The 57,367-nt window shown below is 63.7% G+C and carries 49 protein-coding genes and 2 pseudogenes (2 of these 51 only partly in view); 9 read left to right on the forward strand and 42 right to left on the reverse strand.

Annotated elements, in window-relative coordinates:
- The 4 genes from G9C89_RS15730 to G9C89_RS15745 all read right to left on the reverse strand — a co-directional run.
- Positions 1-183, reverse strand: the 5' portion of a protein-coding gene (locus G9C89_RS15730; protein ID WP_172149647.1) for a c-type cytochrome. 258 nt of this gene lie to the left of the window's left edge; 183 of the gene's 441 nt are visible here — the first part of the coding sequence; its start codon is at positions 181-183; its stop codon lies beyond the left edge, outside the window.
- Between the two features lie 356 nt (positions 184-539).
- Positions 540-797: a cytochrome C oxidase subunit IV family protein gene (locus G9C89_RS15735; RefSeq protein ID WP_172149649.1), complete on the reverse strand. Its 258-nt coding sequence runs from the start codon at positions 795-797 to the stop codon at positions 540-542.
- A gap of 13 nt (positions 798-810) precedes the next feature.
- Positions 811-1,398: a cytochrome c oxidase subunit 3 gene (locus tag G9C89_RS15740; RefSeq protein WP_172149651.1), complete on the reverse strand. Its 588-nt coding sequence runs from the start codon at positions 1,396-1,398 to the stop codon at positions 811-813.
- Positions 1,382-2,161, reverse strand: a complete 780-nt coding sequence (locus G9C89_RS15745) for a CbbQ/NirQ/NorQ/GpvN family protein (protein ID WP_172149872.1) — start codon at positions 2,159-2,161, stop codon at positions 1,382-1,384. The genes G9C89_RS15740 and G9C89_RS15745 overlap by 17 nt, the downstream gene beginning before the upstream one ends.
- Before the next feature lie 399 nt (positions 2,162-2,560).
- On the opposite strand from G9C89_RS15745, the gene G9C89_RS15750 reads away from it, so the two are divergent.
- Together G9C89_RS15750 and G9C89_RS15755 are read left to right on the forward strand one after the other, a co-directional pair.
- Complete coding sequence (locus G9C89_RS15750; RefSeq protein WP_172149653.1) at positions 2,561-2,884, forward strand: c-type cytochrome; 324 nt, start codon at positions 2,561-2,563, stop codon at positions 2,882-2,884.
- Positions 2,885-3,077: 193 nt separating this feature from the next.
- Entirely contained in the window at positions 3,078-3,938 is an 861-nt protein-coding gene (locus G9C89_RS15755) for a LysR family transcriptional regulator (protein WP_172149655.1), read from the forward strand.
- 49 nt (positions 3,939-3,987) lie between these two features.
- On the opposite strand, the gene G9C89_RS15760 is transcribed toward G9C89_RS15755, so the two are convergent.
- The 16 genes from G9C89_RS15760 to G9C89_RS15835 all read right to left on the reverse strand — a co-directional run bounded on the left by G9C89_RS15760 (position 3,988) and on the right by G9C89_RS15835 (position 23,689).
- Positions 3,988-5,127, reverse strand: coding sequence for an HPP family protein (locus G9C89_RS15760; RefSeq protein ID WP_172149657.1), 1,140 nt, complete (start codon positions 5,125-5,127; stop codon positions 3,988-3,990).
- Between the two features lie 424 nt (positions 5,128-5,551).
- On the reverse strand, positions 5,552-6,295 hold the full coding sequence (locus tag G9C89_RS15765) for an SDR family NAD(P)-dependent oxidoreductase (protein WP_172149659.1): 744 nt from the start codon (positions 6,293-6,295) through the stop codon (positions 5,552-5,554).
- A gap of 152 nt (positions 6,296-6,447) precedes the next feature.
- Entirely contained in the window at positions 6,448-7,638 is a 1,191-nt protein-coding gene (locus G9C89_RS15770; RefSeq protein ID WP_172149661.1) for an NnrS family protein, read from the reverse strand.
- 491 nt (positions 7,639-8,129) lie between these two features.
- The gene (tatA, locus tag G9C89_RS15775) at positions 8,130-8,309 is read right to left on the reverse strand and encodes a twin-arginine translocase TatA/TatE family subunit (RefSeq protein ID WP_172149663.1); all 180 of its coding nucleotides are present in this window, start codon (positions 8,307-8,309) and stop codon (positions 8,130-8,132) included.
- Between the two features lie 48 nt (positions 8,310-8,357).
- Positions 8,358-8,885 carry a nitrous oxide reductase accessory protein NosL gene (locus tag G9C89_RS15780; protein WP_315852825.1) on the reverse strand — a complete coding sequence of 176 codons (528 nt, stop codon included), beginning with the start codon at positions 8,883-8,885 and terminating at the stop codon, positions 8,358-8,360.
- A gap of 161 nt (positions 8,886-9,046) precedes the next feature.
- Entirely contained in the window at positions 9,047-9,874 is an 828-nt protein-coding gene (locus G9C89_RS15785) for an ABC transporter permease (RefSeq protein WP_172149667.1), read from the reverse strand.
- The gene (locus G9C89_RS15790; protein ID WP_172149669.1) at positions 9,871-10,797 is read right to left on the reverse strand and encodes an ABC transporter ATP-binding protein; all 927 of its coding nucleotides are present in this window, start codon (positions 10,795-10,797) and stop codon (positions 9,871-9,873) included. The genes G9C89_RS15785 and G9C89_RS15790 overlap by 4 nt, the downstream gene beginning before the upstream one ends.
- The gene (locus tag G9C89_RS15795; protein WP_172149671.1) at positions 10,794-12,086 is read right to left on the reverse strand and encodes a nitrous oxide reductase family maturation protein NosD; all 1,293 of its coding nucleotides are present in this window, start codon (positions 12,084-12,086) and stop codon (positions 10,794-10,796) included. The genes G9C89_RS15790 and G9C89_RS15795 overlap by 4 nt, the downstream gene beginning before the upstream one ends.
- Before the next feature lie 124 nt (positions 12,087-12,210).
- The gene (nosZ, locus tag G9C89_RS15800; protein ID WP_172149874.1) at positions 12,211-14,085 is read right to left on the reverse strand and encodes a TAT-dependent nitrous-oxide reductase; all 1,875 of its coding nucleotides are present in this window, start codon (positions 14,083-14,085) and stop codon (positions 12,211-12,213) included.
- 100 nt (positions 14,086-14,185) lie between these two features.
- Complete coding sequence (nosR, locus tag G9C89_RS15805) at positions 14,186-16,300, reverse strand: transcriptional regulator NosR (RefSeq protein WP_256674213.1); 2,115 nt, start codon at positions 16,298-16,300, stop codon at positions 14,186-14,188.
- A gap of 423 nt (positions 16,301-16,723) precedes the next feature.
- Positions 16,724-17,971, reverse strand: a complete 1,248-nt coding sequence (locus G9C89_RS15810) for an acyl-CoA dehydrogenase family protein (protein ID WP_172149675.1) — start codon at positions 17,969-17,971, stop codon at positions 16,724-16,726.
- Positions 17,972-18,357: 386 nt separating this feature from the next.
- The gene (locus G9C89_RS15815) at positions 18,358-18,798 is read right to left on the reverse strand and encodes a CopD family copper resistance protein (RefSeq protein ID WP_172149677.1); all 441 of its coding nucleotides are present in this window, start codon (positions 18,796-18,798) and stop codon (positions 18,358-18,360) included.
- 153 nt (positions 18,799-18,951) lie between these two features.
- Positions 18,952-20,340 (reverse strand): oxygen-independent coproporphyrinogen III oxidase, encoded by a 1,389-nt coding sequence (hemN, locus tag G9C89_RS15820; protein ID WP_172149679.1) that lies wholly within the window; start codon positions 20,338-20,340, stop codon positions 18,952-18,954.
- Between the two features lie 366 nt (positions 20,341-20,706).
- Entirely contained in the window at positions 20,707-21,405 is a 699-nt protein-coding gene (locus G9C89_RS15825; protein ID WP_172149681.1) for an anaerobic ribonucleoside-triphosphate reductase activating protein, read from the reverse strand.
- Positions 21,402-21,569, reverse strand: a complete 168-nt coding sequence (gene nrdD, locus G9C89_RS15830; RefSeq protein WP_172149683.1) for an anaerobic ribonucleoside-triphosphate reductase — start codon at positions 21,567-21,569, stop codon at positions 21,402-21,404. The genes G9C89_RS15825 and nrdD overlap by 4 nt, the downstream gene beginning before the upstream one ends.
- Before the next feature lie 95 nt (positions 21,570-21,664).
- A complete protein-coding gene (locus G9C89_RS15835) occupies positions 21,665-23,689 on the reverse strand; it encodes a ribonucleoside triphosphate reductase (protein WP_172149685.1) in 2,025 nt (674 codons plus the stop codon).
- Between the two features lie 373 nt (positions 23,690-24,062).
- Between G9C89_RS15835 and G9C89_RS15840 the strand changes: the two genes are divergently transcribed.
- Together G9C89_RS15840 and bglX are read left to right on the forward strand one after the other, a co-directional pair.
- Positions 24,063-24,524: a methyltransferase family protein gene (locus tag G9C89_RS15840; RefSeq protein WP_172149687.1), complete on the forward strand. Its 462-nt coding sequence runs from the start codon at positions 24,063-24,065 to the stop codon at positions 24,522-24,524.
- 121 nt (positions 24,525-24,645) lie between these two features.
- Positions 24,646-26,940, forward strand: coding sequence for a beta-glucosidase BglX (gene bglX, locus G9C89_RS15845; RefSeq protein WP_172149689.1), 2,295 nt, complete (start codon positions 24,646-24,648; stop codon positions 26,938-26,940).
- A gap of 246 nt (positions 26,941-27,186) precedes the next feature.
- On the opposite strand, the gene moaA is transcribed toward bglX, so the two are convergent.
- The 8 genes and pseudogenes from moaA to G9C89_RS15885 form a co-directional block, all read right to left on the reverse strand.
- On the reverse strand, positions 27,187-28,179 hold the full coding sequence (moaA, locus tag G9C89_RS15850) for a GTP 3',8-cyclase MoaA (RefSeq protein ID WP_172149691.1): 993 nt from the start codon (positions 28,177-28,179) through the stop codon (positions 27,187-27,189).
- A gap of 208 nt (positions 28,180-28,387) precedes the next feature.
- Complete coding sequence (locus G9C89_RS15855; RefSeq protein ID WP_172149693.1) at positions 28,388-29,359, reverse strand: peptidylprolyl isomerase; 972 nt, start codon at positions 29,357-29,359, stop codon at positions 28,388-28,390.
- Positions 29,360-29,454: 95 nt separating this feature from the next.
- Positions 29,455-30,267, reverse strand: coding sequence for a respiratory nitrate reductase subunit gamma (gene narI, locus G9C89_RS15860; RefSeq protein WP_172149695.1), 813 nt, complete (start codon positions 30,265-30,267; stop codon positions 29,455-29,457).
- Complete coding sequence (narJ, locus tag G9C89_RS15865; protein ID WP_172149697.1) at positions 30,260-31,015, reverse strand: nitrate reductase molybdenum cofactor assembly chaperone; 756 nt, start codon at positions 31,013-31,015, stop codon at positions 30,260-30,262. Before narJ ends, narI begins: the two co-directional genes overlap by 8 nt.
- 2 nt (positions 31,016-31,017) lie before the next feature.
- Positions 31,018-32,556: a nitrate reductase subunit beta gene (gene narH / locus G9C89_RS15870; protein WP_172149699.1), complete on the reverse strand. Its 1,539-nt coding sequence runs from the start codon at positions 32,554-32,556 to the stop codon at positions 31,018-31,020.
- A gap of 11 nt (positions 32,557-32,567) precedes the next feature.
- Positions 32,568-36,338 carry a nitrate reductase subunit alpha gene (locus G9C89_RS15875; RefSeq protein WP_172149701.1) on the reverse strand — a complete coding sequence of 1,257 codons (3,771 nt, stop codon included), beginning with the start codon at positions 36,336-36,338 and terminating at the stop codon, positions 32,568-32,570.
- A 68-nt stretch (positions 36,339-36,406) separates the two neighbouring features.
- Positions 36,407-37,822, reverse strand: coding sequence for a NarK family nitrate/nitrite MFS transporter (locus tag G9C89_RS15880; RefSeq protein WP_172149703.1), 1,416 nt, complete (start codon positions 37,820-37,822; stop codon positions 36,407-36,409).
- Positions 37,803-39,105: pseudogene (locus G9C89_RS15885) on the reverse strand (MFS transporter); the annotation flags it as partial. The gene G9C89_RS15880 and the pseudogene G9C89_RS15885, both read right to left, overlap by 20 nt.
- Before the next feature lie 236 nt (positions 39,106-39,341).
- On the opposite strand from G9C89_RS15885, the gene G9C89_RS15890 reads away from it, so the two are divergent.
- On the forward strand, positions 39,342-41,141 hold the full coding sequence (locus G9C89_RS15890; protein ID WP_172149707.1) for a HAMP domain-containing protein: 1,800 nt from the start codon (positions 39,342-39,344) through the stop codon (positions 41,139-41,141).
- Positions 41,138-41,794, forward strand: a complete 657-nt coding sequence (gene narL / locus G9C89_RS15895) for a two-component system response regulator NarL (protein WP_172149709.1) — start codon at positions 41,138-41,140, stop codon at positions 41,792-41,794. The genes G9C89_RS15890 and narL overlap by 4 nt, the downstream gene beginning before the upstream one ends.
- A gap of 124 nt (positions 41,795-41,918) precedes the next feature.
- On the opposite strand, the gene can is transcribed toward narL, so the two are convergent.
- Positions 41,919-42,545 carry a carbonate dehydratase gene (gene can / locus G9C89_RS15900; RefSeq protein ID WP_172149711.1) on the reverse strand — a complete coding sequence of 209 codons (627 nt, stop codon included), beginning with the start codon at positions 42,543-42,545 and terminating at the stop codon, positions 41,919-41,921.
- 254 nt (positions 42,546-42,799) lie between these two features.
- Here can and G9C89_RS15905 point away from each other — a divergent pair, with 254 nt between their 5' ends.
- Together G9C89_RS15905 and G9C89_RS15910 are read left to right on the forward strand one after the other, a co-directional pair.
- Positions 42,800-44,020 (forward strand): alginate export family protein, encoded by a 1,221-nt coding sequence (locus G9C89_RS15905; protein ID WP_172149713.1) that lies wholly within the window; start codon positions 42,800-42,802, stop codon positions 44,018-44,020.
- Positions 44,021-44,198: 178 nt separating this feature from the next.
- A complete protein-coding gene (locus G9C89_RS15910; RefSeq protein WP_172149715.1) occupies positions 44,199-44,876 on the forward strand; it encodes a Crp/Fnr family transcriptional regulator in 678 nt (225 codons plus the stop codon).
- A gap of 84 nt (positions 44,877-44,960) precedes the next feature.
- On the opposite strand, the gene G9C89_RS25555 is transcribed toward G9C89_RS15910, so the two are convergent.
- The 9 genes and pseudogenes from G9C89_RS25555 to norR all read right to left on the reverse strand — a co-directional run bounded on the left by G9C89_RS25555 (position 44,961) and on the right by norR (position 54,411).
- A complete protein-coding gene (locus tag G9C89_RS25555; protein ID WP_390623828.1) occupies positions 44,961-45,809 on the reverse strand; it encodes a methyl-accepting chemotaxis protein in 849 nt (282 codons plus the stop codon).
- 18 nt (positions 45,810-45,827) lie between these two features.
- Positions 45,828-46,556: pseudogene (locus G9C89_RS25560) on the reverse strand (type IV pili methyl-accepting chemotaxis transducer N-terminal domain-containing protein); the annotation flags it as partial.
- Between the two features lie 97 nt (positions 46,557-46,653).
- Positions 46,654-47,154: a ubiquinone anaerobic biosynthesis accessory factor UbiT gene (gene ubiT / locus G9C89_RS15920; RefSeq protein WP_172149719.1), complete on the reverse strand. Its 501-nt coding sequence runs from the start codon at positions 47,152-47,154 to the stop codon at positions 46,654-46,656.
- Positions 47,151-48,038, reverse strand: a complete 888-nt coding sequence (locus G9C89_RS15925) for a U32 family peptidase (protein ID WP_172149721.1) — start codon at positions 48,036-48,038, stop codon at positions 47,151-47,153. Before G9C89_RS15925 ends, ubiT begins: the two co-directional genes overlap by 4 nt.
- Positions 48,039-48,048: 10 nt before the next feature.
- Entirely contained in the window at positions 48,049-49,044 is a 996-nt protein-coding gene (gene ubiU, locus G9C89_RS15930) for a ubiquinone anaerobic biosynthesis protein UbiU (protein WP_172149723.1), read from the reverse strand.
- Between the two features lie 259 nt (positions 49,045-49,303).
- Positions 49,304-50,536: a molybdopterin molybdotransferase MoeA gene (locus G9C89_RS15935; protein ID WP_172149725.1), complete on the reverse strand. Its 1,233-nt coding sequence runs from the start codon at positions 50,534-50,536 to the stop codon at positions 49,304-49,306.
- Positions 50,533-51,090, reverse strand: coding sequence for a molybdenum cofactor biosynthesis protein B (gene moaB / locus G9C89_RS15940; protein WP_172149727.1), 558 nt, complete (start codon positions 51,088-51,090; stop codon positions 50,533-50,535). The genes G9C89_RS15935 and moaB overlap by 4 nt, the downstream gene beginning before the upstream one ends.
- Before the next feature lie 184 nt (positions 51,091-51,274).
- Positions 51,275-52,633 (reverse strand): coproporphyrinogen dehydrogenase, encoded by a 1,359-nt coding sequence (locus G9C89_RS15945; protein WP_172149729.1) that lies wholly within the window; start codon positions 52,631-52,633, stop codon positions 51,275-51,277.
- A 248-nt stretch (positions 52,634-52,881) separates the two neighbouring features.
- Positions 52,882-54,411: a nitric oxide reductase transcriptional regulator NorR gene (norR, locus tag G9C89_RS15950; RefSeq protein WP_172149731.1), complete on the reverse strand. Its 1,530-nt coding sequence runs from the start codon at positions 54,409-54,411 to the stop codon at positions 52,882-52,884.
- A 157-nt stretch (positions 54,412-54,568) separates the two neighbouring features.
- Between norR and ytfE the strand changes: the two genes are divergently transcribed.
- On the forward strand, positions 54,569-55,234 hold the full coding sequence (gene ytfE / locus G9C89_RS15955) for an iron-sulfur cluster repair protein YtfE (protein WP_172149733.1): 666 nt from the start codon (positions 54,569-54,571) through the stop codon (positions 55,232-55,234).
- A 64-nt stretch (positions 55,235-55,298) separates the two neighbouring features.
- Here ytfE and G9C89_RS15960 read toward each other — a convergent pair whose 3' ends face one another.
- From G9C89_RS15960 to G9C89_RS15975, 4 genes are all read right to left on the reverse strand, one after another.
- Positions 55,299-55,742, reverse strand: coding sequence for a CopD family copper resistance protein (locus G9C89_RS15960; RefSeq protein ID WP_172149735.1), 444 nt, complete (start codon positions 55,740-55,742; stop codon positions 55,299-55,301).
- A gap of 41 nt (positions 55,743-55,783) precedes the next feature.
- Positions 55,784-56,974 carry an NnrS family protein gene (locus tag G9C89_RS15965; protein WP_172149737.1) on the reverse strand — a complete coding sequence of 397 codons (1,191 nt, stop codon included), beginning with the start codon at positions 56,972-56,974 and terminating at the stop codon, positions 55,784-55,786.
- A gap of 41 nt (positions 56,975-57,015) precedes the next feature.
- Positions 57,016-57,189: a hypothetical protein gene (locus G9C89_RS15970; RefSeq protein WP_172149739.1), complete on the reverse strand. Its 174-nt coding sequence runs from the start codon at positions 57,187-57,189 to the stop codon at positions 57,016-57,018.
- Between the two features lie 109 nt (positions 57,190-57,298).
- Positions 57,299-57,367, reverse strand: partial view of a hypothetical protein gene (locus G9C89_RS15975; RefSeq protein ID WP_172149741.1) — the 3' portion only. It continues 282 nt past the right edge of the window; the window shows 69 of its 351 coding nt (coding positions 283-351); the start codon falls outside the window, past its right edge; it ends in the stop codon at positions 57,299-57,301.

Genomic DNA, 57,367 nt, shown 5'->3' on the forward strand with positions numbered 1-57,367 from the left:
GCAGTTGTTGTTCTCCCAGACTGCTTTGCCACGTACCACCGACTCGTTCATCTCCGATTCGTTGCTGCGTTCTGGAAAGGTTTGCTCTGTGTGATAGGTCAGGGCCAGGAATACCAGGAAGAAGAACACGCTCCCCCCAAAGTAGATATTCCTGGCCATGCTCTTGGTGAAGGTCTCTGACATGGTCGCTTCCTCTTTGCTTGGCGTGACCATTCTAGAAAGCCTGCTAACGAAACCTGCTTGATGAGAATCAAGAAAGTCCGATGGTTATGGTCGGGTATAGCGATGAGGGCGGGAAACGGGGAGTGGAAGCGGGAAAATGCGGGTGGCCAGCTTCGGCGGACAAGGCTAGCGTGCGAACCGTAGATCCTATGTTCATGTTCAAGGCTTGCGGCATCGTAGGGTGGATGACGCCTTATCCATCCACCAAATCGCGACGGTGGATGAAAAAGGCGTCATCCACCCTACACAGAACCGTAGCCCGGATGAAATCCGGGAGGCTATTTAACGGCCAACACCGCTCCCGGATTGCATCCGGGCTACGAGGAAAACTGCAAGGTCAGCAACACGCCCGCCGCCATCGCCACCGGCCAGCCCAGCAGCAGCCAGCGCCACATGCGCGGGGCGTGACGCAACTCCATGAAGCCGTCGGCGATCAGCCAGGCCTTGCCCAGGGCCGCGAGCAACACCGCGCCGGCCATCAGCAGGGTCGCCCCGGCATTGCCCAGCTGCACGCTGGTCACTGACAGCACGGCCAGCGCCAGCCAGCAGAACATCAGGGTGGTGGAAGCAGACATGGCGACCTCCCGGTCAATTCAGGACATAGACCAGCGGAAACAGCAGCACCCAGACCAGATCGACCATGTGCCAATAGAGCACGCCGGACTCCAGCGCGCTGCAATTGCCCGGGCCATAGACCCGGCGCCGACAGCGCTCGGCCAGCCAGCCGAGAATGAACAGGCCGAGCAGCACATGGACGAAGTGAAAGCCGGTGAGGATCCAGTACAGGGTGAAAAAGGTGTTGTGCTCCATGCCCAGCCCCGCACCGGCCAGGTGGCTGTACTCGCCGAGCTTCAACAGCACATAGACGCTGGCCGACAGCAGCGCCGCCAGCAACAACCAGGCGCCGCGCCGCGGCCGAGCCTGGCGCACCTGCTCCTGGGCCAGCGCGGCGAACAGGCCGGACGTGAGCAGGCTCAGGGTCAACGCCAGGCCGGTGGAGCTGTCGAGCAACTGGCGGCCGTCGTGGAACAGCTGCGGCTGCAAGGCCTGGGCCACCGCGAAGGTGAGGATCAGCAAGGCGAAGACCGTCAGCTCGGCGAGAATGAAGAACCACATCGCCAGGTCGCCCGGCAGATGCCGCACCGGGCTGGCGACGGGTTCAAGCGAAGTGGACATCGACCACATCCATCAGCGCAGCGACGGTCTGCGGATCGTCCGATAGCGGCTCGGCCAGACAGGCCAGGCAGGCATCACGCGGGCTCATGCCGGAGCCGATCATGCGCGCGGCGAAGATCAGCAGGCGGGTCGAGGCGACCTCCTCCAGATCATGCTGCTCCAGCCGGCGCAGGGCCTGCCCGAGCTTGACCACCTGCGCGGCCAGCTCGGCACCGACCCGCGCCTCGTTGGCGACGATGCGCTCTTCCTCGGCCACCGGCGGATAAGCGAAACGCAAGGCGACGAAACGCTGGCGGGTGCTCGGCTTCATGCCCTTGAGCAGGTTCTGGTAGCCGGGGTTGTAGGACACCACCAGCATGAAACCCGGTGGCGCGCGCAACACCTCGCCGGTGCGTTCCAGATACAGTTCGCGGCGGTCATCGGCCAGCGGATGGAGGACCACGGCGGTGTCCTGGCGCGCCTCGACCACCTCGTCGAGGTAGCAGATGCCGCCCTCGCGCACCGCGCGGGTCAGCGGACCGTCCTGCCACCAGGTGCCCTGGGCGCCGATCAGATGACGACCGACCAGGTCGGCGGCGGAAAGATCGTCATGGCAGGCCACGGTATACAGCGGCAAACGCAGGCGGTGCGCCATGTACTGGACGAAGCGGGTCTTGCCGCAACCGGTCGGGCCCTTGATCAGCACCGGCATGCCGTGCTGCCAGGCCTGCTCGAACAGCACCTGCTCATTGCCCAGCGGTTGGTAGAACGGCGCATCCAGCACGGCAGCCGTTTCGGCTAGTTTCACAGGCGCATTCACAGGCAGTACCTCACCGAGGTGATTAATCATGCCTGCACGCTACCCGCGACCAACCGCTGTCCTCAAGCTGCATGCGGACAACTCTTGATTCCGGTCAAGCCCATCGGCAATCCGCTTGGTTATGCTGCCCTACAGTTAAATTGATCGATCGTTGGAATTAGCCGATTCACGTCTCAGCCACGCAACTGCTACTGTCTGTACTCGTAAACGAACCCTGTACGAGTATCGCTGGTCCATACATATAGATCAGTGTTAGCAGCGAGAGGCTCAGATAGCGCCCACAAGAAGACGCACAACAGTAACTGCAGCGAAAATTGGCAGGGTCTATGCCCTGCTCTCAATAGCCTTGAGGAAATAATCATCATGAAGAAAATCCTGGTCCCAATGCTCGTCCTGGGAGCTGCGCTGAGCGTACAGCCCGCCTTTGCCGCCGACGCCGCCGCTGCCGAAGCGCTGTTCAAGAGCAAGCCCTGTGCGGCTTGTCACAACGTCGACGTGAAGATGGTCGGCCCGGCGCTGAAGGAAGTCGCCGCCAAGTACGCCGGTACCGAAGGTGCCGCCGAATTGCTGGCTGGGCGCATCAAGAATGGCACCGTAGGCGCTTGGGGGCAGATGCCGATGCCGGCTAACCCAGTCACCGACGAAGAAGCGAAGATCCTCGCCGAATGGGTGCTGAGCCTCAAGTAAGCCCTCGAGGACGTCACACCCAGCGCTTTTCGCGATCGGTTGTGACGTCCTTATCCCCATCCTCGCTGTCTATCCGTAGCCTTCCGCCTGATGGTCCAAGAGTTCGGGCGCGTGCTCAATTTGTCCTCAATTCCATACTCTCAGTGTCATACAATGCCGCTTCACATCAATTTTATTGAAGCGAAGCCGCGCAATGGACATCGATCTCGCCCGCACCTTTCTCGATATCATGCGCAGCGGCAGCTTCATCGCCACCGCAGAACGCCTGCATATCACCCAGACGGCGGTGACGGCGCGAATCCACAACCTGGAAAACCAGCTCGGCTGCCGGCTGTTCGTGCGCAATCGGGCCGGCGCCCGACTGACCGCCGACGGCGAGCGTTTCGTCACCTATGCCACCCAACTGGTACAGACCTGGGAAGCTGCTCGGCGTGACCTGCCCTTGCCTCGTGGCTCTGGCGACCTGCTTACCCTCGGCTCGGAGATGAGCCTGTGCAACCCGCTGATGCTGGCCTGGGTGCAACGCCTGCACCAGGTTTTGCCTGCACACGCGGTGCGCAGCGTGGTGACCAGTGGCAACCTGCTCCAGCAACAACTCGACCTCGGCGTGCTCGATGCCGCATTGGTCCACCAACCGGAATATTGGCCGAACCTGCAGGTTGAACAACTGCTCGAGGAGAAGCTGATCCAGGTGGTGCAGACCCATAACCCCGAGCCCTATATGTATGTCGACTGGGGACCGACGTTTCGCAAACTGCACGACAACGCCCTGCCGGAACACACCCGCACCACCCTCTCCTTCGACCTCGGCCCACTGGCGCTCCAGTATCTGCTGCAATGTGGCGGTCGCGGCTACTTCCGTACCCGCGTGGTGCAGCGCTATCTCGATGAAGGCATCCTCAAGCGAGTGGAGATGGCGCCGGAATTTTCCTACCCGATCTATCTGGTTTACCCCAGGGCGGCCGTCAATCCGGCCCTGCGCAGTGCTCTGCAACTGTTGCGCGAGGTGGTCCTGGATGACTTCGACTGGTCACGCTGGGATTACGAGATTTGAAGCACCATGATGAAGTCCGTCATCCCAGCCCTAGCAGGTCGGCAACGGCTCAATCCGGCAGCTGCCTGAGCCAGTTGCGGTAGAGCGCCGCGATCAGATCGGTCTGGGTGATCATGCCCACCAGCCGTTCGTGCTCATCCACCACCGGCAGGCAATGCAGGCCGCGGTCCGAGAGCAAAAACACCAGTTCCACCATGTGCACGTCCTGGCGCACTGCAACCACGGGCGCACTCATGATCGAGCGCAGCTTGGTGCCGCGCAGGTACTTCAGGCGACCGAAATTGACCCGCGCCTGGCTGGGCTGAAACTGCTTGAGCAGATCGACCAGGGTGACGATGCCGATCAGCTTGCCGCTGCCCTCCTCCACTACCGGCAGCGAACGCAGGCGGTGTTCCTGCAGGGTCTGCCAGGCCTGCTGGATAAAGCTGTCCGGCGCCGCCCAATAGAGATCGCGGGACATGATATCGGCCGCGCGGATCTCGCCCATGCTGCGGCGCAAGGCATGTTTCTCGGTTTGCTTGATCAGCCGCTCGAGATCGTCACGGGTGACATCGACATATTCGCCGAACTCCTCGAGGGCTCTATCCATGTCGTCGCGACTGAAGCTCAGACGCTCGCCCGGTAATGGATCGCGCGTGTGGTGGCGGTTCTCCCTGGACAGGCGCGGTTTGGGGTAGGCGTGGCCGGTCAGGTTGTTGTAGAGCAAGGCGACAGCCACCAGCAACAGCGAGTTGAGCGCCACCGGATAGAGCAAGGCATATCCCGGATCGTCGACTCCAAAACCACCGCTGGCAGCCAACACCGCCAATGCACAGCTTGGCGGGTGCAGGCAGCGCAAGGCGAACAGGCAGACCAGCGACAGGCTGGCGGCCAGCACTGTCGCGGACACACTATCCAGAGGGCTCAAGCCCAGGCTGATGCCGATCAGGGCGGCACACATATTGCCTGCGAGGATCGACCAGGGTTGAGCGAACGGGCTGGAGGAAGCACCGAACAGCAGCACCGCGGAGGCAGCGATAGGCGCGGCGATGTGCAAGGTGATCGCCGTACCGAACCACCAGACGCCAAGCGAAACGCACAGCGACATGCCGATAGCGATACCGATGGCCACGCGCATCCATTCCTGGGCGCGGGCATTGAGCGGTGCGGGGACGAAAGACCTGAACCAGTCGAGATGGTGTTCTTGCATTATTCCTGCCTGGCATCGGGATAGTTGCAATAGCGGATCCTACGCAGGCCAAAACACCTTCACGGGCCAAGACTGGAACAAGTCGCTGGCACAGATGGCGCGGCTAATAGCCGGCCATGACGTTCGTGCGCTGGGGAGTAACCAGTCCGGCCGTAGTTGCAGACAGTCGAAACAAGATGGTTTGACACTTGGTTCATCGTGTTTGCGCGCGCAATCACGAACGCCTGCAAGCAGACGCACCGCGCTTATACGCAGCCGCTTTGAGGAACGCGGCCGGGTTGGCGCAGCAGAAGATGGCGCGTAGGCATGAGTGCCTACGCATTGTGAGGGGGATGTTCAGTTATCTCTAATGAATAGTATTGCTCTTAATCAGCAAAATTAATGCTCTAAAGAAGTGGAGCATGCGCGGCGGTGCGCACCCTCCTCAGCTCAGGGTATAGCCGTTGTCGACCACCCAATCCTGGCCATAGACGCCGCGCGCGCCGGCCGACAACTGGAACAGGATCACGCTGGCGACAGCCGCCGCATCGAGAAAGTGACCTGGCAACAGGCGCTGGGTGACGCTGTCGGCGACCTCATCCAACTGTTCATCGCTCAACCCCAGGGTGCCCCAGATCGCTGTTGCCGTGGGGCCGGGCGAGACCAGATTGATGCGCACACCGACTGGCGCCATTTCCACCGCGAGGGTGCGCGCCTGGGCGCTGAGTGCCGCCTTGCTGGCGATATAGGCGGCCAGACCGGGAAAGGTCGAACGGGTGAGAAAGGTGCCTATGAACACCACCGAACAGGGCGCCGCCAGCACCTCGCGTAGCGCCGCCAGGGTATTCAATGCGCCTGCACCGTTGACCGCCCACTGCCGATCGAATGCCGCCAGGTCGAGGCTTTCGGCCAGTTCGGCGACACCCGCGTTGGGCACCAGATAATCCACCTGCCCCAGTTGCGCTGCGCGCAGGCCGAGGCTGGCCAGATCCGCGTTCGAGGTGACATCACCGGCATGCCAGACCAGGCGTTCGGGATAGCTTTCCTGCAGACTGTGCAACCCGCCCAGACTGCGCGACATTGCCAGCACCCTGGCGCCGCGTTGCAGCAAAGCGGCGCATAACGCCAGGCCGATACCTGAACTGGCTCCGGTGACTACGGCCAGACGATCCTGAAACTCGGTTCTCATCAGCTTCTCCGATGCTCGGCAGTGCCGAGCGGCAAGGTCACCCATGCGCAAGGCACAGGCAACCGGACATCAATGGTTGGGCAGCGCGGCGCAGGCGGCGCTGCATGATCAAACGGTCGGCGCAACAGAGATTCAGCGCCCTGCCCTGGCAATCAGCCCGGGTGACCATCAACCCGTGGTTTGAGCAGCATCGGCCCATAGCGCCAGGCATAGATGGCCAACGCCAGCGACCATCCGGTTGCCGCCAGCCACAAGCCTTCCTGCGGCCAGAGCGGATAAACCAAGACCCGCGCCACGCAGCCCAGGTTGAACAACACCAGGGCAGCAGCCATGCCCGCCGGCAGTTGCAACGGCCGCCCGGTGTGGCCCAGGGTGACGCGGGCGATCATGGCCAGAATCAGTCCGCCCATGGCGCCCATGGTCAAGCCATGCAAGGCCGCGCTGGGTGTGGCCAGCAGGCCGGCATGCCACAGCGCCAGACCTACGCAGGCGACGACCAGCCAGAGCATCGCCAGGTGCAGCGACCACAGCAGCGGCACCGCCCAGATGCCCTTGTCGTACCAGCGCGCCAGGCGCAGCAGATGCCCTGCCGCCACCGCCAGGAACAGCCCGGCCAGCAGTGGATGGGCCTGCAGGGCCAGACCGCTGGCGTAGAGCGCGGCGATCAGGCCGGGGCCGAGCAGCAAGGCAATGTCCAGCCACACCCGGGGTTTGACCGCCTCGAGGCGACCCAGGCCGCGCTGGGTGAAGAAGGGAATCACCCGGCCGCCGATCAGGCCCATCAGCGCCGCGACCAGCCACAACCCGGCCAACACGCCACGGCGCTGCAATTCATCGTCGCCCTGGACCAGGCCGGCCAGGAGCAAGGCATTGGCCGCGGCCAACAGACTCAGCACCACAACGATCGGGTAGTTGCGCTTCTGCCGTACCACCCAGAGCATGCGTGCCATCAGGCCGGCCACCGCGAGCAGGAAGCTCAGTTCGAGCGGAGCCAACAGCAGGGGCGGCAAGCCGAACAACCAGGCCAGTCGCGCCGCCAGCCAAAGACCGGCGAGCAACATCAGGCGCGTGCCACTCAGGCCCGGCTGACCGGTCCAGGTCTGCACCGCGGTCAGCAGAAAGCCGGCCACTATGGCGGCGGCGAAGCCGAACAGCATTTCGTGGCGGTGCCAGGCGAGCCAGCCACCGGCGGGCTGCCAGGCCGGCCCGTTGCCGCTCCAGGCCAGCACCCAGAGGGCAATGGCCAGCAACGCGAACAGGCTGCCGGCCAGGAAGAACGGGCGAAAGGCAAGACGCCAGATGGGCGGGATACTCAGGGCGGTACGCCGGTCGAGAACGTGCACTGCAAGCCTCCTGAAAAGATCGTCAAGCGCCCGGCAAGCAGCTGCTTGAGCAGCACCAACCGGGGCATTGCAGCCGCATGGAAATTGGCAGCCGTTACGCTCTTTTTACAGGGAGGCAGGGCTTTGGCGACTTGACCGCGATCAGCTTTGTGCTCCAGGGATGTAGATGGCGCTGAGCGGACGCAGGGTTCGCGCCCGGCGCCTGGGACCTCGACTAGAGGCTCATGTCGGTCAGGGTGGTTACTTCAGGCAAACGCAGGCCGTAGGAACAACTGCCCCATCTTCGACGGAGCACTGCCGCGTAGCAAACTGGGTAGAAGCCAGGGGGACGCCTAGTTCTTGCTGGTGATGCTTTTGATCAGCAAATATCGCCGGGACGCCGGATCGCCAGCAAGCTGGCTCCTACAGAAAACGTCATAACCCATAAAATCAATGCGATACGGGTTGTTTGATAAGCGCGCCCGGGATGCTTGGCAGACCGGGAGCAACGGTTACGGCAAGGGCTGCTTGGTCGATTCCGGCTGCTGCGGTGCATCGTCACTGCCCATCGATTTGCGAAAGCCGCCGATTGCCCCGCCGATGTCGGAACCCAGACTGCGCAGGCGCTTGCTGCCGAACAGCATGACCACGATCAGCAGAACAATCAGAAGTTGCCAGATGCTGATACCCATGGGGATCTCCTCTTTATGCGAATGATGACAAACGTTGACGGCCAGAACTCAATGCTGCGTGGCGGCGGCCTGCTGCAGCACGTCCTGGTCGATCTGCTCGAAGCGTAACACCCGCGCGCCGTGGATGGCGGCCAGTTTGCCGGCCGCCTGCTCATCGGCAAACGAGGCCAGCACCGCGCCCATGGCGCCCTTCAACTCGCTGTCGGCGAGACCGACCACATAGAAGGCGCTGGTGGCATCGATCAGGTGGCTGTCGTCGGGCTTGGCCCACTCACTACGGCCCATGTCGTGCACATAGAGCTTGGCGGTGCCGATACGGTTTTCCGGTTGCAGCCACCAGCCGAGCATCTCGGCGGCGGAGCAGAATTTCTTCACCCCGGCTTTATCCACCGCCTGGCCCTTGGGCCCAGGAAAATCGATGATGATCATGCCGCACACATGGCACTCGTCAGTGTCGTGAAACGCCACCGGCTCCAGGCTCCGCTGCTCGCTTTCGGGTTCGCTGCAGGCCAACAGGCCGGTGCCGAGCAGCACTGCCAACAGGGTCCGTGTGGTGAGCTGGCAAATAGTCTTTATCACTGTTTTTCTCCCTGGTTGGGATGCCGCGAGCGGCTCCCGGATCATCACGGCCTTCGCGGCATAGCCACTTTCGCGTTACTTGAAACAGACCTCGTAGGGTGTGCCGTGCGCACCAGGGTAAACGCCGGTGCGCGCAGCGCACCCTACAGAAGCAAACATCAGGTCGGCCGGCGCAGAAACACCCAATAGGCCAACAGCAGCGGCACTCCGACCCACAGCAACAGGCACAGCCACAGCAACAGGCCGCCGATGGGCAGGTCGCCGCCCAGGGCCATCACCCCGGCGGCGCTGCCGCCTTCGAAACCGGACAGGTTGATCAAGCGGTAGACATCCGCCGGATTGAGCAGCAGCAGCCAGGGCAGCAGATCCGGGTTGAACTTGCCTTCGCTCAGCACCAGCAGCGCCAGCAAGGCCAGATCGAACACCAGCACGAAGAGGAACCACACGCCCAGGGCCAGCCCGGCGGCGCTGGATTTCTCACTGACCTTGCTGCTCAGCACATAGGCCAGGGCCAGAAACACCCAGCCCAGCAGCGTGCTGGACAGCATGAAGCGGCCGAAGGCCCAGGCCAGCAGGCCCAGCTCGACATCCTCGACCAGCACGGCGATGGCCAGGGCCGCGCAGCCGAAACCGATCAGGGTGGCCAAGGCCAGGATCAGACCGTGGCCGACGAACTTGCCCAGCAGCAACTGGCCGCGGCCCAGGGGGTAGGTCAGCAACAGCATCAGGGTGCCGGCCTCGTCCTCGCCGACGATGGCGTCATAGGCCAGCAGCAAGGCGATCAGCGGCACCAGAAAGGTGGCCAGGCTGGCCAGGCTGGCGATGGTCGCCGGGATCGAGGTAAAGCCCAGTTGCCCGGACGCCGCCGCACCGAGCCAGGCGATGCCCACCGCCAGCACCGCGAACAGCAGGCTGATGGCGAGCAACCAGCGGTTGCGCAGGCCGTCGCTGAGTTCCTTGCGGGCGATGTTCCAGATCTGCGTCATGCCGCACCCTCCCCGGCCCGAGTGTTCTCGGCCTGGTCCATGTAATGCCGGTACAGATCCTCCAGCGAAGGCTGGTGGATGTCGATGTCCTGCGCCTCGCCCTCGCCGAGCAACTGGCGCAACAGGCCGAGCTTGTGGCCGTTGATCGCGACCACTTCGACGCCATCGACGCCGACCGAGCGGGCTTGATGGCCGTCGGCGTGCCAGCGCTGCAACAACTGCGCGCTCTGTTTCAGCCCACTGGCGCGGATCACCGCCGGCAGGCCGGCATCTGCGCGCAGGCTGGCCAGACTGCCGACCGCCTGCAGGCGACCATGGGCGAGGATCGCCGCGCGGTTGATATGCGCCTCGACCCCCGGCAACACGTGCGAGCAGAGGATGATGCTGGTGCCCTGCTGGCGCAGGCGGTCGACCAGCTGGTAGAGGTCCTGGGTGGCGATGGGGTCGAGGCCGACCGTGGGTTCGTCGAGCAGCAGCAGGCGCGGCGCGCCGAGCAATGCCTGGGCCAGGCCCAGGCGCTGGCGCATGCCCTTGGAGTAGGTCTTTACCCGTCGATCCATGGCATCGGCCAGGCCGACCTGCTCCAGCAGTGCGTCCACCTGGGTCAATGCGGCGCCCTTGAGCCGGGCGAAATGGCGCAGGGTCTCGCGCCCGCTGAGTTGCGCATAGAAGGTCACGTTCTCCGGCAGATAGCCGAGCTGACGGCGCACCAGCGAGTCGTTCGGACTGCGCCCGAGCACCTGCACCCGGCCACTGCTGGCCTGCAGCAGGCCGAGAATCAGCTTCATGCTGGTGGTCTTGCCGGCGCCGTTATGGCCGAACAGGCCGAGTACTTCGCCTTCGCCCAGACACAGGTTCAGGTCGTGCAGCACGGTCATGCTGCCGTACTGCTGGCTGACGCCTTCGATTTCGACGGCATTCATGGCGTTGGCTCCTGGCTGGCTTGCAGCAGATCGGTGGTCGGCAGTTGCATCAGCGGGTAGCTGTCCTGCACGCCAGGGGATTTCATCACCGGGAAGGCGCGCTGCACCCAGCGCAGCAACTCGATGCCCGGGCTGTTCATCAACAGGCGCACCTGCGGGTACAGCCACAGCAGACGGTCGACGTTGTCGTTGGGTTCGTAGGCAATATCGCCCAGGCCATCGTCGTTGCGATCCCAGCCAAGATAATCGCTCCAGTAGTTGCCGCGCCCCGCCACCGACCATTCCTGGGTGCGCACCGCGACATACTTGACCTGCTGCTGGTTATCGATAAAGGCGTTGCCGACGATGCGGTTGTCCTCGGAGCCGGCGGTCAGGTGAATACCCAGGGCGCTGCCTTGAAAATGATTGTGCTCGATGCTGTTGAACAGCGAGTTGTAGATGAACAGCGCCTTGCCCTCGGCGCCGGCAATCATGCTGTCGCCGGTCGAACCGCTACCGCTGCGCACATCGCTGACGAAGTTGTCGCGCAGGGTGGAATAGGTGATGTAGTTCATCAGGATGCCGTAGTTCTCGTCCTGTTCGGAACGATTGCCGATCACCGTCAGCTTGCGGCTCTGCATCAGGGCATAGCCGGTGCGGGTGCGCCGGGTGGTGTTGCCGAGCAACTGGTTGTCGTTGGAGAACATGTAGTGCACGCCGTAGCGCAGGTCTTCCAGGGTGTTGCCTTCGAGCAGGTTGCCGTTCGAGGTGTCGATGTAGATGCCGTCGCGGGCATCGCGCACCTGATTGCCGATGACCTTGGCGCCGCGCACCGCATACAGGTGAATGCCGTTGCCGCGGTCCTGGGAACGAATGCTCGGATCGCCCTGGATGCTGTTGCCGATCAGGCTGACGTCCACCGTGCCATCGACCCAGATGCCGAAGCCCGGGCCCTGCATGCGATTGTCCTTGATCACCGCGCCACGCGCCTTGGGCTGAATGAACACGGCGGCGTTCATGGCGGTCATGTCACGGCCCCAGTCGAGCAGCGTGCAGCCCTCGATGGTCACCTCGGGTGCACTGACGATCAGGCCGTTGCCCTGCCCCTGGCCCTGCAGCACGGCGCCCGGTTCGCAGCGCAGGTGCATCGACTGATCGACGCTGAACGAACCCTGATATTCGCCGGCGGGCAGCCGCCAGCGCTTGTCACCCTCGGCCTGCAACGGCAGCGAGGTGATGGATTGCGGCGCCGCCTGGGCAGCGCCGCCGAGAATAAGCAGCAATAGTACGCTGGCGTGCAGCCATGCCATTGCCTGAGTGTTTAACACTGCGGTTTACCTTGAGCCATTTAGCGGTTAGTCCGTAGCCCGGATGCAATCCGGGGGTTGTATCAACCATCTCCCCGGACTGCTTCCGGGCTACGGGGCTGTGCCCTTACGCCGGTTCGACCAGCATGCGGCCGACCATTTCCATGTGCAGGGCATGGCAGAACCAGCTGCAGTAGTACCAGTGCAGGCCCGGCTTGTCGGCCATAAAGGTGATCGACGAGGTCTGCTGGGCGCTGATCTCCATGCTGGCGCCGTGGTTGGTCATGACGAAACCGTGGGACACGTCTTCGATCTGGTCGATGTTGGTGATGGTCACGGTGACCTCATCGCCCTGCTTGACGTTGAACTCGGTCAGGCCGAAGGCTGGCGCCATCGAGGTCATGTACACGCGGACCTTGTTGCCATCACGAATGACCTTGTTGTCGGCCTCCAAGTTGATGCCGTCTTTCTTCGCCCGTTCGACGGTCGGCGCGAAGAAGGCATCGTTGCGATCCCAGATCTTCTTGGTCTTGATCTGGTCGCGGCGCGCCAGGATGCAATCGTGCGGCTCGGCGAAGGTCGGGCCGTCGTGTACCAGCTTCATTTCATCGCCGGAAATATCGATCAACTGATCGTTTTCCGGGTGCAGCGGGCCGGTCGGCAGGAAGCGGTCCTTGGAGAACTTGCTCAGTACGATCAGCCACTTGCCGTCGGCGTCGCGGGTTTCGCAGAGGGACGCGTGGTTGTGCCCCGGGTTGTAGTGCACATCGAGCTTCTGCTTGATGTAGTTGACCTTCTCGCCCTTGTAGGCGCGCACGGCCTCGTCCATGTTCCACTTGACCACCTGGCTGTCGATGAACAGCGTGGTGTAGGCATTGCCGCGGCCGTCGAAGGTGGTGTGCAACGGACCCAGGCCGAGTTCGGGCTCGGCGGCGATGACATCGCGCGGGTCCTTGAGCTTGTCGTCGAACAGATCGTCGAGCTTGGCGATCTCGATCATCGAGCAGGTCGGCGACAGCTTGCCGTTGGCGATGAAGTACTTGCCGTCCGACGAGGTGTTGCAGCCGTGCGGGTTCTTCGGCACCGGGATGTAGCGGGTCAGTTGCGAGCCGGCACGACCGTCGACCACCGGCGTCTTGGAGTCGCCCAGGGTGGTGAACTTGCCGGCCTTGATCGCCGCCTCGATGCGCGGGATGTTGAACACCACCACCCAATCGCGCTCGTTGCGCATCATGCCGCCGAGGTCGTAGGCCTTTTCCGAGTTGTAGCAGGTGGAGGCCGCGTACTTGCCGGTGTAGTCGGCGTCGGTGTTGTCCAGGTTGCCGTCGACGATGACCTGGAAGGCCATCTCCATCTTCTCGGCATCGATGGCGTTGAACATGGTGTAGGCGTTCTTGTCCTGCAGATCGAAACTGCTGCCGTCGTTGGGGTGCGGAATGACGAACTCGGCGTTGGCGAACACGTACTTGGTATGCGGCACCTTCTGCAGGCGCAGACCGTGAATGGCCTGCACGTTGGGCACGGTGAGCATCTTGTCGCACTTCATGATGTCCAGACGGATACGCGCGACCCGGCTGTTGGCCTTGTCATTGATGAACAGGTACTTGCCGTCGTACTGGCCGTCGGTCATGGAGATGTGCGGGTGGTGGCAGTCGCCGTTCTGGAATTTGGCGCTCTCGCCCATGATGTGCTTGCTTTCGTTGGTCAGGCCCCAACCGGTGGCGGAGTCGACGTTGAATACCGGGATGCGCATCAATTCACGCATCGAGGGCACACCCATCACCCGCACTTCGCCCTGGTGGCCGCCGCTCCAGAAACCGTAGTATTCATCCAGCTCGCCAGGGCCGACATGAATCTTCGACTTCGACTCCTTGACCGCAGCGGCCCAGGATTCGCGGGTCATCACCGCGCTGCCCAAGGCTGTCGCGCCGACCAGGGCCGCGCCTGTCATGGCGCTGGCACCCAGGAAGCCGCGGCGGCTCAAGCCAGCCTTTTCCAGCATTTGCGCCTGCTCTTTGCTATCGATTGCCGGCGTGTTTTTCGGTTCTTTATCGCTCACGGTGCTGCTCCTTGACTAGATAAATGCGGCCGCGCTCAGGCGGTTATAGGGCTCGTTCAGGGACGAGTACTTGCACTACGGGTATCAACTCGGCGCTGACAGGAGCCTTCTTGCTGCGTTTCTTCTGCTTGAGAATCAGCGGCGGGCACTTGTCGTCGTTGTGGTAGGTCATCTGGCAATCGAGGCAGTAGTGGCACTCGTTGTGATTGATATGACCATCCGGGTGGATCGCCTGGATCTCGCATTCCTTGGCACACAGCTGGCACGGGTTGCCACACTCCTTGCGCCGCTTGAGCCAGTCGAACAGGCGGAACTTGCTCGGAATCGCCAGCGCCGCGCCCAGCGGGCAGACATAACGGCAGTAGACCTTGCGGGTGAATATGTTGATCACCAGGAGAATCACCGCGTAGAGCACGAACCACCACTGGCGGTCGAATTTGAGGGTGATGGCGGTCTTGAACGGCTCCACTTCGGCGAAGCGCTCGGCGGTGGCCAGCGATTCCAGGGAGAGGCCGAACAGCAGCAACAGGATGATGTACTTGATCGCCCAGAGCCGCTCATGCAGCGCGAAGGGCAGCTCGTACTGGGGAATTTTCAGTTTGCGCGCGGCCTCGTTGATCAGCTCCTGCAGGGCGCCGAAGGGGCACAGCCAGCCGCAGAACACACCACGGCCCCAGAGCAGGATGCTGGCGGCGGTGAAGGTCCAGATAATGAAGATGATCGGGTCGGTGAGGAACAGCTCCCAGCGGAAATCCTGCACCAGGGCATGCACGAAGGTCAGCACGTTGACCACCGACAACTGGCCCAGGGCATACCAGCCGATGAACACCACGGTGAAGATCAGGTAACCACGGCGCAACCAATGGAGGAAGTGCGGGCGCTGGGTGAACTTGTCCTGGAGGAACAGGATCACCGTGAGCAGCAGCAACGCCAGGCTGATCACGCCGATCTGGAAGCTTTTCTGGTACCAGATATTCAGCCACAGCGGCCGATTGGCTTCTTCGACGGCAGCCAGTTCGGCGGCGGTCGGTTGCGGCCGCTCGAGGTACTCTTCCGGCATCTGATAAGGCAGCTCGAAACTGCTGAAGATCCCGCTAGTCGGGCCGGTCTGCCGCTTCACCAGCAGCTCCAGGACCCAGGGCGAGCCAGGATCGAAAGCGGAAGACTCGCGCACGATAAAGATCGCCATCTCGCTGAAGTCCGGCATGCCCTCGGCATAGACATCGCTCAGGCGCTCGAAATCACGGTCACGGAAACTGATGGTTTCGCCAAACTGGCGCAGCTGCACCCGGTCGAAGATGCCACCGCGCACATAGCCCGAACCCTTGAACGAATAGCTGCCGCTGCCCAGCACGGCAATCGCCTGCTCGCCGGGCTTGAGCGCCGCCATGAGCAAGCGGTACTGGTTGTCGCCCAGCAGATTGCGGCCGATGGTCGGCGCGTTCAGGTGGGCGGTGTAGAGGTCGATGAAGGTATCGTCGACCTGCTCGGGGGCGGCCGCCTCGACGCCTTCGGCTTCGCTGCCCTTGAAGGCCTCGTCGACCTGGCCACGGGTCAGGTGCAGGCGGCGGATGGCGCCGTTGCCGGTCAGTTGAGTCCAGTCGGCAGGCTGGTAGAGATCCGCGCGCACCGTGGCCGGCTTCTGCGCCAGACCGGCATCGTCTTCGATCAAACCGAGCGACACCGCCACCTTGTGCGCGGCGCGCATCACCACTTCATTGACCACCATGACCGTCACGGTGGCGCCGGTGACCGCATCGACAGTCACCGCATCCGGGTCACTGGAACGGCCGACCACCACCCGCTGGTTGACCTTGATGCCTTGGTACTTGGCGTTGAAGGCGTGCAGTTTCGCTTCGGGGATGCCGATCAGCAGGATCGGCTCGTGGTGCTCGAGCACATAGGCGTCCTGAATCACGCCTGCGGTGTCGAGGATCACCTGCATGTTGATCGGCTTGCCGGAATAGGCCGGAATATCGATCACATCCAGGCTCTGGAATACATAGCCGAGCACCTTGTCGCCACTCGACAGGGTGCGCACCTTGAACTCGCCTTGCGGCTCGGAAACGCTATCGACCGCAGGCAGGGTCTGTTCGATGCGTTGTTGCTCGATGTCGCCGTAACTCTTGGCCTGCACGCCCTGGAAGGTTGCAAACATGCACGCGAACAAAACCGCGACAGCCACCCCCCATGAGCGCCAGGCACTGTGCAGGGAGGAGGTACTGTTCATGATGGACCGGCTTTGGCGGTTGGATCGAACGACCACCGTAGCACCGGTAGATGAACGACAGGGGATTACATTCGGCAGCTGACAGGTTTGCATATGACTTATCCGCCTTAGGCGGCTAGGAACGTGCCGTAATGGTAGGGGATGCATGCCCACCCTCCCCTTGACCAAAATCAAGTTGCGACATCCTGCCGCGGGGATGTGCACGCTGCACAGCGTCTGACCGGGCCAATGGCATTGAGCCAGTTGTGCGCACGGCGCACCTGCTCTGCGCCAGACCCTAGGGGGCGTCGCGCGCACCCAGTCGCGCTATCACAATCCGCAATGTCTTCGGATAATAGCTGACAAAATCGATCACATTCCGTGTGGGGTCAGATACGCCGCGGTCGCCCCGCGCGTGGCCGCGCTGGCCTTGAGTTCCATGCGCGCGATGCTGCGCAGATGCACCTGGTCCGGGCCGTCGGCGAAGCGCAGGGCGCGGCCGGTGGTCCACATATCGGCCAGCGGCGTGTCCGGGGTCAGGCCCATGGCGCCGTAGACCTGCATGGCGCGGTCGACCACGCGGGTGTGCATGCCCGGCACCAGTGCCTTGATCATGGCGATTTCCTTGCGCGCGGCCTTGGCGCCCACCTCGTCGATCATCCAGGCGGTCTTGAGTACCAGCAGCCGCGCCTGTTCGATCTCGATGCGCGACTCGGCGATCCAGTCGCCGATGTTGGCGTACTGGTGCAGATACTTGCCGAAGGCCTTGCGTTCCTGGCAGCGCTCGACCATCAACTCCAGGGCCAGCTCGGCCATGCCGATCGAGCGCATGCAGTGGTGCACGCGCCCGGGGCCGAGGCGCGCCTGGGCCATCATGAAGCCCGCGCCCTCCTCGCCCAGCAGGTTGTCGACCGGCACCCGCACATTGCGCAGCAGCAGCTCGCTATGGCCTTCCGGGGCGATGTGGTTCATCACCGGGATGTTGCGCAACAGCTCGACGCCGGGCGTATCGAACGGCACCAGGATCATGCTCTGCTGCTGATGGGCGTCAGCTTGCGGGTCGGTCTTGCCCATGACGATCAGCAGCTTGCAGTCGGGGTGCGAGGCATTGGTGATGAACCACTTGCGCCCGTTGATCACGTACTCGTCGCCGTCGCGGCGGATCAGGGTCTGGATGTTGCTGGCATCCGAAGACGGCACATCCGGCTCGGTCATGGCGAAGGCCGAGCGGATCTCGCCGTCGAGCAGTGGCAGCAACCAGCGCGTACGCTGCTCGGGCGTGGCGAACAGGTGCAGCAGCTCCATGTTGCCGGTGTCCGGCGCGTTGCAGTTGAACACCTCCGAGGCCCAGGACACGCGACCCATGATCTCCGCCAGCGGTGCGTACTCCAGATTGCTCAGGCGGGTGCCCGGCTCGTCCGCGCCAAGCGCCGGGAGGAACAGGTTCCACAATCCCTCGCTGCGGGCCAGGGCCTTGAGGTCAGCCATGAATGGCACCGGAAACTGGCCGGCGCCGACAGCTTGGTGCCAGGCGCCGATACGCGGCAGCACATGCTCATCCATGAAATTGCGCAGCTGCTGACGCAGTACTTCGGTGCGGGGGCTGTAGGCAAAGTGCATGGCGAACCTCGAATCGATCATGGAATTGAGGTACTACGTTAAGCCGCCACTCGAGCTAAACCCAGGATATTCGCCCGCCTGAATCGCTGCCCATCACAGCCGCTCAGCAGGCGAACAAGCTTGATCGAGATCATTACCTCGGCTGACAAAGCTGATAGTGGCGCGCAGGCTCTTGTAGCCCGGATGCAATCCGGGAGCGGTATTGCGGGTGCCAAAGCTCCCCGGATTTCATCCGGGCTACGGGACTGCTAGCAATAGCCTCATATTTCACAGGGGCTGCGATCCCGTAGGGTGGATGACGCTTTACCCATCCACCAATAGCGATGGTGGATGAAAACAGCGTCATCCCCCCTACTCAGCTCATAGCGGCCTTGGCCGCGATCCCGCTACCAGTGGATATAAAACATACCCTTGGCCAGCAGCACGATACCGAGCATCTGCGCCAGCACCGCCCAGTGCAGTTTGCGGTAGAGGCTCGGACTCATGCGCCCGGAGCGCAGCAGCATGGCGACCAGGCCGAAGCTGAGAAACAGGCTGACGGCCAGCAGGATTTTCAGGCTCAGCAAGGTGGCGAAACTGCTGGCGAAGGGATCGGCCAGCGCCTGGCGGTGCTGCCAGGCCAGGCCGAAGCCGGCGCCGTAGACCAGCAGCACCACCCAGTGCAGCACCGTGCGAGTGCGTTTGCCGAGGGCCTGTTCCAGCTCGAGCACAGCGCCAGGAGCCAGCTGCGGTTTGACCTTGGCGAGGATGATCACCTCGAAGAACAGCGTGCCGATAAAGGCAATCGCCGCCAGCAGGTGCACGACGTGCAGCAGTGAATAACTCATAACTGGATCCTTCCTGGTGAGCCGTCTCAGTGAGCCACCTCGAAATGATCGTAGGAGCCAGGGGGACGCCCAGTTCTTGCTGGCGATCTGATGGTCCCAAGATCGCTAGCAAGCTAGCTCCTACAAATACCAGTGGGTCAGGGCTGGCGCCCCTCAAACCGTACGCGAGAAGCGGCCCTTCTGCTCGCCACCGAGGTAGGCGTCGAAGGCCATGGCCACGCTGCGCATCATCAGGTGCCCCTGCGGCAGCAGCACCAGGGCGTCGTCGTGGATTTCCACCAGACGATCCGCCACATGCTCCTCGAGTGCCGCCAGGGAGTCGGCGAAGTAGTCCTTGAAGTTGATGCCGTGGCGCGCCTCGACAGTGGCGAAGTCGACCCGGCCATGGCACATCAGGGCGCTGATCACCTCGCGGCGCAGCAGGTCGTCGGCGTTCAGGCTGTAGCCACGATGCACCGGCAGCAGACCCTGGTCGAGGCGCGCGTAGTACTGCGAGAGTTCCTTGACGCTCTGGCTGTAGCTGTCGCCGACGTTGCCGATCGAGGACACGCCGAGGCCGATCAGGTCGCAATCGGCATGGGTGGAATAACCCTGGAAGTTACGCTGCAAGGTGCCATTGGCACGGGCCAGGGCCAGCTCGTCATCCGGCAGGGCGAAATGGTCCATGCCGATATACACGTAGCCGGCGTCGGTCAGGCGCTTGATGGTCAGTTCCAGCAGCTCCAGCTTGCGCTCCGGCGGCGGCATGTCTTCGCGGCGGATCAGGCGTTGCGCGCGCACCATTTCCGGCAGGTGGGCATAGCTGTAGGCGGCGATACGATCCGGGCGCAGGGCGATGATCTTGCTCAGGGTGACGTCGAAGCTGGCCACCGTCTGCAGCGGCAGGCCGTAGATCAGGTCGACGCTGACCGACTTGAAGCGCTCCTCGCGCGCGGCGGCGACCAGGGCGTAGACCTGCTCCTCGCTCTGCACCCGGTTGACCGCCGCTTGCACATCCGCATCGAAGTCCTGCACGCCGAAGCTCAGGCGGTTGAAGCCGAGCGCACGCAAATGCTGGATCTGTTCGGTGCTGATGGTGCGCGGGTCGACCTCGATGGAGAACTCGTGGTCGTCACTGTCATCCATGTTGAACGCCTGGTGCAAGGTGGCCATCAGGTCGGCCAGTTGCTCGCTGGTCAGGTAGGTCGGCGTGCCGCCGCCCAGGTGCAACTGGGTCAGCTTGCGCGTGCTGTCGAACAACGCCGCCTGCATGGCGATCTCGCGTTTGAGATAGGTCAGGTACTCCACCGCGCGGTGGGTCTTCTTGGTGATGATCTTGTTGCAGGCGCAGTAGTAGCAAAGGCTCTGGCAGAACGGGATGTGGATATACAACGACAACGGCTTGGGCGCGACCGCCTGATTGCTGGCGGCAACGGCGTTCTGATAGTCGTCCATGGCAAACGCCTGATGGAACTGCGGCGCGGTGGGATAGGAGGTATAGCGCGGCCCCGGGCGATCGTACTTCTCGACCAGTGCGCGATTGAAGTTCAGCGATTGGTCCATGTTCGACCACCTCGTAGCATGAATAGGAAGACCGCGACTGCGGCTAGCGCAGCGCCCGCCCTGCCCGCCTCGGGAGCCGGCAATAATGCCGCGATTGTACGGCGCCGCACAGGCGCTGCACCTGACGAGAGTCAATTCTCGCGCACAACCCCGTTCCCGCTACGTGCACCGCTGTTGTGGGCGGTTAGCCTGATCGTCGCCCGGCCCACCCACCTGCGAATACACAGGTTGGGTCGGGCCGCGTAGGTTGAGCGAAGCGAAGCCCAACGGGCAAAAACCGCTAATGCCGGAACCCAACTATAGCCGTTGAGCTGACACGCTCCCGCCCCACTCTGCGACATGGCGCTGAATATGTCGGCTTGGCGATCAATGATCACGCAATTCGAAATGCGGGAACAGTTGTTCCAGGCGCAACCACAGCTCGCCCGCCGCGTTCGGCGTCGCGGTCATGGGTAGCTCCGGGTCGAGCATGCGCGCGCTGCGCACCAACTGCACGGCAAAGCGTTCGACGCCGAAGGCATGCAGTCGCTGGCCGATGCGCCAGAGCTTTTCCACATCCAGCAGGTGCCAGTGCACGGTGGTGCGGCATTCGTAGTCCACGCCGCTGGCCAGCAGGTGTTCCAGGCTGCGCCAGTTGGCCTTGCCGCTGCCGCTGACCCCGGTGATCAGCTCGGCATCCTCGGCCAGGGCCTTGATGTCGAAACCGACCCAGTCCGCTGCCTTGATCGCCCAGGAGAACGCCCAGGGCTTGATCCCGGCACTGTGCAGGCCGATGCGATAACCCAGCGCACGCGCCTCGTCCATCGCCGGCACCAGGCCACCCTGCAAGGTCGCCTCGCCGCCACTGAACACCACGGCCTGCAGCAAGCCCTGACGTCGCTGGAGGAAATCCAGCACCTGCGTCCAGGCGATTTCATGCTCGCCACGGGCCGGGATCAGGTCCGGGTTGTGGCAGTAACGACAGCGCCAGGCGCAGCCCTGACAGAACAGCACACAGGCCAGCAGCCCGGGGTAGTCGAGGGTGGTCAGGGGCACCATGCCCCCGACCCGTAGCGCTCTGCTCACGCAGCGCGTACTCGCGCCGCCGCTTCGGTGAAGTGCTGGCGCTCAAAGTGCTCGGACTGCTTGCCCGGGTTGAAGGCGGTGACCGGGCGGTGATAGCCCATCACCCGGGTCCAGACTTCGCAGCGTTGGCGTTGTGCTTCGGGGAGTTGCTGGGTGCTTTGCATGGTGTCGCTCCTTGCTGTGGGTAAAGGGTTCGTGGAGCCATGCCCGAGAAACCAACGATGCGAAAGCATCGCGGGCATGGCCCGCTCCTACGCGTTCAAGAGGCGCAGTTTGCGGCGGGGCAGCTTTGCTGCTTCTGTAGCAGCGCCTCGTCGCATTTCGGGCAGAACTCGTGTTCGCCATCCAGGTAGCCGTGCACCGGGCAAATCGAGAACGTCGGGGTAATCGTCAGGTACGGCAGGCGGAAACGCCCCAGGGCATTGCGCACCAGTTGCTTGCAGGCCTGGATCGAGGAAATCCGCTCGGCCATGTACAGGTGCAGCACGGTGCCGCCGGTGTACTTGCACTGCAGTTCGTCCTGCAGTTCCAGCGCCTCGAAGGGGTCGTCGGTGAAACCCACCGGCAATTGCGAGGAGTTGGTGTAGTAAGGCGCATCAAAGGTGCCGGCCTGGAGAATGTCCGGGTAGCGCTTGCGGTCTTCCTTGGCGAAGCGGTAGGTGGTGCCCTCGGCCGGCGTGGCCTCGAGGTTGTACATCTGCCCGGTTTCTTCCTGGAAGCGCACCAGGGTGGCCCGCACATGGTCGAGCAGGAGCAAGGCGAATTCACGGCCCTTCGGCGTATGCATGCCCTCCTCATCGCCGGTGAAGTTGCGCAGCATCTCGTGCATGCCATTCAGGCCGATGGTCGAGAAGTGATTGCGCAGGGTGCCCAGGTAACGCTTGGTATAGGGATAGAGACCGGCGTCCATGTGGTGCTGGATCACCTTGCGCTTGACCTCCAGGCTCTCCATCGCCAGTTCCATCAACTGGTCGAGGCGCTTGAGCAGGCCCTGGGTGTCGCCCTTGAACAGATAGCCCAGGCGTGCGCAGTTGATGGTCACCACACCCAGCGAGCCGGTCTGCTCGGCCGAGCCGAACAGGCCGCCACCGCGCTTGAGCAGTTCGCGCACGTCCAGTTGCAGGCGGCAGCACATCGAGCGCACCTGATTGGGTTGCATGTCGGAATTGAGGAAATTCTGGAAGTACGGCAGGCCGTAGCGTGCGGTCATCTCGAACAGGCGGTCGGCGTTCTCGCTGTCCCAGGGAAAGTCATGGGTGATGTTGTAGGTCGGAATCGGGAAGGTGAACACCCGGCCCATGGCGTCGCCGGCCTGCATCACCTCGATATAGGCGCGGTTGATCAGTTCCATTTCGGCCTGCAGGTCGCCATAGGCGAAGGGCATTTCCACCCCGCCGATATAGGGGATCTGCTCGCGCAGGTCTTCCGGGCAGACCCAGTCGAAGGTCAGGTTGGTGAACGGTGTCTGAGTACCCCAGCGCGACGGCACATTGAGGTTGTAGATGAATTCCTGAATCGCCTGGCGCACTTCGGCAAAGCCCAGGTTGTCCTTGCGCACATAGGGCGCCAGATAGGTATCGAAGGAGCTGAAGGCCTGAGCCCCGGCCCACTCGTTCTGCAAGGTGCCGAGGAAGTTGACCATCTGCCCCAGGGCACTGGACAGATGCTTGGGCGGTCCCGCCTCGACCCGCCCGGGAATGCCGTTGAAACCCTCGTTGAGCAGGCTGCGCAGCGACCAGCCGGCGCAGTAACCGGCGAGCATGTCCAGGTCGTGGACATGCAGATCGGCCTCGCGGTGCGCCAGGCCGATGCTCTCGCTGTACACCTCGTCCAGCCAGTAGTTGGCAGTGACCTTGCCCGACACGTTGAGAATCAGCCCGCCGAGGGAATAGCCCTGGTTGGCGTTGGCGCGCACCCGCCAGTCCTCGCGCGACAGGTATTCGTTCATCGACGCCGCCACATCCACCAGCGCCTTGCGATCACGGCGCAAGCGGCCATGGCGCTCGCGGTAGACGATATAGGCGCGTGCGGTCTGGTAGAAACCGGCCTCCATCAGCACCCGCTCGACGCGGTCCTGCACCTGTTCGACGTCGATACTGGGCAAGTCCAGCAGGCGCAACAGCACCGCTTCGGCCAACTCCCCCGCCAGTACCTCGTCGAACTCGCCGCTGGCCTCGCCCGCCGCGATGATCGCCTGACGAATCTTGCCGAGATCGAACGCGGCGATGCTGCCATCGCGCTTGCATAACTGCTGAGGATGAAGGGCTTTAACCGGGCTGAGCATGTCGCCTCCTGACACTACATATAGATATTTATTTATCTGAAACCACAATATGCAGTGAAAGTTACCCGAGAAACGCCAAGCCGGGATTGACCTCGATCAAGATCCACGAACGCTCCGAACCGGCCAGCTTCAGCGCTGGCAGCAACCCCCGTAGCTCAGCCGGACACCTAACCCGTAGGGTGCGCCGCGCGCACCAGGCACCACAGACAGTCGGTGTGCACGGCACAGCCTATGAAGCCATGCCGTCGAGCCAGGGATTTTTGCGTTGAGCGTGGTTGAATCAGGCAGGCGTAATGCCACCGGTGATCGACTCTTTACTGAACCAGTCAGAGCACCCTACCCTGCACCCCGAAACCCATCCCAAGGACAGCCTATGCAAGCACTTGAAAACAGGATTCCACCGCCACTGGTCGCGACCCTGTTCGCGCTGTTCATGTGGGCACTTTCAAGCGTTGTGCCGGGCATCGAGGTGAGCGATTCGCTGCGCATAGCCACCACACTGGCCGTGCTGTTGCTTGGCGCGTTCTTCTGTCTGGCGGGTGTGCTGTCGTTCCGCCGGGCCAGGACCACAGTCAACCCGCTGAAGCCGGAAACGGCATCGGCGCTGGTGAGTTCGGGGATCTATCGGGTTTCGCGCAACCCGATGTACCTTGGCTTTGCGCTGTTTCTCGCTGCTTGGGCGGTGTTTCTCGCATCGCCCTGGGCTCTGCTCGGGGTGTTGGGGTTCATCCTCTATATGAACCGCTTGCAGATCGCCGCGGAGGAGCGTGCGCTTGAACTGTTGTTTGGCGCTGAATTTGAGCGCTATAAATCCAGAGTTCGCCGCTGGTTGTGAGCCATAATGCCGGGCTGTTGACCTGGCTGGATTCTGTTGGGCCGCGTACCAACCCACAAATTCGTACTCTCGGACAGCCTCCCCGGCGTCCAAGCATTGCATTACTCAGGAATACCATCGAATGAACAGGCTGTATCTGCTTGGCCTCATAGCCTGCTTTACCAGTCACGCGGCTCTGGCCGGGACCTCCCCCGCCCTGCTGGATAACAAACAGGCCTTCATCGCCGATTTGATGACGCAGATGACGCTCGAGGAAAAGGTCGGGCAATTGCGCTTGATCAGCATCGGCGGGGATATGCCGCGCCCGCGCATCCTCGAGGAGATCGCCGCCGGCAATATCGGTGGCACCTTCAATACGGTGACGCGCCGCGACAATCGCCCCATGCAGGACGCCGCGGTACAGAACAGCCGGCTGAAGATTCCACTGTTCTTCGCCTACGACGTGATCCATGGCCACCGCACCATTTTTCCGATCAGCCTGGCGCTGGCGTCGAGTTGGGATTTGCAGGCGATTGCCCTGAGCGGTCGCATCGCCGCCATCGAGGCGAGTGCCGACGGCCTCGACATGACGTTTGCGCCAATGATTGATATCACCCGCGATCCGCGCTGGGGGCGCACCTCGGAAGGCTTTGGCGAAGATCCGTATCTGGTGTCGCAGATTGCCCGGACCATGGTCAAGGCCTTGCAAGGGGCAAAACCCAGCGCCGCCGACAGTGTGATGGCCAGCGTCAAGCACTTCGCCCTGTATGGTGCGGTCGAGGGCGGGCGCGATTACAACGTGGTGGATATGAGCCCGATGCGCATGTATCAGGACTATCTGCCGCCCTACCATGCTGCCGTTGACGCCGGTGCGGGCGGCTTGATGGTCGCCCTGAATACCATCAACGGCGTGCCGGCCACCGCCAACACCTGGCTGATGCAGGATCTGCTGCGCCGCGATTGGGGCTTCCGCGGGGTTACGATCAGCGACCACGGGGCGATCACCGAACTGGTCAGCCACGGGATTGCCAGGGATGGGCGCGAGGCCGCCAAGCTGGCGATCAAGGCCGGTATCGACATGAGCATGGCCGACTCGCTGTATCGCCAGGAGCTGCCCGCACTGGTGCGCGCGGGCGAGGTCAAGGTGCAGGAGATCGACAATGCCGTGCGTGAAGTGCTCGGTGCCAAATACGACCTGGGCTTGTTCCATGATCCGTACCGGCGCATCGGCATCGCCGCCGAAGACCCGGCCGAAGTCAACGCCGAAAGCCGCCTGCACCGCGCCGAGGCCAGGGTAGTGGCGCGCCAGTCGATGGTCTTGCTGAAAAATCACCAGCAGACCCTGCCGCTGAAAAAGACCGCCAGCATTGCCCTGGTTGGCCCGCTGGCGGATTCGCCCATCGACATGCTGGGTAGCTGGTCGGCAGCCGGGGTTGCCGGCCAGTCGGTAACGCTGCGCCAGGGCCTGAACGCGGCGCTGGGCGAGCAGGCGCGGGTGATTTACGCCCTTGGGGCGAACGTGACCGATGACCAGCACATTATCGACTACCTGAACTTCCTCAAAGAGGACAAGCCGGTGGTCGTGCTGGACCCGCGCCCGCCCGCCGAGTTGATCGCCGAAGCGCTGCAAGCCGCCGAACAGGCCGATGTGATAGTCGCGGCGGTTGGCGAGGCGCGCGGGATGTCACACGAATCCTCGAGCCGCACGCGTCTGGATATCCCCCCCAGCCAGCAGGCGTTGCTGCGTGCGCTGAAGAAGACCGGCAAACCGCTGGTGCTGGTGTTGATGAACGGCCGGCCGCTGGCACTCAACTGGGAGCAGGCCAACGCCGACGCGATACTGGAAACCTGGTTCAGCGGCACCGAGGGCGGTCATGCGATTGCCGACGTCCTGTTCGGCGATTACAACCCGTCCGGCAAGCTGCCCATCACCTTCCCGCGCACGGTCGGGCAGATTCCGACCTACTACAACCACTTGCGGCTCGGTCGTCCATTTGTCGAGGGCCATCCGGGCAACTACACCTCGCAGTACTTCGAGGAACCCAACGGGCCGCTGTATCCGTTCGGCTATGGCTTGAGCTATACCGATTTCAGCCTTTCCGAGTTGCAGCTTTCAAGCCGCCGCCTGGCGCGCGACGGCACCCTCGACGTCAGCCTGACCCTGAAAAACACCGGGGCGCGCGACGGCGCGACTATCGTTCAGCTGTATATCCGCGACATGGCGGCTTCCGTGGTGCGTCCGGTCAAAGAGTTGAAGCGCTTTCGCAAAATCACGCTCAAGGCCGGCGAACAAACCCAGGTGCGTTTCAGCATCAATGAAGATGACCTAAAGTTTTTCAACGCGCAGTTGCAACACCTGGCCGAGCCGGGTGAATTCGAGGTGCAGATCGGCCTGGATTCGCAAACCGTGCAGACCCAGCGCTTCGAGTTGCTGTAGCGCATTGCAGGCAGCAACTTACCCTGGGTAAAGAAGGCCATGACTCATTTACCTGTTCGGGCCATGCCCGCGATCCGTGCGCGGCCAGCGGGTAGGTTGGGTCGGGCGCCGTTCCGCTGAGGAGCAACGCGACATGCCGCTGTCTGTTGGGCTTCGCTGCGCTCAACGCCAGCCTACGATTTATCGCCTCTGGGGACATAGCCAAAAAAAGGCCGCTCAGGGGCGGCCAAATGGGAGGGTAAAACGTTAGCCGCCGCTGGCGTTCATGAAACGCAGGATCTTCACCTCGCCATCGGCGCTGAATTCGTGGCGCAGTGGTTTGCGTTGCAGGGCCTGCTGCACCGCCTCGATGATCGGTTGATCGTCCAGCGGGTAGCGGCGCACCAGGGCACGCAGGTCGATGGAGTTTTCATGGCCAAGGCACAACAGCAGGCGGCCTTCGACGGTCAGGCGCACGCGGTTGCAGGTGCTGCAGAAATTGTGCGAATTCGGCGAGATGAAGCCGATGCGGGTAGCCGCATGCTCCTTCAGGCGCATATAGCGCGCCGGTCCGCCGCTGTGTTCGGCACTGTCGAGTACGGCATGCCGGCTGGCGATCAGGTTACGTACCTCTTCGCTGGAACAGTACGACTCGCCGCGTGAACGGCCGACATCGCCCAGGGGCATTTCTTCGATGAAGCTGATATCCAGCTGCCGGGCGATGGCGTAGTCGACCAGATCGAGCACTTCGTCGAAGTTGCGTCCTTTCATCACCACCGCGTTGAGCTTGATCCGCTCGAAACCGGCCTCGCGCGCCGCTTCGATGCCGTCCAGCACCTGGCGCAGGCTGCCGGTGCGGGTGATGCCGCGAAACTTGCCCGGATCGAGGCTGTCGAGGCTGATGTTCAGGCGTTTGACCCCGGCGTCGGCCAGCGGCCTGGCCAGTTTGACCAGTTGCGAGCCGTTGCTGGTCATCACCAGTTCGCGCAGGCCGGGCAAGGCGGCGACGCGCTGGCACAGCTCGACGATGCCCGTGCGTACCAGCGGCTCGCCACCGGTCAGGCGGATCTTCTTCACCCCCAGACCGACGAACAGCGCCGCCAGGCGGTACAGTTCTTCGAGGCCGAGCACCTGCTGACGCGGCAGGAAGGTCATGTCTTCGGCCATGCAATAGACACAGCGAAAATCACACCTGTCGGTGACCGACATGCGCAGGTAATCGATAGTGCGGCCAAAGCCATCCTGCAGTTGTGAGTCCATCGTTCCTCCGATAGCTGGGCTACCTATTGCTGTTAGCATCCAGCGTAAGGCTTGCGATCTCGTAGGGTGGATGACGCTTTATCCATCCACCAATTGAGGTGGTGGATGAAAAAGGCGTCATCCACCCTACCCACTTCCCGTAGCCCGGATGCAATCCGGGGAATTGCGCGCCGACAAGATTGTTCCCGGATTGCATCCGGGCAATGCATTACTGCAGCAGCGGTGAATCGGCGCCTTGCAAGCGGATGCCGACGATATCCGCCGCGCCAATCAGGGTTTGCAGGTACTGGGCCACGGCCTTCTGCCATACGCCCTGTTGCAGCAGGGTGCGGATGGAGCCGGCGACCACGTCGTAGGGCAACTCCTTGCCTTCGATGCGCTGGTCGACGCTGACCACATGCCAGCCGTAACGGCTTTCAAGCGGTTGACCGGCCAACCCGGCAGGCAGCTTGAACAGTTGCCGCTCGAACTCGGGCACGGTCTGGCCTTTGCTCAGTTGCCCCAACGCACCGGCCTGGGCCTTGGACGGACAGGCCGAGTGGGCCATGGCCAATTCGGCGAAACGACCACCATCCTGACGCAGCAGCTCGAGCAACTGATCGGCCTTCTCGCGCACCAGGCTGCGGGCCTCGGCATCGTCCGGGGCGCACTCGAGCAGGATATGCCGCGCCGCCAGCAAGGGCGCGGTGACGTAGCGCGCCCGATTGCTCTGGTAATAACGCTGGCAGCTTTCCTCGTCGCACTCCGGTAGCGCCACTTCCAGCTCGATCAGCTGGCGGGTGGCGGCCTCCTCCGCGCTTTCGCCGGGATCGGCTTGCACCGACAAGCCCAGCTCGACGATGCGCTGCTGCAGCAACTCACGGATCACCAGCGCCTGGGCGGCCAGAAACACCGCGTCCTCGCGACTGTCCGCCGGGTGATATTGCAGTTCCTGGGCCATCGCCTCGGGCGCGATAGTCACGCCGTTGACCGTGACCCGTGGCCATTCCTGCTCGCTGCTGGCGATCAGCGTGGGGGCTGACTCGACTTCCTCGGCGAGTGCCTCAGGTTCATCGGCCGTGGGCCGCGATTCCGGGGTTACCTCTTGTACGCCAGGGGCATCGACCATCAGATCGACTGGCGGCTTTTGTCCACCGCAACCGCCCTGCCCTGCATTGCCACCACCACATCCGCATCCCATGACAAGTTCCTCATTAATGCTTAGTTCATTGAAATGCCAAGTAACTGGTGGGCCGAAGCGGCTCGCCGCCCGGCCCACCACAGATCATTGACCGCTTAGATCTCCTTGGCCTTGACCGCACTCATGGCATAGCCTGGCTGCGGCGCTGGCACCGGGATTTCACGAGCGGGCTGGGCGAGCGGACGAACCTGCGGCCGTTGCGCGACCGGATGCACGCCCTTCTGCCGGACGATCTGGTAGCGCCGCCCCAGGTACCACACCGGTGCGCTGATGATGTGCACCAGGCGGGTGAAGGGGAACAGCACGAACAGGCTCAGGCCGAGGAATACGTGCAGCTTGTAGACCAGGCCCACCGGCGCGATGGCCGCAGCGGCTGCCATCGGTTGCAGGGTCACGGTGTACTGCGCCCAGTTGGCCAGCATCACCATCACCGAACCATCCATGTGGCTGGTCGAGGCGACGATGGTCAGCAGGCCCAGCACCAGTTGCACCAGCAGTACGACCAACACCAGCATGTCCGAGGTGCTGGAACTGGCCCGCACCCGCGGATCGCCGAGGCGACGTTTGAGCAGCATGACCAGGCCGATCAGGCAGAGGATGCCGAAGAAACCACCGGAGACCATGGCCAGCAGCTGCTTGTTCTGCGTACTGATGACCGAATGGTAGAGCGCCTCGGGCATCAACAGGCCGACGAAGTGGCCGGCCAGGACGAACAGCACGCCGACGTGGAACAGGTTGCTGGCGATGCGCATGTAGCGCTGCTCGGCCGCCGAGCGGGCGAAGATCTGGCTCGAGCCGGCCTTCCAGCTGTACTGCGACAGGTCGAAACGCGCCCAGCTGCCGATGATGCAGATGGCCAGGGCGATATAGGGATACACCCCGAACGCCAACAGATTGATATTAGACATTGCGCACCTCCTGAACCGGCTCGGCGGCCAGTCCTTCATGCTTGAAATCCACCCAGTGCAGCGGCACCGGCACGTCTTCGCGGGCCTTGCCCGGCGCACTCTGCATGCTCGGGCAGCGGTCCTGCTGCTCGGCCTGGAGGAAGTCCACGGCCTCCTCCTCCCAGATCTTGTCGAGGGCTTCGAGCGAGTCGTCACGCACCTCGGCGGCGACCTGTTCGCGCACCTCGGCCATGGCCTGCTGCGGCTCGACGCCGGCAATCTGCAGCAGCGCGCGGAAGCAGCTCGCGTAAGCGCTTTCACGCTCGTCCAGGCGAGTGGCCAGCAACGCCAGCAGGTGCGCGACATCGGCCAGGCCCTCGCGGGCCTCCAGATCGTCGCGGGTGGAGAGGAACTCCAGGTACAGCGGGATATAGTCCGGCAGCTCCTTGATGCCGATGGCGAAACCGGCCTCTTCGTACTGCGCCATCATGTCGACCATGGCCTGGCCACGATCACGCGACTCGCCGTGGACGTGCTCGAACAGCAGCAGCGACAGCGAGCGACCACGACCGAACAGCGCGCCGTAGTGCTCCTGGCCGTCCATCAGGTCGTTGTCGCAGATCAGTGCCAGCAGTTCCTGCAGCGCACTGCGTTGCTGCGGGCTGATCTCGCGGGTGGCGTCGATGGCCTGGGCCAGTTCGTCGCGAGCCTCCAGCAGTTGCTCGGTCGGGTAATCCAGCAACAGGGAAATCACCTTGAGAATTTGCATGCTCAGTCCTCCCACAACTGTACGGTTTTGAGGATGTCGCGCTTGTTGGCCTTCTTCGCCCCGAACATGTTGGTGTCGGAGGAGCCACTGCAACCGCTGCCGAAGCTGAAGCCACAGCCGGAACGCTCGGCGAAGGCATCGCTGGTCGCCTCCTCACGGTGCGCACTGGGGATGACGAAGCGGTCTTCGTAGTTGGCGATGGCCAGGTAGCGGTACATGTCTTCGACCTGGGCCACGCTCAGGCCGACATCGGCCAGCACTTGCAGGTCCTGCACGCCGTCGACCTGCTCGGAACGCTTGTAGGCACGCATCGCCAGCAGCCGCTTGAGAGCCAGCTTGACCGGGATGACGTCGCCGGCGGTGAGCAGGTTGGCCAGGTAACGCAGCGGGATGCGCAGGCTGTCGACATCCGGGATCACCCCGTTCATGCCCACGGTGCCAGCGGTCGCGGCGTTCTGGATCGGCGACAGCGGCGGCACGTACCAGACCATCGGCAGGGTGCGGTATTCCGGGTGCAACGGCAGCGCCAGCTTCCAGTCGACCGCCAGTTTGTACACCGGTGATTTCTGCGCGGCGTCGATCACCGACATCGGTACGCCGTCGGCCAGGGCCTGGGCGATGACTTTCGGGTCATTCGGGTCGAGGAAGATCTCCAGTTGCTTGTGGTACAGGTCCTGCTCGTTCGGCGTGCTGGCCACTTCAAGGATGCGGTCGGCGTCATACAGCAACACGCCGAGGTAGCGGATGCGACCGACGCAGGTTTCCGAACACACGGTCGGCATGCCGGCCTCGATGCGCGGGTAGCAGAAGATGCACTTCTCGGATTTGCCGCTCTTCCAGTTGAAGTAGATCTTCTTGTACGGGCAGCCGCTGATGCACATGCGCCAGCCGCGGCATTTTTCCTGGTCGATGAGGACGATGCCGTCTTCTTCGCGCTTGTAGATCGCCCCGCTCGGGCAGGAGGCCGCGCAGGTCGGGTTGAGGCAGTGCTCGCACAGACGCGGCAGGTACATCATGAAAGTATTTTCATACTCGCCATAGATGTCGGCCTGGATCTGGTCGAAGTTCTTGTCCTTGCGCCGCTTGGCGAACTCGGTGCCGAGAATCTCTTCCCAGTTCGGGCCCCACTCGATCTTCTGCATGCGCTTGCCGGTGATCACCGAACGCGGTCGTGCGACCGGCTGGTGTTCACCCAGGGGGGCGGTGTGCAGATGCTGGTAGTCGAAATCGAACGGCTCGTAGTAGTCGTCGATGGTCGGCAGGTCCGGGTTGGCGAAGATGTTCGCCAACACGCGGAACTTGCCGCCGATCTTCGGGTTGATCGAGCCGTCCTTGTTGCGGATCCAGCCGCCGCGCCATTTGTCCTGGTTTTCCCACTCCTTGGGATAGCCGATCCCGGGCTTGGTCTCGACGTTGTTGAACCAGGCGTATTCCATTCCTTCGCGGCTGGTCCAGACGTTCTTGCAGGTGATCGAACAGGTGTGGCAACCGATGCACTTGTCCAGATTGAGGACCATGCCGACTTGCGAACGAATTTTCATGGCAGAGCTCCTCAAATGTCTTGTGGCAGGGGTTGTGGCAGGGCTTCGTCGTCTGTGCCGTCAAGCCAGTCGACCTTGTCCATCTTGCGCACCACGACGAACTCGTCGCGGTTGCAACCGACCGTGCCGTAATAGTTGAAACCGTAGGCCTGCTGGGCATAGCCACCGATCATGTGGGTCGGCTTGAGCACCACGCGGGTCACCGAGTTGTGGTGGCCGCCGCGAGTCTTGGTGGTCTCGCTGCCGGGCACGTTCACGATGCGTTCCTGGGCGTGGTACATCATCACCATGCCGTCCTTGACCCGCTGGCTGACCACCGCTCGGGCGGTCAGGGCGCCGTTGGCGTTGAAGCATTCGACCCAGTCGTTGTCCTCGATGCCGGCGCGCTTGGCGTCGGTTTCCGAGAGCCAGACAATCGGCCCGCCACGGCTCAGGGTGAGCATGATCAGGTTGTCGGTGTAGGTGCTGTGGATGCCCCACTTCTGGTGCGGGGTGATCCAGTTCAGCACGATCTCGGTATTGCCGTTGGGCCGCTTGCCTTTGACGTAGTCGATGGTGCGGGTGTTGATCGGCGGCCGGTAGCTCATCATCTGCTCGCCGAAGGCCTGCATCCACGGGTGATCCTGGTAGAACTGCTGGCGGCCGGTGATGGTGCGCCACGGGATGTACTCGTGCACGTTGGTGTAGCCGGCGTTGTAGCTGACCTTCTCGTCTTCCAGGCCGGACCAGGTCGGGCTGGAGATGATCTTGCGCGGCTGCGCCTGGATGTCGCGGAAGCGGATCGCCTCGTGCGCCTTGTTGATCGCCAGGTGGCTGTGATCCAGGCCGGTGAACTCGGACAGCGCCGCCCAGGCCTTGAGCGCCACGTGGCCGTTGGTTTCCGGGGCCAGGGTGAGGATCACCTCGCAGGCATCGATGGCCGACTCGATCTGTGGCCGGCCTTTGCTGACGCCTTCGGCACGCACCTTGTGATTCAGCTCGCCGAGGAACTCGACCTCATGCTCGGTGTTCCAGTTGATGCCCTTGCCGCCGTTGCCTTGCTTGTCGAGCAACGGGCCGAGGGAGCTGAACTTCTTGTAGACGTTCGGGTAGTCGCGCTCGACCACGGTCATGTTCGGGCAGTTCTTGCCCGGTACCGGAGCTTCGCCGGCGGTTTTCCAGTCGATGCCGCCGAACGGCTGGGCCAGTTCGCCGGGGCTGTCGTGCATCATCGGCACGGTGACCAGGTCCTGCTCGACCCCCAGTTGGCCGACCGACATCTCGGAGAAGGCCTTGGCGATGCCCTTGTAGATTTCCCAGTCGGAACGCGATTCCCAGGCCGGATCGATGGCCGCGGACAGCGGGTGGATGAAGGGGTGCATGTCCGAGGTGTTCATGTCGTCCTTCTCGTACCAGGTCGCCGTCGGCAACACGATGTCCGAGTAGACACAGGTAGAAGACATGCGGAAGTCCAGGGTGGTGACCAGATCGAGCTTGCCGATCGCGCCTTCGTCCACCCACTCGACGTCGTTCGGCTTGAAGCCGCCACGCTTGCCGAGGTCTTCATTCATCACGCCGTTCTTGGTGCCGAGCAGGTACTTGAGCATGTACTCGTGGCCCTTGCCCGAGCTGCCCAGCAGGTTGGAGCGCCAGATGAACATGTTGCGCGGGAAGTTGACCGGGTTGTCCGGCTGTTCGCAGGCGAAACGCAGCGAGTCGTCCTGCAGCGACTTGAGTACGTAATCCACTGGCGACATGCCGGCGGCCTTGGCGTCACGGGTGATCTGCAGCGGGTTGCGGTTCATCTGCGGGGCGCTCGGCAACCAGCCGGCGCGTTCGGCGCGGATGTTGTAGTCCAGCGCGTGCTCGGGGAACTGCGACTTGTCGGCCAGCGGCGAGAGCACTTCGTGCATGCTCATCTTCTCGTGGCGCCACTGCGAACTGTGGGCGTAGAAGAAGCTGGTGCCGTTCATCTGCCGTGGCGGACGGCTCCAGTCCAGGCCGAAGGCCAGGGGCAGCCAGCCGCACTGCGGACGCAGTTTTTCCTGGCCGACGTAGTGGGCCCAACCGCCACCGGTTTGACCGACGCAACCGCAGAGCATGAGCATGTTGATCAGCCCGCGGTAGTTCATGTCCATGTGGTACCAGTGGTTCATCGCCGCACCGACGATGATCATGGAACGGCCCTTGGTCTTGTCGGCGTTGTCGGCGAACTCGCGGGCGATCTGGATCGCCTTCTCGCGGCTCACGCCAGTGATCAGCTCCTGCCAGGCCGGGGTGCCCGGCACAGTGGCGTCGTCGTAGTCCTTGGCGACGTTGCCGCCACCCAGGCCACGGTCGATCGCCAGGTTGGCTGCCGACAGGTCGAACACGGTGGCGACCTTGGCTTGGGTGCCGTCGGCCAGGGTGATGCTGCGTACCGGGACGCGGCGCAGTTGCACGGCTTCGCCGGCGACATGCTGGAAGTGCTCGTGGGTCTGGCCACCGAAGTACGGGAAGGCCACTTCGGCCACTTCCTCGCCGATCAGGCTCAGTTGCAGCTTTACCTCGCGACCGTCACCGCCCTCGCGGGCCTCGATGTTCCACTTGCCCTTCTCGCCCCAGCGGTAGCCGATCGACCCCAACGGCGAGACCAGTTGATTGGTTTCGCTGTCCAGCGCGATGGTTTTCCACTCGGGATTGTTTTCCTGGCCGAGGTTGTCGGCCAGATCCGCGGCACGCAGGAAGCGGTCCGGCTGGTAGCCGTTGAGTTCCGGGGTGGCGCCTTTGTGATCTTTCAGCAGCACCAGCACCGGGAAGTCGGTGTAGCGGCGCACGTAGTCGGTGAAGTAGGCGCTCGGCTTGTCGAGGTGGAATTCTTTGAAGATGACGTGGTTGAACGCCTGGGCCAGCGCCGCATCGGTGCCCTGCTTGGGGTTCAGCCAGAGGTCGGTCAGCTTGGCCACCTCGGAGTAGTCCGGGGTGATCGATACGGTCTTGGTGCCCTTGTAGCGGACTTCGGTAAAGAAGTGCGCGTCTGGCGTGCGCGTCTGCGGCACGTTGGAGCCCCAGGCGATGATGTAGTTGGAGTTGTACCAGTCGGCCGATTCCGGCACGTCGGTCTGCTCGCCCCACACCTGTGGCGAGGACGGCGGCAGGTCGCAGTACCAGTCGTAGAAACTCAGGCACACGCCGCCGATCAGTGACAGATAACGACTACCGGCCGCGTAGCTGACCATCGACATGGCCGGGATCGGCGAGAAGCCGACCACGCGGTCCGGGCCGTGCTCCTTGACGGTATAGACGTTGGCCGCGGCGATGATCTCGTTGACTTCGTTCCAGCTCGAGCGGATGAAGCCGCCCATGCCGCGCTTGCTCTTGTAGGACTCGGCCTTGACCGGATCCGTGACGATGCTCGCCCAGGCCTCGACCGGATTCAGGGTCGCCCGCGCTTCGCGCCAAAGCTTGAGAAGGGGTTTACGCACCTTGGGGTACTTGAGGCGGTTGGCGCTGTAGATGTACCAGCTGTAGCTGGCACCACGCGGACAGCCGCGCGGCTCGTGGTTGGGCAGGTCGTTGCGGGTACGCGGGTAGTCGGTCTGCTGGGTTTCCCAGGTGATCAGGCCGTTCTTCACGTAGATCTTCCACGAGCACGAGCCGGTGCAGTTCACCCCATGGGTGGAACGCACGATCTTGTCGTACTGCCAGCGCGAACGGTAGACGTTCTCCCAATCGCGTGACTCGATGCGGGTTTCGCCATGACCATCGGCGAACTCACCCTGCTTACGGTTGAAGAAACGCAATTGGTCGAGTAAATGACTCATCTCTTTTTCCTCTCAGGCTTGCTGCGGGATCTGCGTCCCGCACACGCAATGATTCGATTCGTTACCGGTTAGCAGGGGGTTTCCGCGCCTTTGCGCGAGTACCACCACCAGGTCACCAGGATGCAGCTGACGTAGTAGCCGATGAACACGTACAGGGCCATTTGCGGGCCGCCGGTCAGCGCCATCGAGGTGCCGAATGACTTGGGAATGAAGAAGGCGCCATAGGCCGCCACCGCCGAACTGAAGCCGAGCACCGCGGCCGCTTCCTTGCCGGCGTTCTTGATCGCCTGCTCCTTGATCGCCGCCGTTTTGCCGATGCTGCCGCGCTCGTGCAGGGTGCGGAAGATCACCGGAATCATGCGGAAGGTGGAGCCGTTGCCGATGCCGGTGGTGACGAACAGCAACATGAACATGGCCAGGAAGCCGTAGAAGTTGCCCTCGGTGCCGGCTACCGGGATGAAGGCGAGTACGCCGAACACCGCCGCGATCATCAGCACGAAGTTCCACAGGGTCACCCGCGCGCCGCCCAGCTTGTCCGCCAGCCAGCCACCCAGCGGGCGCACCAGGGCGCCGACCAACGGGCCGAGGAAGGCGAACTGCAGTGGGTCGACGCCAGGGAACTGGGTCTTGATCAGCATCGGGAAGCCGGCGGCGAAGCCGATGAAGGAGCCGAAGGTGGCCAGGTACAGCCAGCACATCAACCAGTTGTGCTTGCGCTTGAAGATCACCGCCTGTTCGCTGAAGGACGCCTTGGCGCTGGTCAGGTCGTTCATGCCGAACCAGGCCGCCACGGCCACCGCGAGGATGAACGGCACCCAGATGAAGCCGGCGTTCTGCAGCCACAGCTGGCTATCTTCGCCCAGCTCCTGGGCCTGGCCGCCGACCGCGCCGAACAGGCCGACGCCGATCACCAGCGGCACGCTGAACTGCATCACCGAGACGCCGAGGTTGCCCAGGCCGGCATTCAGGCCGAGAGCGGTGCCCTGCTGCGACTTGGGATAGAAGAAGCTGATATTGGCCATGCTCGAGGCGAAGTTGCCGCCGCCGAAGCCGCACAGCAGCGCGATGATCACGAACACGCTGTAGGTGGTGCTGGTGTCCTGCACGGCGAAGCCCATCCACAGAGCCGGCAGCAGCAGCGAGGCGGTGCTCAGGGCGGTCCATCTACGGCCGCCGAAGATCGGCACCATGAAGGAGTAGAAGATCCGCAGGGTGGCGCCGGACAAGCCCGGCAGCGCCGCCAGCCAGAACAACTGGTCATTGCTGAAGGTGAAGCCGATGCTGTTCAGGCGCACGGTCACCGCGCTCCAGACCATCCACACGGCGAAGGCCAGCAGCAGCGCGGGGATCGAGATCCACAGGTTGCGGGTGGCGATCTGCTTGCCGATGCTGCCCCAGAAGTGCGGGTCTTCCGGCCGCCAGTCGTGAATGACCGGTCCCTGGCTGGGCAGCCCGGTTACCGGGGGATTCTTGGTTGCGGACATGCTCATTCTCCTTCAAGCGGCAGGAAAGCAGGAACCGTGGCCTTTTCGGGGACCAGGCCCATAACGGGAGTTTTGCGAACTTCGCTGAAGTACATCCAGATCAGGGAGACCCAGACCACGCCGTACATCAGCATGAAACTGGAGGAGCGCACGCCGGTCAGGTCGACCAGGGCGCCGAACATGATCGGCAGGATGAAGCCGCCGAGGCCGCCGGCCAGGCCGACGATGCCGGAGATGGCGCCCATGTTGTCCGGGTAGTCATCGGAGATGTACTTGAACACCGAGGCCTTGCCGAAGGCGAAGGCGATGCCGACGACGAACAGCAGTGCGGTGAAGGTCCAGGCATTGAGACCAATGTTGTAGGTCTGCGGACCATTGACGGTCTGCACGATCAGTTCGGTCTGCGGGTAGGACAGCAGGAACAGGCACACCCAGCTCACCCACATCACCCACCAGGTCACGCTCTGCGCACCCCACTTGTCCGACATCCAGCCACCCATGGCGCGCAGCACGCCGCCCGGCAGGGAGAAGCAGGCGGCCAGCAAGGCGGCGCTCTGCAGGTTGAAGCCGTATTCCTCGACGTAGTACTTGGTCATCCACAAGGCCAGGGCTACATAGCCGCCGAAGACGATCGAGTAGTACTGGCAGTAGCGCATTACCTTGGGGTCTTTCAAGGTGCGCAGCTGATCGGCCAGGGACACGTTGCTACGCACCCGATGACCCTTGTTCTCGTAGGTGCAGAACCAGAACAGCAGCGCGGTGATGAACATGATCGCCGAGTAGACCTTGGGCACCATCTGCCAGCTGGCCGCGGCGATGATCGCCGGGGCGACGAACTTGGTCAGCGCGGAGCCGGCGTTACCGGCGCCGAAGATGCCCATGGCGAAACCCTGGTTCTGCTTTTCGAACCACTTGGCGACATAGGCGATGCCGACCGAGAAGGAACCGCCGGCGAGGCCGACGAACAGGCCGAGGACCAGAAAGTGCCAGTACTCGGTGGCCAGGCTGATCATGTAGATCGGCAGTACGCAGACCAGCATCAGCAGGAAGAACACGATGCGCCCGCCGAACCTGTCGGTGAGCATGCCCAGCGGCAGGCGCACCAGCGAACCGGTGAGCACCGGCGTGGCGGCCAGCAGGCCGAACTGGGTATCGTTGAGTTGCAGTAACTCCTTGATCGGAACGCCGAGTACGGCGAACATCATCCAGACCATGAAGCAGATGGTGAACGCCAGGGTGCTCATACCCAGAACCAGGCCCTGTTGTGTTCTCAAACGTGCCATAGCGAACCCCTTGATTCCCGAACCATGGGCGGCACACTAGATAGGCAAGGGCGCGGCGCACTTGACCTGGGTCAATTAATACAGAGCGGTCTGGGCCTGCCCTGCCGCCGCCTACCTCTTAAGTGGTAGCCCGGTTTTTCACATAAAATGCCTTTTAAAACAGCTAGTTAGAGTCAATATAAATCCTTGCTCGCGAGACTGCATGCAGTCCGAGTTCTTTAGAGGTAGTCCGTGCGATGTTGAGATGGATGCGCAGTTCAGTACCGGTCAGAGCCGGTTTGGCGGTGACCCTGATCGCCGTGCTGGCTCTCGGCAGCTCCATCAGCGCCGGGCTGATTGCCTGGTTCAGCGAGGACGATGCGGCGGCGATCAATACCGCCGGTTCCCTGCGCATGGCCACCTACCGACTGAACTGGCAGCTGGAGGCCGGCGCGCCCGCGGAAAGTATCGCCGCGCTGCGCGACGACCTGCAGCTGCGCCTGGACGGCAGCCTGCAACAGCGCATCAACGGCAGCCCGGACGATCCGCTGTACAACGCCTACCGCGATATCCAAACGCTTTGGCAGGAACAACTGCGCCCGGCCCTGGATCGCGGCGACAAGACCGCTTTCCAGCAGCACAGCGAAAGCTTCGTCGCCCAGCTGGAGCATTTCGTCATGCTCCTGCAGAAACAGAGCGAACGTCGTCAGGGCTGGCAGCAGAGCATCCAGGGCGCCGCCCTGCTGATTACCGTGATCATCCTGCTGGTGGGTATGTACGAGCTGCAGTTGAATGTGATCAGCCCGCTGCAGGAACTGGTCAAGGCGGCCGAGCGCTTTCGCAACGGCGATCACGGCGCTCGGGTCGAATTCCGCTCGGAGGACGAACTGGGGCAGATGGCCGAAAGCTTCAACGCCATGGCCGAAACCATCGAGGAATCGCACCGCACCCTGGAAAGCCGGGTGGCGCAAAAGACCCAGACCCTGGCGCAAACCAATGCGGCCCTAGAGCTGCTCTACCAGAGCAGCCGCAGCCTGGCCACCCGTCAGGCCAATGCCGAGCGCCTCGATGAACTGATCAGCCGCTTCCAGCAACGCCTGCCGGGCCTGCGCCTGACCCTGTGCCTGCAGGACAATGTCCATGCACCCAGCGAGCAATTGCTGGCCCTGCATGGCAGCGAAACCCGCGAGGTCTGTGCGCGCAGCGATTGCGCCACCTGCGAGCGCAAGACCAATCCCGACCAGGCCACCTTCATCATCAGCAACCAGGGCAATAACCTGGGCGAGCTGAAAGCCTACTTCCGCGACGGACACAAGCCGCAGACCTGGGAAACCGCACTGATCCAGGCCCTGGCCAACCAGGTCGGCACGGCGCTGTCGCTCAAGCGCCAGCGCGAGCAGGAACATCGCCTGCTGCTGCTCGACGAGCGCACCATCATCGCCCGCGAGCTGCATGACTCGCTGGCCCAGGCACTGTCCTACATGAAGCTGCAAGTCAGCCGTCTGCAGACCCTGATCCGCCGCGGTGAAAGCGCGGAGACCCTGGGCAGCGTCAGCGACGAACTGCGCGACGGCCTGAACACCGCCTACCGGCAATTGCGCGAGCTGCTGACCACCTTCCGCCTGCAGATCCAGGACGGCGGCCTCGACCAGGAACTCAAGGACACGGTGCAGGAGTTTGCCAAGCGTGGCGACTTCAGCGCCGAGTTGCAGATCGACCGCCTGGCCTTTCAGCTCTCGGCCAGCGAGCAGATTCACCTGTTGCAGATCGCCCGCGAGGCGCTGTCCAACTGCGCCCGGCATGCCCAGGCGCAACACGCCTGGCTACACCTGCGCCAGGTTGGCGAACAGGTCGAATTGTCGGTCGAGGACGATGGTTGCGGCCTGGTTCCCGGCTTCGACCCGCGCCAGCACCACGGTTTGACCATCATGCAGGAGCGTGCGCGCAGCCTGCATGGCCACCTCGACATCGAACCCCGCGCGCCCAAGGGCACCCGTATCCATTTGCAATTCCGCCCCGAGTTTCTCGGGCATCACGAAGAAGGTAGCGCCGCATGAAGCCATCCATCGGCCACAGCATTCCCCACCGCCACAGTATCCTGCTGGTCGACGATCACCCGATGATGCGCCGCGGCATGCGCCAGCTGCTCGAACTCGAGGAGGACCTGGAAGTCGTCGGCGAAGCCGGACATGGCCAAGAAGCCCTGGACCTGATCGGCCAGCTACAGCCCGAGCTGATCCTGCTGGACAACAACATGCCGCAGATGAACGGCCTGGAAACCCTGCGCCGCCTGCGCGAGATGCACTACCACGGCAAGGTCCTGATCTTCACCGTGTCCGATTCCGAAGACGACATCCGCGACGCCATGCGCCTGGATGCCGATGGCTACCTGCTCAAGGACATGGAGCCGGAGCTGCTGATCCAATCGATTCGCGATGCCCTGCAAGGCAGCCTGGTGGTCAGCCCCACCCTGACCCGGATTCTCGCCCAGGCGCTACGCTCGCCCCACACCAGCTCGCAAGTCGACCTCACCGACCGCGAACGCCAGGTGCTGAAAACCATCGCCGCCGGCCACAGCAACAAGGTCATCGGCCACAAGCTCGGTATCACCGAGGGCACGGTCAAGGTCCACGTGAAAAACCTGCTGCACAAACTCGGCCTGCGCTCGCGGGTCGAGGCCGCAGTCTGGGCGATGGAGCATCTGCGTTAACGCTCGTATCTCCTAACGCCCATGGTGCGCACGGCGCACCCTACCAGGTGCCACGCCCGTCGCGGTCATACTCCGCGTAGGGTGCGCGGGGCCGCCTAGGCCGTGCGCACCAGGCATCGCCAGTTCACTGCTCGTAGAGAAAGCTGTCGTCGAGCTGGTCCGCCCCGTTGACCGTCACCTCCAGATCGTTGACCAGGCCGTCGCTAAGCCCGTAGATCCAGCCGTGCACTGCCAGCGCCTGGCCGCGTTTCCAGGCGTTCTGCACGATGGTGGTGTGGCAGACATTGCGCACCTGGCGTTGCACGTTCAGCTCGCACAACAGATTGACCTGGGCTTCCGCTTCCAAGCCGTGAAAACGCTCCAGATTCTGGTGATAGAGCGCCTTGAGCGCGCGCAGCCAGTTGTCGATCAGGCCCAGCGCTTCGTGCCCCAGGGCCGCGCGCACCCCGCCACAGCCATAGTGGCCGCAGACGATCACCTGCTTGACCTGCAGCACGTCGACCGCGTATTGCAGCACCGAGAGAAAATTCATGTCGGTGGCCACCACCATATTGGCCACGTTGCGGTGCACGAACAGTTCGCCCGGCATCAGGCCGACCACCTCATTGGCCGGCACCCGGCTGTCCGAACAACCGATCCAGAGAAACTCCGGGCGCTGCTGCCGCGCCAGGCGCGCAAAGAACTCAGGATCCCTGGCCTTGAGCGACTCGGCCCAGAAGCGGTTATTGGCCAACAACTGTTCAACGTCCATCGAAGCTCCCGATCTCCCCACCGGCGGCAGGGCATGCGCGAGGATAGGCATGGTGCATGGCGGCAAAATTGTTGTGGATCAATATTCCATGCCCTCTCCCCCTCCTGAACCAGGACCACCTCTTTAGAGGTAGTCCGCCCAAACGCCCGGCTGCAGCCCGGCGCCAACTTTTTTTGCCATCTTGATGGTCGTCAATATGTTCGATCGTCGCGCCGCTAACGTGCCCCGCAGAATTCATCTGATGAGGCATCACCATGAAAATTCGCATGACGCCAATCGCCCTTGCCCTGCTCGCCTGCGCCAGCGGCGCCGGGGCCAGTGAAAACTTCGGCAACCTGTTCCGGGACGGCAAGCCGATCCTCGACCTGCGCTACCGCTACGAACACGTCGACCAGGACAACGCGCTGAACAACGCCAACGCGCAAACCCTGCGCACCCGCGTCGGCTTCCAGAGCGGCAAGTGGTACGGCCTCTCCGCCCTGATCGAGGCCGACAACGTCAGCCGCATCGGCGACGCCAGCTACAACAGCACGCGTAACGGCCAGGGCGACTACTCGGTGGTCGCCGACCCGGACGGCAGCGAAGTCAACCAGGCCCTGCTGCGCTATGACCATGCGCTGGGCAACGCCGTGCTCGGCCGCCAGCGCATCAACCTGGACAACCAGCGCTTCATCGGCGGCGTCGCCTGGCGGCAGAACGAGCAGACCTATGACGGCGTGCTCGGCCAGCTGAAACCGCTGGACGGCCTGACCCTCACCTACGCCTACATAGACAACATCAACAGCATCTTCGGCCCCGGCGACAATCGTTTCGATACCGCCGCCAACCCGGCCAATATCGAAGGCCACAGCCACCTGCTGAATGCCCAATACGTGGTCATGCCCGAATTGACCGCCACCGCCTACCAGTACCGCCTGGGCCTGGATAACCTGGCGCTGGGCAGTCAATCGAGCCAGACCACTGGTGTGCGCCTCAATGGCGCCATCGCGGGGCTCAGCTATGCCCTGGAATACGCCCAGCAGAAGGATTACGCCGACAACCCGCTGGAACTGGACAGCGATTACTACCTCGGCGAGCTGGGCTACACGCTCAAGGGCATCGCGCTGAAGGCCGGTTACGAAGTCCTCGGCGGCGACGCAGGGCCGGGCAACCGCGCCTTCCAGACCCCATTGGCGACCAAGCACGCCTTCCAGGGCTGGGCCGACATTTTCCTGCTGACCCCGGCCGACGGCGTCGAGGACGCCTATCTCGGCTTTACTGCCCCCCTGCTCGGCGGCAGCCTGGCGGCCTGGTACCACGACTTCAGCGCCGAACAGGGCAGCAGCCAGTACGGCGATGAGATCGATGTGTCCTACGCCCATACGATTCCCGGGGTGAAGGGTCTGGTCGGCCTGGTCAAATACGCCAGCTACGATGCCGACGAGTTCTCCGTGGATACCGACAAGTTCTGGGCGCAGGCACAGTACAGCTTTTGAACCAGCCATCAGCGCTAGTGAAAAAACGCTCAGGGTAGCTCCAGGTGCGTAGTCCGAGGCTGGCCACGCACCGCCTGGCGTGTCCGGCCCGCGTCGGGCTGCCACTTTAGAGGTAGTCCTGATGAGGAATGGGCAGCCTCGGTTGGCGCACCTAAGATGGTGCCTACTGAGGTGAACCATGCTGAGCGACTCTACGACCCTTGCCATTCTGCGCGAGCATCAGTTGTTCGATAGGCTGCCCGACAGTGCTTTTCAGGAAGTCGGCAACCTGGCGATTCATCGACGCCTGCACAGCCTCGACATCCTCTTCCACCAGGGCGATCTGGCGGAGCGTTTCTACCTGCTGCTGGAAGGGCAGATCATCCTGACCCGCGTGCTGCCGGAAGGTAACGAAAAACTGGTCGAGGTCATCCAGCCGGGGCAGATTTTTGCCGACTCCCTGCTGTTCTGCGATACCCGCCACTATCCGGTGACCGCCAGCGCACTGAAACCCAGCTGCCTGGTGAGCATCGATGGCGCCCACTATCGTCGCCTGCTCGAAGTGCAACCGAGTATCTGCCTGAAACTGCTGGCCAGTTTCAGTACCCGTCTGGACCAGCGACTGACCGAAATCGACACCCTGGCCGTGGCCAATGCCAGCCGCCGTGTGGTGCGCTACCTCTGTCAGGAACAGGCGGCCGGCAATGGCCAGATCAAGCTCAGCGTGCCGAAACGCCTGATTGCCTCGCAACTGGGGATCCAGCCGGAAACCTTCTCGCGCATCCTGCACCGGCTGATCGATGCCGGGCTGATCGCCATGGAACGACGCAACATCCGCATCCTCAATACGCCCAGACTGGCCAGCTACTACGAGTGACCAGCCAGTACACGTGAGAGGGGACGCTGCGACATCGCAGCCTTGGCCTGCTGGACAGACGTGCTCTGCCCAGCAATAGCCCGATCAACCCTGCAAACGGAAACGCCCGGTCAACACCTGCAACCCATCCATGCTGCGGGTGATGGCCTGGCTGGTCGACTCGGTATCGCGGGTGGACACAGCGGCCTGATCGGCGACGCCAGCGATATGGGTCAGCGAACGGTGCATTTCGTCGGCCACCTGGCACTGCTCCTCGGCCGCCGTGGCGATCTGGTTGGTCATGCCGCGAATGGTCTGCACCGCGTCGACGATATTTTCCAGCGCGCCCTGGGCGGCTTCGATCTGCAGCAAGGTGGCATCGCTGCCCCGCCGCGATTCGTCCATGGCCCGGCCGGCGCGCCCGGTCTGCTGCTGCAGGCGTGCGATCAGGCCGCTGATCTCACCGGCGGAACTCTGGGTCCGCGCGGCCAGGCTGCGCACCTCGTCGGCGACCACGGCAAAGCCGCGGCCCTGTTCCCCCGCCCTGGCGGCTTCGATGGCGGCATTCAGCGCGAGCAGGTTGGTCTGGTCGGCAATCGCGCTGATCACTTCCAGCACCCGGCCGATCTCCTGGCTGTCGGTGGCCAGCTGCAACATCAGTTCGGTCAGCCCCTCGACATGCCCGGACAGTTCGCGAATGGCGGCGACCGAACTGCGCATGACTGCACGGCCATTGCCGGTCTCGCTGTCGGCGGTATCGGCCGCCGTCGCCGCAGCCACGGTGCTGCGCGCGACCTCCTGGGCGGTGGCGAGCATTTCGTGCATCGCGGTGGCCACCTGGTCGATCTCGGCCTGCTGGCCAACCACGCTGCGCGCACTCTCGCCGGCCACCGCGGACATGCGGCTGCAGTGACCATCGGCCTGATCGGCGGCCAGGCGCACCGCGCGGATCATCTCGCCGACCTGTTGCAGCAGTCGGTTGTAGGCGCTGCCGATCTGCCCCAATTCATTGTCGGCGTAAGCCACCGCCAATGGCTGGGAAAAATCGCCCTGGCTGACCCGTTCGAGCCTGCCGCGCAGCTCATCGAGCTGGCGCATCAGCCAGCTCATCCCGGTCACCCGCCCGAGTAGCACCAGCAACAGGATGGCCAGGGTCGAACCCAGCGCCACCCACAGCTGCACGGTGGCGCTGCGGTTGGCCTCCGCCGACATCAACAGCACCACGTCGTTGCTCGCCGCGAGCAGCGATTCCGAATCGCTGGCCAGCGCTTGCAGCGCGGTGCTGTCGCCCTGGGCAACGGCCAGCACCAGCGTGCGGTAACGGCTCCAGGCCTGATCGACCTGACGCAGACGCTGCTGGGCGGCCGGCAGCTCTACCGCGGCGATGCCCTGCCCCGGATCGCCCTGCACCAGCAGGCGATGGGCGCGTTCGAAGCGTTGCAGGGTCGCCTCCAGGCTCGCCAGCGGCAACGCCCCTTGCGCGACCAGCAGGCTCTCCTTGGCCATTTTCTGGCTGAGCATGCGTTGCGCGCCGGCCATGTCCAGTTGCCTGGCATCCTGGTCGGAGCTGAACAGCACCCCGGCGGTGAGTGCCGCGCAGAGGAAGATCAGGCTGTAGGAGAAGAAGAACTGGGTGTTGAGGGTGCGCAGGCCAAAACCGCGCAGTAGCCGCTGAATTCCGTGCGCCAAGGTGTCAGACATATCGAGCCCTTTTGCATCATGCAATTTGATTGATCATCGTCAGAAGCTCGCCACATCATTGCAATCACACTTTAGGCGTAGTTGCCCTGCAGCCTGCTTACGAAAAAACTTCGGCCTTGGCCTGCGCCGGCGGAATTTCAACCGCCTCGCCCAGCGCGCAGATCAACTGCCACAGCCGCGGCGGCAAGCCGTCGGGGTCGAGGCTGTCGAGCAGGTTCTTGATCCCCAGACCGAGGTCGGTGTCACCCTCGATCATCAGGCGGCGGCGGAAAAACAGGGTGTCCGGGTCCTCCTGACGACTGGCCAGCAGGAGGAACTCGCGCCAGTTGCCGCGGATGCAGACATCCACCGGCGCCTCGGCCGCGATGCGCAGACCGCTCTTATCGCGGGTCAGGCACCAGGCCAGCTGCAAATCGCTGATTTCCAGACGCAGCCAGCGGCCCTGCAGCAGGTCGAATTCGCCCGCCGCCAGGGGTTCGGCGAACAGGCGGGCAATGACCTTCTCCAGCACCAGGCGTTGCAGCGGGAATGGCACATGGCGGCCCAGTGGCAAGAGTGGCGGGCCGACACGCATGGCCAGGCGGGCAAAGGTCTTCATAGCAGCACCTCGTCGGCGCGCAGCATGCCGGGGCGGCCGTGCCAATAACCGTTGCAGCCTTCCACCGCCAAGGGCGGCAGCGCGCCGCAACGCACCGCATCGAAGGCCGCGATGACCCCGGCCATGCCCTCGGCGCGCGGGCTCAGGCGCAGCAGATCGGCGCCGGCCGCGGCCAGTTGCGCATAGTCGGCGAGCAGGTTGTTGACCTTGGCCGACATGGTCTGGATGCCGTTGAGGGTGAACAACGCCTCGCCCTCCTGACTGTGCAGGACAATGCCTTCCGGGAAACTCTCGCAGCAGATCTGGCAATCGTCCTTGGGCCGGTTTTCCGCGCGGGCGGTGAAGCAGCGGGCCGAGTAGGCCAAGGGCAGATGCCCGTAGGCGAACAACTCCACCTGCGGACGCGCCAGGCCGAGGCTGTCGAGTTGTTCCAGAGTGTTGCGGATCAGCTCGCCGGAGCATTCGACCGGCGGCACCCAGCGCTGCAGGCCGCAGTCGATCAGCTCGGCCAGGGCATGGCCGTTGTACAGATTGAGGGCGGGACCGGCGACGAAGGGCAGCTTGCGCTCGCGCAGCAACTGCACCGCGCCCATGTCGTTGGCCTCCACCAGCAGTTCGCCGTTGTCGCACAGACGCTTCAGGCTCGACAGTTCGGACGCCGCCTCGACCAGCGCCAGGCCCGAAAGCACCAGCTCGGCGCGGGTGCATTCGCCCAGCTCGCGGGCCAGGCCGAGCCAGTCATCCAGGCCGAGGGCACGACGCTTGGAGCACACCGTCTCGCCGAGGTAGATGGCATCGAGTGGCTGCTCGGCCATTTCGGCATAGAAATCCAGCAGTTTTTCGCGGCTCCAGTAGAACAGGACGGGTCCCAGACTGAGCTTCATGATGATCTCCTCATTGCCAGGAACGGTGGTAGGCGCCCAGCGTGGTCTGGCTGCCCTCGGACAAGCTGTCCAGTGCACTGCGCCACTGCGGCTGCACCGTGAAATTCTGCGGCGCACGGGCGTAGGCATCCAGCGCCGAGCGCCAGACCCGGGTGACCTGCTCGACATAGGCCGGGCTGCGCTGGCGCCCCTCGATTTTCACCGCGCTCACGCCGATCGCGGCGAGCTGCGGGATCAGGTCGAGGGTGTTCAGGCTGGTCGGCTCTTCCAGGGCATGGAAGCGCTGCCCGCCAACCAGGAAGCGGCCCTTGCACAGGGTCGGGTAACCGGCCGACTCATCCTTGCCATAGCGGTCGATCAGCACGCCATTGAGGCGCGAGCTGAGCCCCTCGGCATCTTCCTGCCAGCGCACCGCCTTGGCCGGCGAACAGACGCCGCACAGGTTGGGCGATTCGCCGGTGAGATAGGAGGACAGATGGCAGCGGCCCTCGGCCATGATGCACAGGCTACCGAAGGCGAACACCTCGATCGGCACCGGACTCTTCTCCGCCACCTGGCGCACCTGGGCCAGCGACAGCACCCGCGGCAGCACCGCGCGACGGATGCCGTAGCGCTGCTGATAGAGCGCCAGTGCGGCGGCATTGGTCGCCGAGCCCTGCACCGACAGGTGCAGGTTGAGGCCGGGATGACGGCGACTGGCATAGGCCAGCACCCCCGGATCGGCGGCGATCAGCGCATCCACCCCCAGCGCCGCGGCCTGGTCGACCGCACGCTGCCAGCGGGCCCAGCCATCCGGCTGGGCATAGGTATTGACCGCGATATAAAGCTGCCGGCCCTGCTCACGGATCAGCTGCAGGCCGCTTTCCAATTGCTTGTCGTCGAGGTTCAAGCCCGAGAAATGGCGGGCATTGGTGTCATCGCGAAAACCGACATAGACGGCGTCGGCGCCCTGCCGAACCGCGGCCTTGAGGGCAGGCAAGCTGCCTGCGGGACAAACCAGTTGCATGAAAACTCCTTCCGGGCGGAATACTGTCGGGCACTTTAGGGGTTGGCTCTGGGCGAAGCCTTGATCGCGGTCAACAAGCCTCGACACGCCAGGCCTACGGTTGAACTATTGCCATATCGCCTGATTTGCGGAGCGGCCGAGCGTCTACGCTGTCGCGCAGCCTACTGTGTAGGAGCCAGCTTGCTGGCGATGCTTTTGATCTGCAGATATCGCCGGATCGCCGGGACGCCGGACCGCAGCAAGCTGGCTCCTACGCCACTTAATGCAGCAGCGCACTGAACGGCAGGTAGTCGAGCAGATCGCCCTCCTCCAGGGTCTGCCCCACCTCGACCAGCGCCAGGCCGTCGGCCCAGCAGGCCGAGGTGAGCATGGCCGAGCCCTGCTGCGGGTGCCGGCACACGCGCAACTGGCCGTCCTGCTGTTCCAGCCGGGCACGCAGGTACTGGCGGCGGCCGTTGGCCTTGCGCCAGGCGAATCCGGCCGGCAGGCGCAGCGGTTGCGGCACTACGTCCTGGCAGCCCTGGGCGCGCAGCAGAAAGGGCCGCGCCACCACCAGCGCGGTGATCAAGGCCGCCGCTGGATTGCCCGGCAAACCGATCCAGGGTTTGCCGCCCACTTCACCGAAGGCCAGCGGCTTGCCCGGCTGGATCGCCAGGCGCCACAGGTGCAACTCGCCCAGCTCGCGGATCGCCTGCTTGAGGTGATCCTCCTCGCCGACCGACACCCCGCCGGAGGTGATCAGCATGTCCCACTCCGAAGCCGCCAGGCTCAGGGCGTCGCGGCTGGCCGCCAGTTCGTCGGCCATGATCTCGTAATCGTGGACTTCCAGGCCGAGGCTGCTCAGCACACCCGCCAGGCTGTAACGGTTGGCGTTGTAGATCTGTCCGGGCTGCAGCGCCTCACCCGGCTCGCGCAGCTCGTTGCCGCTACTCAGCAGGCCGACCCGCAGGCGCCGATAGACCGCCACCCGGTCGATGCCGAAGCTGGCCAGCAGGCCCAGTTCCTGGGGGCGCAGGCGCTGCCCGGCGCTCAGCACCTGAGTGCCGGCAGCCAGTTCCTCGCCACGCCGGCGCACATGCTCGCCGCCCTGTACCGGCGGCAGCCACACCCGCCCCTCCTCGAGCCGGCATTGCTCCTGCATCACCACGCTGTCGGCGCCCGGCGGCAAGGGCGCGCCGGTGAAAATGCGCACCGCATGGCCAGCGGGCAGGGCCTGCGCCGCGGCATCGCCGGCCGCAATCCGCCCGGCCAGCGGCAGGCAACCACCCGCGGCCGGCAGATCGGCGGCGCGCAGGGCATAACCGTCCATCGCACTGTTGTCCCAGGCCGGCACCTCGAACGGCGCATGCAGCGGCTCGGCCAGTACCCGACCGAGCGCCTGGCCCAGGGCTACCCGCTCCACGGGCGGCGGCGCCGGTGCGCGCGCCAGCAGTTCGTCGATGGCCTGGTCAACCGGGCGCAGGTTGTTGCCGTCGCAGCCGCAGGCGCTCATGAGCGGGCTCCACAGCGCGCGGCTTGTGGCTGATCGGCCAGGCGTTTGAGATGGGCGACGAAGTTGCATGGCCCGGTGCGGCTGTCCAGTTGTTCGCGAAGGATCTTCTCCCAGGCCGTGCGGCAGGCGTTGGGCGAACCGGGCAGGCAGCAGACCAGCGCACCATTGCTGATCCCGGCCACCGCCCGCGACTGCAGGCTGGAGGTGCCGATTTCCGCCAACGAGACCTGGCGGAACAGTTCGCCGAAGCCATCGACCAGCTTGTCCAGCAAGGGCGCCACGGCTTGCGGGGTATTGTCCCGCGCGGTGAAACCGGTGCCGCCGGTGATCAGTATCACCTGCACCAGCGGGTCGGCGATCCAGGCACAGACCCGCGCGCGGATCTGCCAGATATCGTCGATTACCAGGGCCCGCTCGACCAGCGCGTGGCCGGCCGCCTCCAGCCCCTCGATCAGGGTCTGCCCCGAGGTATCGGTAGCCAGACTGCGGGTGTCGCTGACGGTCAGGACGGCGATGCGTAATGCCTGAAAATCGGCGCTGGACAGATGAGCCATGCTGGAAGCCTCCTTAGAATGTCTGGCCGCAGACTGCACCGCTACTTTGGTACAGCCCATTCCTCGTTAGAGGTATGCCCCAGGGAGCAGAACCCCTTGCGCCGGCCTAAAACCCTTATGGCCTGGGGCTTGCAGACGCCCTTGCAGCGACTGCGACCCAGGGTCGCAGGTGTCTTGTGCACGACTAAACCGCCCGGGAAACGGATTGCACGCGCGGCGCCCCGCTGTAGCGATCGAACAACCGGCACACCGAGTGCACCAGCAAACGCCCGGCGGGAAGAATGGCGACGGACGCCTCGTCGAACCTGATCAGACCGTCGCGCTGCATCTGCGCCAGGGCCGGCCAGGCATCGGCGAAATACTCGCGAAACACCAGGCCGAAGCGCGCCTCGATGCGCCGCATATCCAGGCCGAAGTCACAGATCAGGCGCTCGATCACCTCGCCGCGCAGACGGTCGTCAGGCCCGCAGCGAAAGCCGCGCCAGCTGGCCAGCTGGCCCCTGTCGAGCTGGGCCTGATAGCCCTGAAGATCGCGACTGTTCTGCACGTACAGGCCGTCGATCTGGCTGATGGCCGCGACGCCCAGGCCGATATGGTCGCAGTCCGCGTGCCGGCTGAAGCCCAGGCAATTGCGCTGCAAACTGGCGTTCTCCTGAGCGATGACCAGATCGTCGTCCGCCAGGGCGAACAAGCCCATGCCGACATAGCGATAGCCCGCCAGGCTGAGCTGCTCGACGCAATGCCGTTGCATGGCCAGCTTGTCCTCCCGCTCGCACAGGCCACTTGCGGCAAACCGCCCCAGCGGCCGATAGCGCTGCGGCGGATCGGCATAGTCGAAGACCGTCACCCGATTCGGCTGCAGCTCGATGATGGCTGCCACCTTGCGTGCGAAACTTGCCCGGGTTTGCCAGGCACGGCCGTAGCCGATATCGATATTCACCGAGCGGTAGTTGAGCGCGCGGGCAGCATCGATCAACGAGCGGATTTGCCGCGGATCCTGCCAGGCCAGCGCTGCGCCACTGACTGCAGCGATATCAGGCACGCCGATACTGACGTGGTTGAAGCCCAGCTCGCGCAGCCGGCCCATGGTCGCCCAATCCGAATGGGGCAACTGGATATCGATGCCGTAGTCGCCCTCGTCGTAATCGAGAAAATTGCAGCGTTGGCGCAGATGATCGATCAGCCTGTGTAGCTGCTCGGCGCTGGGCGTACTGCCGCCGGCCAGGTGAAACTGCAAGACGCGCTGCTGCGCCCCCAGGTGGCAACTGATGGTGTCGATCTCCCGCTCCAGGCGCTCCAGGTAGGCGGCGAAGACGCTTGGCGAACAACTCGCACGCTGCTGGCCGAAGGCGCGGTTGATCGGCAACTGCACAGCCAGCGATAGCGCACGCTGGGCCTGCCGACTGCCACGCAAGGCGCGCAGCAGATCCAGCGAGCCGATACCGCGATGAAAGGCGGTGGTATCGGGATAGCAGCTATGGCTGACATCGCCATGGGCGTAGCGGCCGAGCAGCTTGCTGTCCCAGCTGATGGATTCACGCATCTGGCTCTCCCCCGTATGACCACGAACGACAGTGTCGGGGTATTGCCGGGAAACCTCATTGACCTGAGTCAACCTCGGAGAAAAGCCGCGTGCCTGCGACTATCCGCTTCGCTCAAGCCATCCCAGCGCGCAGCCCGGATGCAATCCGCGGGCATTCGCCAGGCGCCAGATTTCCCCGGATTGCATCCGGGCTACGCGGCAACAGACGTCGCGTCGGAAGGGCCTTGGCCGCGGTGGCGCCTGGCCAATCACTTCAAGCGCAGACGCCGCGCCAGTTTGTGCAGGTTGCTCGGGTCGAGTTCGAGCAGGCGCGCCGCGCTGGCCCAGTTATCGGCGCATGACTCTAGGGCTTGCAGGATGCTCTGACGCTGACAGGCTTCGACTGCCTCGCGCATCGAGCAGGCGGCGGGTACGGGCGCGTCCTGCTGCTCCAGCGGCTCGCTGGCGCCAGGCCGACGCACCCCGTTGTCGAGGTCGAGCAGGTCGGGTTCCAGGGTCAGAATCTGCGTGCGGCTGGCACCGCGACTGAGCAACTTGAGGGCCGCGCGGCTGATCACATGCTCCAGTTCACGCACATTGCCCGGCCACGCATAGGCCAGCAAGGCGCGCTCCGCCGCGGGCGACAGACGCATGCTGCGCAAGCCCAGGCGAGCGCGATTGAGTTCGAGAAAGTGCCCGGCCAGCATCAACACATCGTTGCCGCGCTCGCGCAACGGCGGAATCGGCACCGGATACACCGACAGGCGGTGGTAGAGGTCCGCGCGGAAATGCCCGTCGCGAATGCTGTCCGGCAGGTGGCGGTTGGTCGCGGCGATGATGCGCACGTCCACATGCAACGGCTTGTCCGCCCCCAGGCGCTGGATCTCGCCATTCTGCAGGGTGCGCAACAGCTTGGCCTGTACGCTGAGGGGCAACTCGCCCACCTCGTCGAGCAGCAGGGTGCCGCCATTGGCCGCATCGAAGCGTCCGGGGCGATCGGTGGTGGCGCCGGAAAAGGCGCCCTTGACGTGGCCGAACAGTTCGCTTTCGGCCAGCGACTCGGGCAGTGCCGCGCAGTTGACCTGAATCAGCGGCTTGTTGCGGCGCCGCGACAGACGATGCAAATGGCGGGCGAACAGTTCCTTGCCCACGCCGGTTTCGCCCAGCAACAGCACCGGCAACTCCGAGTCGGCCACCACCTCCAGCTCGCTCAGCAGCTGGTGGATGACCTGGCTATGGCCGAGGATTTCGCTTTCCTCGGTGACCAGGGCGGCCGTCTGCACATCGCTGCGGGCCAGGCGCAGGCTGCGGTTTTCCTGCTCCAGGCGAGTTACCCGCACCGCCGCTTCGATCATCAGGGCATAGCGCTGCAGATCGCGCCGGGCGTTGCTGTCGAAGGTGCCGGCATGCAAGGCATCGAGCGTCAGGGCGCCCCACAGCTGGCCCTCGACGTACAGGCTCACGCCCATGCAGTCATGCACCGGCAAGGGCTCGCCGACATGCTCGTCGAGCAAGCCGTCGTACGGGTCCGGCAGGCGGCTGTCCGGTTCGAACCAGGTCGGCTCGCGGGCGGCCATGATCGCCGCCAGTCGCGGGTGTTGGGCGATCACGAAACGCCGGCCGAGCGCCTCATGCACCAGGCCCACGGCCGCCAGTGGACGCAGGCTGTCGCCATCCAGACGCAACAACCCCACCGCGCCACAATTGAAGTGCTCGCGCAGGGTATGCACCAGCCGCTGCAAGCGCACGGCATTGGGCAGTTCGGTGATCAGATCGGCGAGCAGACTGCTTTCCAGCATGGTATTTACCACCCTAATTGGTCGATTGAACCCTAACAGATCGGGGTTCGATCGACCATGCGAACTATAAATACCTTTGTTTTCAAGCGCTCGATCCTGGCACGGGTGCTGCTATTGACCTAGGAACTCCCATTGATCGATGCACAAGGAAATCGCCATGAGTACGACCCTTCTCGACCAGCCCCTAGGCAGCCTGGCCTGCGAGATTCCCGGTGCCACCCGGGTATTTCACGCCTTCAATCTCGACTTCTGCTGCGGCGGTCACAAGAGCCTGCGCGAGGCGGCTGCCCTGCGCGGCATCGAGCCCGAAGAGGTCGCCGCCGAACTGGACAGCCTGCAGGCCCGGGGCGGCACACAGCTGGACTGGCGCACCGAACCCAGCGCACGCTTGATCGAGCATATCCTCAAGCGCTACCACGCCCGCCACCGCGAGCAACTGCCGGAACTGATCCGCCTGGCCCTCCGGGTGGAGCAGGTTCACGGTAACCGTGCCGATTGCCCGAACGGCCTGGCCGACCTGCTGCGCGACATGCAGCAGGAGCTGGAAAGCCACATGCTCAAGGAGGAGCAGATCCTCTTCCCCATGCTCCTGAGCGGTTACGCCAGACAGGCCAGTGCACCGATCTCGGTGATGCGCTTCGAGCACGACCACCATGGCCTGGCCCTGGAACGGATGGAAGCCCTGACCCATGGCATCACCCCGCCGGAAGACGCCTGCAACACCTGGCGCGCGCTGTACCGCGGGCTGAACGAATTGCACGATGACCTGATGCAGCACATCCACCTGGAAAACAACGTGTTGTTTATCGCCGACCAGGCTTAGCCGCCTAGCCAATCAATCGCCGGCATGCCGGCGATGTCCGCGTGTCCGCACAATCCGTGCAGCATCACCAGCTCAGATAGAACATGCCCTTGGCCAACAGCACGATGCCGACCATATGCACGAACAGGCTGACATGAATGATGCGCAGATAACGCGCATTCATGCGCTTGCTCCTGAACAGCCACATGGCGCTGAAAAAATGTCCGAGCACACTGGTGGCGAGCATGACTTTCAGGGTCAGCAGGGTATTGAAGGACGACGCCAGCGGCGCGGCCAGCGCCGGCAGATAACGTAGCCAGAGCATGCCGAGGCCGGCACCGAACAGCGCCAGCAACACCCAGGGCATCAATTGCCGGGCACGCCGGCCGATGCCCTGTTCGATCAGGCGCATCGCCTCGACCGGCACATGCTTGCGCACGCTTTCCAGGATCAGTACTTCGAAGAACACCGTGCCGATGAAGATCAGCGCGGCGAACAGATGGAGGATCAGCAGGATCGGATAAATCATCGGCTACTCGGCAGGCAAGGCAACAGTAGGTACATCCGCACTCATCCCGGATGCCCATCGACACGGGCGCTGCAGAGCATCGGCCCGTAGCGCCAGGCAAACAGGACAAAGGCCAGGCTCCAGCACGCCGCCGCCAGCCACAGGCCCCAGAACGGCCAGACTTCGATCAAGCCAACGCGGAACAGGCCGGTCACCTGCAGCAGGATAAAAGCCAGGGTCATCCCGCTCGGCGGCGTCAGCGGGCGACCGGTATGGCCCAGGCTGACGCGGGCGACCATGGCCAGGATCAGGCCGCCCATGGCCCCGACGGTCAGGGCATGCAGCGGCTGGCTCAGGTTGTTCAGCAGGCCGAGATGCCACAGCGCCATGCCCAGGCAGGCCAGGCCCAACCAGGCATAGGCCAGGTGCAGCGACCAGAGCAAGGGCACCCGCCACATGCCCGGGTCATGCCAGCGCACCAGGCGCAGCAGATGGCCGGCCGCGAGCAGCGCAAACAGCAGGCCGATCCAGGCGCTGGCCTGCAGCGCGATGCCAGCGGCATACAGAATGGCGACCAGGGCCGAGCCCAGCAGCAACAGCAGGTCGAGCCAGGGCCAGGGCTTGACGCCCTCCACCCGACCCAGCCCGCGCTGGGTGAAGAAAGGAATCACCCGTCCGCCGATCAGCCCCATCATCGCCGCCACCAGCCAGACTCCGGCCAGCACGCCCTGACGCTGCAGCACCTCGCTGGCGCTGGCCAGCCCGACCATCGCGAGCGCATCCGCGGCCGCCAGCAGCAGCAGCACAGCGACAATCGGGTAATTGCGTTTCTGCCTGGCCTGCCACAGCGCGCGCGCCATTACCACCGCCACCGCCAGCGGGAACGCCAACTCCAGCACGGCCAGCACGGGCAACGGCAGGTCGCCCAGCCAGGCCAGCCGTGCCGCCAGCCAGAGCAGCGCCAATAGCGTCAGCGGACGGCCCTGCAGCCCCGGCTGGCCGGTCCAGGTCTGCACCGCAGACAAGAGAAAACCGGCGATGATCGCCAGGGCGAAACCGAACAGCAGCTCATGCCGGTGCCAGGCCAGCCAGCCGCCGGCCGGCTGCCACTCGCCCAGCCAGCCGCTGAATGCCGCCAGCCACAGCGGCACGGCCAATAGGGCGAACAGGCAGCCGCCCAGAAAGAACGGGCGAAACCCCAGACGCCACAGCGGGGTGATCGCCAATGCCTTGCGGCGGTCGAGTACTTGCATGGTGCGTTCCTTTAAATGGCCTAGAGCGGATCCAGCCCGCCTCACTCAACCAGCACGCAGGCAACCAGGCCCAGCAACAGCAGGCCCAGCAGCGACCAACGACTGTTCAAGCGCGAGCATGCACCAGCAATGGCAGCCTGTCGCCCGCGGCGAGCAAGATGGGCGGCAAAACACTCGGCGCCCTGTTCGAGATTGCCAGCCATGACTTCAAACATAACAATTGCTCCTTTGCTGCGACAGGTCATTAGCCAACACTGGCTTTGTCCTGTCGAAAGGACCGCTGCGGGGCGCCATATGCATGGCCCGTCCCGTCGCTTCTGCTCATCAGTGGCTTGGGTGCAAACGACCCGCCTGGCGGGTGACCCGATCGCCCGCGCGGAACTGCGTATTCGG

The sequence above is a fragment of the Pseudomonas tumuqii genome (genome assembly GCF_013184545.1).
GTDB classification, from domain to species: Bacteria; Pseudomonadota; Gammaproteobacteria; order Pseudomonadales; family Pseudomonadaceae; genus Aquipseudomonas; species Aquipseudomonas tumuqii.

Bases quoted from the DNA above. Each gene is read 5' to 3' on its own strand.
- narL (WP_172149709.1), top strand. From the start codon at position 41,138: ATGAAGCCATCCATCGGCCACAGCATTCCCCACCGCCACAGTATCCTG.
- hemN (WP_172149679.1), bottom strand. From the start codon at position 20,340: ATGGACCAATCGCTGAACTTCAATCGCGCACTGGTCGAGAAGTACGAT.
- moaB (WP_172149727.1), bottom strand. From the start codon at position 51,090: ATGGCTCATCTGTCCAGCGCCGATTTTCAGGCATTACGCATCGCCGTC.
- G9C89_RS15735 (WP_172149649.1), bottom strand. From the start codon at position 797: ATGTCTGCTTCCACCACCCTGATGTTCTGCTGGCTGGCGCTGGCCGTG.
- G9C89_RS15960 (WP_172149735.1), bottom strand. From the start codon at position 55,742: ATGATTTATCCGATCCTGCTGATCCTCCATCTGTTCGCCGCGCTGATC.
- G9C89_RS15910 (WP_172149715.1), top strand. From the start codon at position 44,199: ATGCTGAGCGACTCTACGACCCTTGCCATTCTGCGCGAGCATCAGTTG.
- G9C89_RS15815 (WP_172149677.1), bottom strand. From the start codon at position 18,798: ATGAGTTATTCACTGCTGCACGTCGTGCACCTGCTGGCGGCGATTGCC.
- ubiU (WP_172149723.1), bottom strand. From the start codon at position 49,044: ATGCAACTGGTTTGTCCCGCAGGCAGCTTGCCTGCCCTCAAGGCCGCG.
- G9C89_RS15840 (WP_172149687.1), top strand. From the start codon at position 24,063: ATGCAAGCACTTGAAAACAGGATTCCACCGCCACTGGTCGCGACCCTG.
- G9C89_RS15765 (WP_172149659.1), bottom strand. From the start codon at position 6,295: ATGAGAACCGAGTTTCAGGATCGTCTGGCCGTAGTCACCGGAGCCAGT.
- G9C89_RS15875 (WP_172149701.1), bottom strand. From the start codon at position 36,338: ATGAGTCATTTACTCGACCAATTGCGTTTCTTCAACCGTAAGCAGGGT.
- can (WP_172149711.1), bottom strand. From the start codon at position 42,545: ATGGACGTTGAACAGTTGTTGGCCAATAACCGCTTCTGGGCCGAGTCG.
- G9C89_RS15855 (WP_172149693.1), bottom strand. From the start codon at position 29,359: ATGGGATGCGGATGTGGTGGTGGCAATGCAGGGCAGGGCGGTTGCGGT.
- nrdD (WP_172149683.1), bottom strand. From the start codon at position 21,569: ATGCAAAGCACCCAGCAACTCCCCGAAGCACAACGCCAACGCTGCGAA.
- G9C89_RS15905 (WP_172149713.1), top strand. From the start codon at position 42,800: ATGAAAATTCGCATGACGCCAATCGCCCTTGCCCTGCTCGCCTGCGCC.
- G9C89_RS15935 (WP_172149725.1), bottom strand. From the start codon at position 50,536: ATGAGCGCCTGCGGCTGCGACGGCAACAACCTGCGCCCGGTTGACCAG.
- nosZ (WP_172149874.1), bottom strand. From the start codon at position 14,085: ATGCTGGAAAAGGCTGGCTTGAGCCGCCGCGGCTTCCTGGGTGCCAGC.
- G9C89_RS15965 (WP_172149737.1), bottom strand. From the start codon at position 56,974: ATGCAAGTACTCGACCGCCGCAAGGCATTGGCGATCACCCCGCTGTGG.
- moaA (WP_172149691.1), bottom strand. From the start codon at position 28,179: ATGGACTCACAACTGCAGGATGGCTTTGGCCGCACTATCGATTACCTG.
- G9C89_RS15795 (WP_172149671.1), bottom strand. From the start codon at position 12,086: ATGGCATGGCTGCACGCCAGCGTACTATTGCTGCTTATTCTCGGCGGC.
- narI (WP_172149695.1), bottom strand. From the start codon at position 30,267: ATGTCTAATATCAATCTGTTGGCGTTCGGGGTGTATCCCTATATCGCC.
- G9C89_RS15790 (WP_172149669.1), bottom strand. From the start codon at position 10,797: ATGAATGCCGTCGAAATCGAAGGCGTCAGCCAGCAGTACGGCAGCATG.
- G9C89_RS15760 (WP_172149657.1), bottom strand. From the start codon at position 5,127: ATGCAAGAACACCATCTCGACTGGTTCAGGTCTTTCGTCCCCGCACCG.
- tatA (WP_172149663.1), bottom strand. From the start codon at position 8,309: ATGGGTATCAGCATCTGGCAACTTCTGATTGTTCTGCTGATCGTGGTC.
- narH (WP_172149699.1), bottom strand. From the start codon at position 32,556: ATGAAAATTCGTTCGCAAGTCGGCATGGTCCTCAATCTGGACAAGTGC.
- bglX (WP_172149689.1), top strand. From the start codon at position 24,646: ATGAACAGGCTGTATCTGCTTGGCCTCATAGCCTGCTTTACCAGTCAC.
- G9C89_RS15835 (WP_172149685.1), bottom strand. From the start codon at position 23,689: ATGCTCAGCCCGGTTAAAGCCCTTCATCCTCAGCAGTTATGCAAGCGC.
- norR (WP_172149731.1), bottom strand. From the start codon at position 54,411: ATGCTGGAAAGCAGTCTGCTCGCCGATCTGATCACCGAACTGCCCAAT.
- G9C89_RS15810 (WP_172149675.1), bottom strand. From the start codon at position 17,971: ATGCACTTTGCCTACAGCCCCCGCACCGAAGTACTGCGTCAGCAGCTG.
- G9C89_RS15925 (WP_172149721.1), bottom strand. From the start codon at position 48,038: ATGAAGCTCAGTCTGGGACCCGTCCTGTTCTACTGGAGCCGCGAAAAA.
- G9C89_RS15750 (WP_172149653.1), top strand. From the start codon at position 2,561: ATGAAGAAAATCCTGGTCCCAATGCTCGTCCTGGGAGCTGCGCTGAGC.
- ytfE (WP_172149733.1), top strand. From the start codon at position 54,569: ATGAGTACGACCCTTCTCGACCAGCCCCTAGGCAGCCTGGCCTGCGAG.
- G9C89_RS15785 (WP_172149667.1), bottom strand. From the start codon at position 9,874: ATGACGCAGATCTGGAACATCGCCCGCAAGGAACTCAGCGACGGCCTG.
- G9C89_RS15890 (WP_172149707.1), top strand. From the start codon at position 39,342: ATGTTGAGATGGATGCGCAGTTCAGTACCGGTCAGAGCCGGTTTGGCG.
- G9C89_RS15740 (WP_172149651.1), bottom strand. From the start codon at position 1,398: ATGTCCACTTCGCTTGAACCCGTCGCCAGCCCGGTGCGGCATCTGCCG.
- G9C89_RS15970 (WP_172149739.1), bottom strand. From the start codon at position 57,189: ATGTTTGAAGTCATGGCTGGCAATCTCGAACAGGGCGCCGAGTGTTTT.
- G9C89_RS15945 (WP_172149729.1), bottom strand. From the start codon at position 52,633: ATGCGTGAATCCATCAGCTGGGACAGCAAGCTGCTCGGCCGCTACGCC.
- nosR (WP_256674213.1), bottom strand. From the start codon at position 16,300: ATGTTTGCAACCTTCCAGGGCGTGCAGGCCAAGAGTTACGGCGACATC.
- G9C89_RS25555 (WP_390623828.1), bottom strand. From the start codon at position 45,809: ATGATCCGCGCGGTGCGCCTGGCCGCCGATCAGGCCGATGGTCACTGC.
- G9C89_RS15880 (WP_172149703.1), bottom strand. From the start codon at position 37,822: ATGTCCGCAACCAAGAATCCCCCGGTAACCGGGCTGCCCAGCCAGGGA.
- ubiT (WP_172149719.1), bottom strand. From the start codon at position 47,154: ATGAAGACCTTTGCCCGCCTGGCCATGCGTGTCGGCCCGCCACTCTTG.
- G9C89_RS15755 (WP_172149655.1), top strand. From the start codon at position 3,078: ATGGACATCGATCTCGCCCGCACCTTTCTCGATATCATGCGCAGCGGC.
- narJ (WP_172149697.1), bottom strand. From the start codon at position 31,015: ATGCAAATTCTCAAGGTGATTTCCCTGTTGCTGGATTACCCGACCGAG.